The sequence below is a fragment of the Cupriavidus sp. a3 genome (assembly GCF_051015765.1).
Classification (GTDB): domain Bacteria; phylum Pseudomonadota; class Gammaproteobacteria; order Burkholderiales; family Burkholderiaceae; genus Cupriavidus; species Cupriavidus oxalaticus_A.
Map to the genome: position 1 here is coordinate 2,175,558 of NZ_CP170643.1, position 55,377 is coordinate 2,230,934.

Genomic DNA, 55,377 nt, shown 5'->3' on the forward strand with positions numbered 1-55,377 from the left:
ACCTCCACAGTGTTGCCACCGCTAGGACCTGAACCTAGTGCGTCTACCAATTCCGCCACCTGGGCAAGGTGAGCGCCGCATTCTACCGAAGGCGGCGGAATTTGCAAGCACGAAGTTGCAGAGCCAGGCGCGTCCGGTCAGAACGACGGCACCATCGCGCCCTTGAACTGGGCCTTCATGAACTGGCGCACGTCTTCCGACTGGTAGGCGGCAACCAGCTTCTTGACCCACGGCTTGTCCTTGTCCTGCGTGCGCACCACGATGATGTTGGCGTACGGGCTGTGGATGTCTTCCAGTGCGATCGCATCCTTGGTCGGCTGCAGGCCGGCGGCCAGCGCGTAGTTGGTGTTGATCACCGCGGCGCCGACATCGGGCAGGGCGCGCGCCAATTGCGCAGCGTCCAGTTCCACGATCTTCAGCTTCCTGGGATTCTCGGCCACGTCCAGCGGCGTGGCGTTGTTGCCATTGGTGCCGGCACCGGCCTTGAGCTTGATCACGCCCTGCGACTGCAGCAGCAGCAGCGCGCGGTTTTCATTGGACGGGTCGTTGGGCACCGCCACCTTGGCACCCTGCGGCAGGTCCTTGGGCGACTTCAGGTTCTTCGAGTAGATGCCCAGCGGCGAGATATAGGTGTAGCCGACGCTCTGCATCTTGTAGCCACGCTGCTTGACCTGGCTGTCCAGGTAGGGCTGGTGCTGGAAGCTGTTGGCATCCAGGTCGCCTGCATCCAGCGCGGCGTTGGGCTGCACGTAGTCGTTGAATTCCACGACCTTGACGTTCAGGCCGTTGCGCTTGGCGACCTTCTGTACGACTTGCCAGACTTCCGCGTCCGGACCGCTGACCGTGCCGACGCGTATGGTCTGTTCCTGGGCCGAGGCGCTGCCGGCGGCGATAAAGCCGATTGCGGAGACGGCAACCGCCAGGCGCTTGATAAGGGAGGTGCTGCGCATAGGAGTTCTGTATGTTTTGATTATGTGGCGAGAGAGACAGGTACGCCTTGGCAGGGATTGTCTACGCAGGCGAGGCCACAGATTAACGCAATTGCGCTAAAACCGCGCAACAGGAACGGATCTGGCGTCTATTTCTTTTTCATATGCTTATGAAGCCTACCTAAAGGCGAATGCCGGCATTAAATGGCGCTATGCTGGGCGCGGCGTCCTGTCACACCAGGGACGGCGCGCAGCGCGGCCGAAGGCGTCCACCGATAACGCATTTAGCAGGCGGCCTACGCCCTGCATGGGGATCGTCCAATAGTGGGACGACGTAGCCACTATCCCAAACTCACCTGGCGTAGCAGGTTCGAACCACCATCCACATCGAACGGAAATCACCACCGCCCGAACCACGCACGCAGCTAAATTGATAGCCAGCCGCTCAGGCGACGCGTTTTTTGGTTACTTTTTGTCGCTCGGACAAAAAGCGACCCGCCCAGGAGGGCGGAACCAGGCGGTTCAACGGCCGACAACATGTCACCAGCCGCGACAAGGCCAGGCTTTGATAGCGGCAAACCGGTCATTCAGCCTGCCACCACCCCATACCCCTCACCCCTCCACTCAACAAAACAAAGCCCATGCCCAAACGGATCCGACAACGTAGCCTGCCTGCCCCAGTCGAAATCCTGCGGCCAGTCCTCGATCTCGGCCCCGGCTTCCAGCGCCCGTTCGATCGCGGCTTCGAGGTCGGCCACGACAAAGTCGAGATGCACCGGCGTCCAATGCCGCCGGTAATCGCGCCGGGTATCCGAACGACTGGTAGGGCGGGTGCCGGCGGGTTTGGCGAGCAGGTAAATCGGCGTATTGCCGCCCAGCATTTCAGCGACGGTGCCATCGAACAGCCGACGCTGCAGCTTCAGCCCCAGGCCTTGCTCGTAGAAGGCGATGCCGCGCGCGAGGTCGTCGACATCGATATTGATCAGCAACTCCATGACAGCCTCCTTGCGGCGTTCCGAGTGAGAGCGGCCGCATTGTGCGCCGGCCCTCCTGACAACTGCTGTCAGGAGTGATGTTTCAGCCGGCCGCTGAAGGAGTGCCGAGACGCGGGGGTCAGCGCGGCAGCAGTTCGCGAACGACAGGATGCAATGCGTCGCCAAGCGCCACGTGGGCGTCCGCGTCAAGATGCACGCCGTCGACGGCGCTGCTCTGGATGACCGTGCCGGCATCGAACATCGGGCAATCCAGCTGCGCACAGAGTTCGGCAACCGCCTGCGGCAGGCCGGTCCATTTATGCTCGCCACCGGCAAACTTGGGCGCCAGCGGCCCGCGCGGCGTGCGGATCGGCGGCGGCACCACCACCAGTACGGATGGCACCGGCATGCCCGGTTCGATCGGTGCGCTGCGGATGGCCTGCACCAGGGCGCCGATGCCCTGGGAGGCGTGCCAGGCATTGTGCGGATGCATCGACTGGAAATCGTTGTTGCCCAGCATCAAGACCACCAGTGCCAGCGGCGAGTGGATCTCGATACGCTGCGCCAGCCCCTGCAGCCCGTTGCGTCCCGGCTTGAAGGGATCGTCCCAGACCGTGCGGCGGCCGTTCAGGCAGTCTTCGATGATGCGCACCGGCGTGCCGCGGTCGGCATTCAGCGCCAGTTCCAGGCGGCCCGGCCAGCGCACCGGGAACGGCAGCCGCTGGCGCGTGCCGGGGACGATCCCCCAGGACAGTGAATCGGCATAGACAAGGACTTGCAGCGGATCGGTGTCTGCTAGCGACGCGGCAGGCATGCGCGGTACTCCAGTCAACATGATGATCGGTCGATATCCGGCGAGAGGGCTGCCTCGGCAATGTTGCACCGCGCAGACAAAAACGTCTTCCGAACACGCGGAGACTTCATAATATCGACTTATTGAAGACAGGGAGAGAGAAGTTGCGTTTCGAGCACTTGGTGGAAATCAATGATCCCGGCAACCCCCAGCTGGATCCGCTGACACCCGACCAGCTTTGGCAAGGCCTGGTGTTGCGCGCCGAGTCGCCCGAACTGTTCGTGCTGGGCCTGGACAGTGCCGAAGTGGTGGCGCGCGGCGACAACTGGATCGACCGCGTGCTGCATTTCGGCGAGGCGTCCATCCATGACCGCGTCGTGTTCGAGCCGCGCCGCCAGGTGCGCTACGAAACCGCAGCCACTGCCGAGCACGCCGGGGGCACGCTGACCATGGTGATCGAGACCCCCGGCCCGGGCGCGCTGCTGCTGCGCTTCACCTACGACACCACCATGCCGGCCGTCGATGCCAGCGGCGACGACCGCTACGCCGAGATCGTCAAGTCCGCCTATCACGAGGCCGACCTCGACACCGTCCGCAAGATCCGCGAGATCGCCGACACCGGGCGGCTGGGGTGAGCGAGGGCCCCGTCGCGCCGGAGACGTCCGGCAAGCAGCCGGGCGGGCCGACCCGGGCGGCGCTGCGTGAGCGCTATGGCGACCGCCTGCGCTGGCTGGTGCTGATGACACTGATGCTGGGCACGGTCTCGTCGATCGTCTCGTCCACCATCATCAACGTTGCCATCCCCGACCTGAGCCGGCACTTCGTGCTGGGGCAGGAGCGCGCGCAATGGGTCGCGGCCAGCTTCATGATCGCGATGACGCTGTCGATGCTGCTGACGCCGTGGCTGCTCAACCGCTACGGGCTGCGCCGCACCTTCCTGGGGTCGCTGTTGCTGCTGGGCGCGGGCGGACTGTTCGGCGGGTTCTCGCCGACCTACGGCGTGATGATCGCCATGCGCGTGGCCGAAGGCGCCGCCGCCGGCATCATGCAGCCGCTGCCCAATATCCTGATCCTGCGTGTGTTCGAGGAGCGCGAGCAGGGCAAGGCCATCAGCATGTTCGGCTTCGGCGTGGTGCTGGCGCCGGCGCTGGGGCCGAGCCTGGGCGGCTTCCTGGTCGAGGCGTTCGGCTGGCGCTCGATCTTCTTCGTGGTGGTGCCGCTGACGCTGCTCGGCGCGGCGATGGCGCGGCGCTTCATGGCGGTGGATTCGATCATGATGGGCGAGCGCGAGCCGCTGGACTGGCGCGGCCTGGCGCTGGCCGGCGTGGCGACCGTGAGCCTGCTCAACGGCGTGGTCGAAATGCGCGAAAGCGTGGCCGCGGGCATGGCGCTGGCCGGCTTCGGCGTGCTGATGCTGGCGGCGTTCGTGCTGTGGCAGCTGCGCGCGCCCCATCCGCTGATGAACATGCGGCTGTACAGCTACCGGCAGTTCGCGGCGGGCGCGGTGGTGGCATTTATCTACGGTGCGGGCCTGTTCGGCTCGACCTACCTGCTGCCGGTCTACATGCAGATGGCGCTGGAGTACACGCCCTCGCGCGCGGGCCTGGTGCTGCTGCCGGCGGGCGTGATGCTGGCGCTGACCATCGCCGTGGCGGGCCGCTTCACGCACCGGATCTCGCCGCATGTCCAGGTATCGTTCGGGCTGGCGCTGCTGGCGCTGTCGTTCCTGCTGATGGCGCTGGGGTCGCCTTCTACGCCGTATCTGCTGCTGGTCGCGCTGGCGGTGCTGGGGCGGATCGGGCTCGGCTGCATCTTGCCGTCGCTGACGCTGGGATCGATGCGGGGCGTGGATTTCTCGCTGATCGCGCAGGGGTCGAGCTGCATCAACTTTATCCGTCAGTTGGGCGGCGCGATCGGCGTGAGCCTTGCCGGCGTGGGGCTGCAGTGGCGGCTGACGCAGCACGGCGCGGTGCTGGGCCAGGCGGGCGACGCCGCGCTGCAGGCGGCGCGCATCCGCGCCTTCGATGAGACTTTCCTGGCGGTCGGGGTGGTGATCGCCAGTGCGATCTTCGCGGCCTGGCGTATCCGCCCAAGGCCGCTGCCGGCGGGCTGAGGCCGCCGGCTGGCGTGGCGGGGCCGGCTGGCGGGGCTTAGCTGGCCGCGCCGCTGCGCAGTTCTTCCACCAGCGCGATGTACTGCTCCATCGCCTGCTCGCGCGCGGTGCCGCGCAGCGCTTCCCAGGCTTCGAACTTGTAGCGGCCGACAAAGTCGGTCATGCCCGGCTTGTCGCCGTGCGCGTCGCCTTCGCTGCCTTGCTTGAACAGGGCGTACAGGCGCAGCAGGGTCATGTTGCTGGGGCGCTCGCTCAGTTGCTTGACGTCGATCTGGGACTGGTCGAAGCGTGCCTGCAGGTCGCTCATGGGTTTCTCCGTGGGAGTTTGTGAAAGTGCTGCCGATGATAGCCGCGCCGGTGCGCCAGACCGCGCGTCTAAAACCGAAGAAGCCCTCGGTTCCGGGCGCCAGCGGCTACAATCGCGCCATGTCCTGGATTCTTGCTGTTGAAACTTCTACGGAGTGGTGCTCGGTCGCGCTCGGACGTGCCGTGGCCGGCGCCGGCATTGAGTGCCTGGTGCGCCATGAGCACACCGGCGCACGCTCCTCCGCGCGCGTGCTGCCCGCCGCCGGCGAGCTGCTGGCCGAGGCCGGCATCGCACTGGCCGATTGCGCCGCGATCGCCTTCGGCGCCGGTCCCGGCTCGTTTACCGGCCTGCGTACCGCGTGTGGCGTGGCGCAGGGACTGGCCTTCGGTGCCGGCCTGCCGGTGGTGCCGGTCAATACCTTGCTGGCTTGCGCCGAGCGCGTGCGCGCCGCCGAGCCGGCGCTGCCCGCGGATATCTCGGTGCTGGTCGCGCTTGACGCACGCATGGACGAGGCCTATGCCGGCGCCTTCGGCTGGGATGCCGCCGCGCAGGAGTGGGTGGAGCGCACGCCGATGCTGGTAAGCGCGCCGGAAACCGTGCAGCTGCCCGGTGGCGAATTCTGGCTGGCGGGCAATGCCGCCACGGTCTTCGGCGAACGCCTCGCCGGCCTGGCGCGCGCGCAGCGCGTGCTGCCGGAGGCGATGCCCCATGCGCAGCCGATGGTCGCCATCGCACTGCGCGCGCTGGCGCGTGGCGAGGCCATCGACGCCGACCGTGCCATGCCGATCTACCTGCGCGACAAGGTCGCGCAAACCGTCGCCGAACGCGAAGCCGCCGCCGCCGCGCGCGCCGCGGCCACGGCCGGGAGTGCATCGTGAGCGCCGCCTACCCGCTGGAAGAGCGTGCCGACTGGCCGGCCGTGCCCGCCATGCCGCCGCTGCCGCCGGGCTTTGCGCTGGGCCGGATGAGCGCGCTCGACCTGGAGGCGGTGGCCGGGATCGAGGCGCGCGCCTACAGCCATCCGTGGACGCGCGGCAATTTCGAGAACTCGGTCAAGGCCGGGCATCTCGGCCTGACGCTGCGCGATCCCGCCGGCACGCTGGTGGCCTATGCCGTGCTGATGCCGGTGGTCGACGAGATGCACCTGCTCAATATCACCGTCGACCCGCCGCGCCAACGCCAGGGGCTGGGGCGGCTGATGCTGTCGATCGTGCTGGCGACCTCGCACGCGCATCGCATCCATACCATGCTGCTGGAGGTGCGCCCGTCCAATGCCGGCGCGATCGCGCTGTACCAGGCCGCCGGGTTTGCCGAGATCGGCCGCCGCAAAGGCTATTACCCGGCGCTGGGCCGGAACCGCGAAGACGCGCTGGTGCTGCGCCGGAGCTGGCCTGACAAGGTGGCCGGGAAGTCCAGGGAAGGCGGGGAGGGCCGCGCATGAGCCGCCGCGCGCGTTTCCTCGAGGCATTGGGCATCACGGCCGAATGGCTGCCGCGGGCACGCGCTGACGCGCCGCAGGCGGTCGTGGTGTCCGAAGCCGTTGCGCTTGCCGTGCCCGTTGCCGAGGCCATTGCCGAGGCCATTGCCGAGCCTGTCACGGTGGCCGCGCCGGCCGTTGCGCCCCTCGTGGAAGCCGCGCCTGCGCTCGAAATGGCTACCCCGGTGGTGCCTGCCGTCCCCGTGGCGGCGCCTGTCTCGCGTGCGCCAGCCGAGCCCTCGCTGGTACCGGCCGGCCCCGAACCCGACTCGGCGCAGGCCGCGCGCGAGGCTGCCATCGCCGCCATGGCATGGCCCGCGCTGGATGCCGCCGTGGCCGGCTGCACCGCTTGCGGACTGTGCCAGACCCGCACCAATACCGTCTTCGGCGTCGGCGACCGGCAGGCGGAATGGATGCTGGTAGGCGAGGCCCCGGGCGAGAACGAAGACCTGCAGGGCGAGCCTTTCGTCGGCCAGGCCGGCAAGCTGCTCGACAATATGCTGGGCGCGCTCGGCCTGGCGCGCGGGCGCAACGTCTTTATCGCCAACGTGCTCAAGTGCCGCCCGCCGGGCAACCGCAACCCCGAGCCGGCCGAGGTGGCGCAGTGCGAGCCCTTCCTGCGCCGGCAGATCGCGCTGGTTCGCCCGAAGGTGATCGTGGTGCTGGGCCGCTTCGCCGCGCAGTCGCTGCTGCGCACCACCACGCCGATCGGCAAGCTGCGCGGCACCGTGCATACCTATGAAGGCATCCCCGTGGTGGTGACTTACCACCCGGCCTACCTGCTGCGCACGCTGACCGACAAGGCGCGCGCATGGGAAGACCTGTGCCTGGCCCGCGAGGTACATGACCGTGCGGGAGCTGGGGCCTGACCTCTCGCTGCATCGCGGCGGCGACGGCAACCTGCCGCCGGAGCCGCCGCTGTGGCGCCGCGCCTTGTCGCCGCGCACGCGCGACCTGGCCTGGACCACGCTGTCGCCGCCGCTGCTGTCCGCGGTAGCGGGCGCCGCTGCGGCGCGCTGGCCCGCCGGTACGCTGGCGGCGTGGCGGCACTGGCTGGAAGCCGCCGACCCGGCGGCGCTGCCGGCCACCATCGACGAACTGGCCGCCGGCCATGCCGCCTTTCCTTCCGATCCCGCTCCCGGCTCCGCCGCCGCGCTGCAGCCGCAGGATCCCGCCAGCCGCAGCCTGCGGCTGGGGCGCCATGCCGAACGGCTGCTGCATTTCGCGCTGCGCCGGATGGAGGGGCTGACGCTGCTGGCGGCCAACGTCCCGGTACGGCGCGCCGGTGCGCATGGCATCCGCACGCTGGGCGAGCTGGACTTCGTCTGGCGCGAGCAGGCCTCCGGCGACGTGGTCCATTGGGAAATGGCCGCCAAGTTCTACCTGATGGCAGGCGCCGTGGCGGCGCCGACCCTGCTCGATTTCGTCGGGCCCAACATGGTCGACCGGCTCGGCGACAAGCTCGGGCATGTAGTCGGGCGCCAGCTGCCGCTCGGGCGCACGCCGGAAGCGCGCGCGCTGCTCGGCCATGTGGTCGACCGCAGCGAAGTCTACCTGCTGGGCTGGCTGTTCTACCCGGACGGGCAAGTGCCGGCGGGACTCGACCAGCTGGGCATCGCGCCGGACCACCTGCAAGGCTGGTGGTCGACGCTCGACGGCTGGCGTGCGCGCGCGGCGGCGCGGCCGGGCCTGCGCTGGTGCCGGCTGCCACGTTCGGAATGGTTGTCGGGGGCGCTGGTGCCTGCCAGCGGCACGGAGGAGGTCGACGCCCTGTACGCCACGCTGGCGCAGCGCTTTGCCGACCCGCGCCACGACCACGGCTGGCGCCGCGAAGCGCCGGTGATGCTGTGCGAGCTGGAGCTGGCCGGCCACGGCTGGTGGCGCGAATGCTCGCGCGGGTTCGTGGTGCCGCCGGGATGGGAGGCGCGCGCCATGGCGCGGGCGGCGGAGCCGACCCGGCAGGGCGCGCAGGCGCTGGCCGACGGACCCTGAACGGGGCGCCGGCCTGGGGAGGTCAGGAGGTCAGTGGTGCTTGTCCTCGCCGATCATCGCCAGCGAGTTGAAGGCGCGCATGTTGTACTTGTGCAGCTTGATCACCAGCATCATGGTCACGCAGATGAACAGGCCCAGCGCGATGATGACCACGCCGATCGGCACGTTCAGCTTGATCAGCAGCGCGTACAGGCACAGCATCAGCAGCACCGATACATTCTCATTGAAGTTCTGCACCGCGATCGAGTGGCCCGCCGACAGCAGCACGTGGCCGCGATGCTGCAGCAGCGCGTTCATCGGCACCACGAAGTAGCCCGACATCGCGCCCACCAGCATCAGGAACACGTAGGCGATGGCCATGTACAGCGGCATGTTCATGCCCAGGATGCTCAGCGTCACCTGGGGCATGGCGTCCTTGGTGTAGAAAGCCATGATCATCACGGTCGCGCCCATCGCCACACCGAACGGCAGCACCGACAGCGACTTGCGTAGCGGAATGCGCGCGGCGGCGGCGATTGCGCCCACGGCCACGCCGACGGCCACTACCGCCTGCAGCAGTGCGCCCTGCGACAGGTTCAGGCCCAGCGACTTCTCCGCCCACTTCAGCACGATGAACTGCAGCGTCGCGCCCACGCCCCAGAACAGGGTCGTAACCGCCAGCGAGATCTGGCCCAGCTTGTCGCGCCACAGCGCCAGGAAGCAGTCGCCGAATTCGGCGATCAGCTTGATCGGGTTCTTTTCCTGCTGCGGATAGCGGGCGCCGGTATCGGGAATGAACAGGTTGAACACCGACGCGATCACGTAGAACAGCATGATCACGACCATCGCGGCCTCGGCCGGCGTGTCGATGCCGGTGTCGATGAAGGGCAGGTCGAGCCGCATCAGGATGTCCGACACATGCACGGAAATCAGCGCGCCCCCCACCACGGTGCCCAGGATGATCGAGCCCACGGTCAGCCCCTCGATCCAGCCGTTGGCCAGCACCAGTTTCTCCGGCGGCAGCAGCTCGGTCAGGATGCCGTACTTGGCCGGGGAATAGGCCGCCGCGCCGAAGCCCACCACGCCGTAGGCGAGCAGCGGGTGGAAGCCGAACATCATGATCGCGCAGCCGACCACCTTGATGGCATTGGTGATGAGCATCACCCGCCCCTTGGGCATCGAGTCGGCAAAGGCGCCGACGAAGGCGGCGAGGATGACGTAGGAGAGAACGAAGAACAGCTTGAGCAGCGGGGTCATCCACTGCGGTGAATGCAATTCGGTGAGAAGGGCGATGGCGGCGATCAGCAACGCATTGTCGGCCAGCGACGAAAAAAATTGCGCGGCCATGATGGTGTAAAAACCCTTCTTCATGCTTTCGACTTTGTCTCCATCGCGGACTTCCGTCACGCCGGTCAGGGCGGCACCGGCTGGGGAGGCTATGGTTTGCAGGGAACCTTGCGCCGCGGCCGTGTCGAATTGTCTTTGTTGCACTGCGCTGCGGCGCCGTGCGGTTTGCCTGACAGTCATTGACATAATGCTTCGCTTTTAGAACATGGCCGGAGCGTCCGGCTTTATATCACGAAAACATGACATTCCCGAACCCCGGCAAGGTGCCTTTTTGACTGCAAATTGCCGCGCCGATTCCCCAATGACCCCCGGCAGCGGCTCCCGGATGTGTTCAAATAACGGCTGCGATCCCGGCCAGACGACGGGTGTACCGCTGACTGGTGCAGCGGCAAGACAATATCGCAGCCGGACGCCCACGTGACCAGGCAAACGCAAATTTCCCATGGCCGCTCACCTTAGCGCGACATGCCCGCAATATGAATGAAGCAATTCGCATCTACGTGCCGTCGCCCACTGACAGGTGACCCTCGCGCCATTAAAGCTGAGACAGAGCCGTCCTTCCAGTCCCCGCAGTGACGTGAGCGATGCGCCACCGCGCTGCCCGCACTGCCTGATTCCCGAGATGTGACTCCATGCCAAGACCCATCCACGCCGTCATCCACCAACCCGCCCTGGCCAACAACCTCGACGTCGTCCGCCGCAGCGCCCCCGCTTCGCGCATCTGGGCCGTCGTCAAGGCCAATGCCTACGGCCACGGCATCCGCCGCGTCTTTGCCGCGCTGCGCGGCGCCGACGGCTTTGGCCTGCTGGACCTGAATGAAGCCGTGCTGCTGCGCGACCTGGGCTGGCAGGGCCCCATTTTGCTGCTGGAGGGCTTTTTCCAGCCGCAGGACATCGCCCTGATCGAGCAATACCGCCTGACCACCGCGATCCACTGCGACGAACAGCTGCGCATGCTGGAAAGCGCGCGCCCCAGGGGCCCGCTGGCGATCCAGCTCAAGCTGAACACCGGCATGAACCGGCTCGGCTTCCATCCAGCCCAGTATCGCGCCGCCTGGGAGCGCGCCCGCGCCATGCCCTGCGTAGGCAGTATCGTCCATATGACGCATTTTTCCGATGCGGATAGTCCCCGAGGCATCGCCCACCAGGTCGAGGCCTTCGACGCCGCCACCGCCAACCTGCCGGGCGAGGCGAGCCTGTCGAACTCGGCCGCGGTGCTGTGGCATCCGCAGGCGCACCGGGCCTGGGTGCGTCCCGGCATTATCCTGTACGGCGCCTCGCCGACCGGCCGCGATGCCGATATCGCCGGCACCGGCCTGCAGCCGGCCATGTCGCTGCACAGCGAGCTGATCTCGGTGCAGGACCTGCAGCCGGGCGAGACGGTGGGTTATGGCTCCTTGTTTACCGCCGACCGCCCGATGCGCATCGGCGTGGTCGCCTGCGGCTATGCCGACGGCTACCCGCGCCATGCCTCCGGCTGGGGCGCGCAGCGCGCGCCGGTGCTGGTCGACGGCGTGCGTACGGAACTGGTCGGCCGTGTCTCGATGGACATGCTGTGCGTGGACCTGACGCCGTGCCCGAAGGCGCGGGTCGGCAGCCCGGTGACGCTGTGGGGCCAGGGCCTGCCGATCGACGAGGTGGCACAGGCCAGCGGCACGGTCGGCTACGAGCTGATGTGCGCGCTGGCGCCGCGCGTGCCGACCACGGTGGCAACCATCACGGCATCCGACAGCGCCGCGCCGGCCGTGGTGTAGAAGGTTGCAAACGAGAGGTTGCAAACGAGAGCTGGCGGCAGCGCCTGCCGCCGGCTAGTGTGAGGGCCGGGCCACTTCTGCGCCCGGCCTGTTCTTTCCCGCAAGGATTTTCCGTTGGCCAAGACCAAGACCGTCTACACCTGTACCGAATGCGGCGGCACCGCGCCGCGCTGGGCCGGCCAGTGCCCGCATTGCCAGCAATGGAACACGCTGGTGGAAACGGTGGCCGAGACGGCCGCGTCCAAGCGCTTCCAGCCGCTGGCGGCATCGGCCATGGTGCGCAAGCTGTCCGAGATCGAGGCCGCGGACGTGCCGCGCTTCTCCAGCGGCATCGACGAGTTCGACCGCGTGCTGGGCGGCGGACTGGTGGCGGGCGGCGTGGTGCTGATCGGCGGCGATCCCGGTATCGGCAAGTCCACGCTGCTGCTGCAGGCGCTGGCCAACCTGGCCGGGCAGCGCCGCGTGCTCTATGTCAGCGGCGAGGAATCGGGCGCGCAGATCGCCCTGCGCGCGCAGCGGCTGGGCGTGGAAAGCCCGGCGCTGGGGCTGCTCGCCGAAATCCAGCTAGAGAAGATCCAGGCCACGCTCGAAGCCGAGAAGCCGGAAGTGGCGGTGATCGACTCGATCCAGACGCTGTACTCGGAGGCGCTGACGTCGGCGCCGGGCTCGGTCGCGCAGGTGCGCGAGTGCGCGGCGCAGCTCACGCGCATCGCCAAGAGCAGCGGCATCACCATCATCCTGGTCGGCCACGTCACCAAGGAAGGCAGCCTGGCCGGGCCGCGCGTGCTGGAGCATATCGTCGACACGGTGCTGTACTTCGAGGGCGATACGCATTCTTCGCACCGGCTGATCCGCGCCTTCAAGAACCGCTTCGGCGCGGTCAACGAGCTGGGCGTGTTCGCCATGACCGAGCGCGGGCTGCGTGGCATCAGCAACCCCTCGGCGCTGTTCCTGTCGCAGCATGAAGAGACCGTGCCCGGCTCGTGCGTGCTGGTGACGCAGGAAGGCACGCGCCCGCTGCTGGTGGAGATCCAGGCGCTGGTCGACACCGCCCACGTGCCCAACCCGCGCCGGCTGGCGGTGGGCCTGGAGCAGAACCGGCTGGCGCTGCTGCTGGCGGTGCTGCACCGGCATGCGGGCATTGCCTGCTTCGACCAGGATGTGTTCCTGAACGCGGTAGGCGGGGTCAAGATCACCGAGCCGGCCGCCGACCTGGCGGTGCTGCTGTCGATCCATTCGTCGATGCGCAACAAGCCGCTGCCGCGCGGGCTGGTGGTCTTTGGCGAAGTCGGCCTGGCCGGCGAAATCCGGCCCAGCCCGCGCGGCCAGGAACGGCTGAAGGAAGCGGCCAAGCTGGGGTTCACGCTGGCCGTGATCCCCAAGGCCAATGCGCCCAAGCAGAAGATCGACGGCCTGGAAGTGATCGCGGTGGAGCGCATCGAGCAGGCAATCGACCGGGTGCGCCACCTGGACTGAGGCATGGGCGCCGGCGGCTTGCTTATGGAAACTCGCGCAGGCGTTGCGCAGCCGATGTGGCGTCCAAGGCGGGGGCGGAAAAATCGGTAATAATGCGCAGCAATGCCGCGCCCCCGAACTAAACACACCTGACGGCACCCGTTTGCCGGATCACCCCGGATCACCCCGGATCACCATTTATCACCGCTATGCAAGCCAATTCCCGCGCCTATTTCCTGCTGATCGCCCTGGTTTCCTTCGGCCTGGTCGGCGTTGCGCTCTACCTGCAGTTTGAAAAGGGCTACCAGCCCTGTCCGCTTTGCGTGATGCAGCGCTTTGCGTTTATCGGCATCGGCATCTTCTCGCTGCTCGCCGTGGTGGCGCAGAACACGCGCTCTTTGTGGCAGGGCCTGGGCATGCTGTCCGGCATCGCCGGCATTGCCGTGGCGGTGTATCACGTGTCGCTGTTGCTCAACCCGAAGGCGACCTGCGGCATCGATCCGCTGGAGAACTGGGTCAACGCGCTGCCGACCGCCAAGGTGCTGCCGCAGGTGTTCTACGCCGATGGCCTGTGCGCGGCGCCGCTGCCGCCGGTGCTGGGCCTGTCGGTGCCGGCGTGGTCGCTGATCTGGCTGTTTGTCCTGACGCTGACGCTGGCGGTGGGGTTGATCCGGCGGGAGAAGAATTTCCGTTGAGTGGTAAGGGCAAACAAAAACCGGCCTAAGGCGCTGCGCTAAGGCGCCGTTTTTTTACTGCGGGAAGGTTGAAGTCCAGCGGGTTTGCTGCCCTCTCCCACTTCGCGGGAGAGGGCAGCGTCCGCAAGGGGTGTAAGGCTATGCAGGCGCTGTTGGCGTTGAGGGGCTCCTCACGCAATCTGCTCGATTTGCTCCTGTAACTCCAGCCACTTCTCTTCCAGCGTCTCCAGCTCGCCATTGACCTCGCCCTGGCGCTTCAGCATCTCCATCAGCTTCGCCTTGCTGGCTTCGGCATAGCTCGATTCATCGGCCATGAATCGGTCGATCTCCTCCTTGGCGGTTTGCAGCACTGCCATCCGCTTCTCGACCTTCTCCAGCTCCTTCGTCAGCGGCTTGCGCAGCGCCGACAGGCGCTGGCGCTCGTCGGCCTCGGCGCGGCGCTGGTCCTTGCGGTTGATCGTGGCGGCGCCATCGCCGCCATTCTCTGCCAGGTGCGCGGCCGCGGCGGCGTTGCGCTTGGCGGCGGCCTGCTGCAGCAGCCAGTCGCGGTAGTCGTCCAGGTCGCCGTCGAAAGGCTTGATGGTGCCGTCGGCAACCAGCATGAACTGGTCGGCGGTGGCGCGCAGCAGGTGGCGGTCGTGCGAGACCAGGATCAGCGTGCCTTCGAACTGCGCCAGCGCCATGGTCAACGCCTCGCGGGTATCGAGGTCGAGGTGGTTGGTCGGTTCGTCGAGCAGCAGCAGGTTGGGCTTCTGCCAGACGATCAGCGACAGCGCCAGCCGCGCCTTTTCGCCGCCGGAGAAAGGCTCGATCGGCGAGGTGGCCATGTCGCCGCGGAAATTGAAGCTGCCGAGGAAGTCGCGCAGCTCCTGCTCGCGCACGTCGGGCGCGAGCCGCGCGAGGTGCTGCAGCGGCGAGTCGTGGTCGCGCAGCGTCTCGAGCTGGTGCTGGGCGAAGTAGCCGATCTGCAGGCCCTTGCCCAGGCGCAGCGTGCCGGTCAGCGGATCCTGCGTGCCGGCCAGCGTCTTGACCAGCGTCGACTTGCCCTGGCCGTTGGCGCCCAGCAGGCCGATGCGCTGGCCGTTCTGGATCGACAGCGCCAGGTTGTGCAGGATGGTGACCGGCGGCTCGGCCTCGGCGTAGCCGCAATCGACGCCGTCGAGCACCATCATCGGATTGGGCGCGGCGTCGGGCTCGCGGAATTCAAAGGCAAAGCCGGCGGCGACGTGCACCGGCGCGAGCCGCTCCATCTTCTCCAGCGCCTTGACGCGGCTCTGCGCCTGGCGCGCCTTGGTCGCCTTGGCCTTGAAACGCGTAATGAACGACTCCAGGTGCGCGATTTCCTTCTGCTGGCGCACATAGGCGGACTGTTGCTGCGCCATCTGCTGCAGCCGCAGGGTCTCGAACAGCGTGTAGTTGCCGCCGTAGCGGCGCACCTGCTGGTTCTCGATATGCACGGTGACGTTGCAGATCGCATCGAGGAATTCGCGGTCGTGCGAAATCATCACCAGCGTGCCTGGGTAGCGCGCCAGCCAGTCTTCCAGCCAGACGATGGCGTCCAGGTCCAGGTGGTTGGTCGGCTCGTCGAGCAGCAGCAGGTCGGAGGGGCACATCAGCGCCTGCGCCAGGTTCAGGCGCATGCGCCAGCCGCCGGAGAACGACGATACCGGCTGCGTGACCTGGGGCAGCGTAAAGCCGAGGCCGAGCAGCAGCGCCTCGGCGCGCGCGGGGGCGGTGTAGCCGTCGGCGTCGGCATAAGCGGCGTGGGCTTCGCCTTCGGCGGTGCCGTCGCCGCTGGCCTGCGCGGCCGTGATGGCGGCTTCGATCTCGCGCAGCCGGGTGTCGCCGTCGATCACGTACTCGACCGCGCTGCGGCTGACCGCCGGCGTTTCCTGCGCCACATGCGCCACGCGCCATTGGGCCGGCACGCTGACATCCCCGCCGTCCGGATGCAATTCGCCGCGCAGCAGCGCGAACAGCGTCGACTTGCCGCTGCCGTTGGCGCCGACTAGGCCCACGCGCTCGCCCGGGTTGAGCGTCACGCTGGTGTGGTCGAACAGCACCTTGGTGCCGCGCTGGAGGACAAGCTGGTCGATTCGGATCACGTGCGGGGAAACTTCTGAACGGGGTACTGGCAACTACGCGGAAAAGCCGGCCAAGGCGGGTTGGCGGCGCTGGCCGGCATTGTAGCGTTTCCAGTGCGGGGCATGCCCGCGAATGGCGAAACACCAGAAATGCCAGGGCATTGCGCACCGCCCCGGTGCCCCGCATGGCGGCGGCTCCTAGGGATTACCCTCGAACTGCGAAAACTCTATTTTCTTTGTGGGTGGGTTGCGTGTAAATTCATTTTCATTCGTTTTTCAGGATGTAACCGGCAGCGTCGCCCATGCGCATGCCGTCCCGACCCGACATGACCCAAGGCCATTCGATCTCCGACCGCATCGCGCGCAGCCTGCCCACGCTGACGCCGGCGCACCGCCGCATGGCGGAATACGTGCTGGCCAACCTGTTCCGCGCGGCCACGATGCGCATCGACGAGTTTGCCGCGGCGGTGGACGTGTCGGTGGCCACCGCCAACCGCTTCGCGCGGGCGCTGGGCTTCGACGGCTATCCGCAATTCCGTACCGAGCTGGTGCGCGGCTTTGAGGCCACGCTGGCGCCGGTCGAGCGGCTGCGCAGCGAACTGGAGCGGCCCGCCACCGTGGCCGAAGTGTTCGCCGCCTCGCTCGAGGATGCGGCCGCCAATGCCGAAGCCACCCGGCGCGGCATCGACGCGCAGGCGTGCGAGCGCGCGGTCGCGGCGATCCTGGGTGCGCAGCGCGTCTACGTGGCGGGCTTCGGCGCCAGCGGCTTCCTGGCCGGCCTGCTGCAGCACGGGCTGGAATTGCATTGCCGCATGGTGACCTCGGTCGCCGGCGCCGGCGGCGCCTCGCACGCGGCGCGCCAGCTGTTCAAGCTGCAGCCGAGCGACCTGCTGATCGTGATTGCCTTCCCGCGCTATGTGACCGACAGCATCGAACTGGCGGAGCGCGTCAAGGCGCACGGCGGCCGGGTGCTGGCGCTGACCGACGGGCCGACCTCGCCGCTGGCGCCGCTGGCCGATATCGCGCTGTACGCGCAGGCCGCCAACCGGCTCTCGGCCAACTCCGACGCGACCGTGCTGGCGCTGATCGAAGCGCTGTGCGGCGCGGTCGCGCATCGCGCCGAGCGGCCGGTCAAGGCCGCCGCCGAAATGACCGAATTCCTGCTGCCGTGGCTCTATGGCGCGCCAGGCGCGGACCGCGCCGGCCGTGCCGGGCCAGCCGAGCCGCAGGCTACCGAAGAGCAGGCGGCGGGCACCACGCGCCGCCGCGCCTCCAACCTCAAGAAGCCCTGAGCTATCCCATGCAACAAGCAGTCATTGCCATCCACGGCGGCGCCGGCACCATCACCCGCGAGGCGATGGATCCCGCGCGCGAACGCGAATACACGGAAGCGCTGGAACACGTGCTGCGGGCCGGCCAGCGCATCCTGGCCAACGGCGGCAGCGCGCTCGACGCGGTGACCGAAGCCGTGCGCCTGCTGGAGGAATGTCCGCTGTTCAACGCGGGCAAGGGCGCCGTGCTGACCCACGCCGGCACCTATGAACTCGACGCGGCCGTGATGGACGGCGCCACCCGCGATGCCGGCGCGGTCGCCTGCGTCACGCGGCTGCGCAATCCGGTGCTGGCGGCGCGCGCGGTGCTCGACCACAGCGAGCATGTGCTGTTTGCCGGCACAGGCGCCGAAGAATTCGCCGCCGCCCAGGGGCTGGAGCTGGTGGAGCAGGACTACTACTTCACGCAGGCACGCCATGAGCAATGGCAGCGCGCCCGCGGTACCGCCGGCATGGCGCTGCTCGACCATGATGCCGCCGCACTGGCGGCACGCAACAACCCGGCCGACCCGATCGACCCCGACAGCAAGTTCGGCACCGTCGGCGCGGTGGCATGCGACAGCCGTGGCAACCTCGCCGCGGCAACTTCCACCGGCGGCGTGACCAACAAGCGGGTGGGGCGCGTCGGCGATACCCCCGTGATCGGTGCGGGCTGCTATGCCGACGACGTGGTGGCGGTGTCGGCCACCGGCACCGGCGAGATGTTTATCCGCACCGTGGCCGCTCACGATGTCTCGGCGCAGATGCGCTATGCCGGCCTGCCGCTGGAGGAATCGGCACGGCGCGTGGTGATGGAAAAGCTGGTCGCCATCGAAGGCCGCGGCGGCCTGATTGCGGTAGACCGCGACGGCAACGTCACGCTGCCGTTCAACACCGAAGGCATGTACCGCGGCTTTGCCCGCGTGGGCGAGGCCGTCAGCGTCTCGATCTACGGCTGACCCGCGCCGCACCGGCAAGTCTCAGCACTCGCAGCAAACAAGGAGTACCTAGTGGCCACTACCCCTGCGCAATCGCGCGCTTCCGCCTCCGGCATCATCCTGCCGCCCGAGCGCGTCGTCTCGGTCGACGGCCTGAGCGTGCGCTTTGCCACGTCCGAACGTACCGTCGAGGCCGTGCGCAACCTGTCGTTCCATGTCGACCGCGGCGAGACGCTGGCGGTGGTGGGCGAGTCGGGCTCGGGCAAGTCGGTCACGTCGCTGGCGCTGATGCGGCTGGTCGAGCATGGCGGCGGCAAGATCGCCAGCGGCAGCATGCTGCTGCGCCGGCGCGGCGGCGAGGTGATCGACCTGGCGCGCGCGGATAACGCGACCCTGCGCAGCGTGCGCGGCGCCGACGTGGCGATGATCTTCCAGGAGCCGATGACCTCGCTCAACCCGGTGTTCCCGGTGGGCGAGCAGATCGCCGAATCGATCCGGCTGCACCAGGGCAAGAGCCGCGCCGCGGCGCGCGCCGAAGCGCTGCGCATGCTGGAGCTGGTGCGCATCCCCGAGGCGCGCCGCGTGCTGGAGCGCTATCCGCACCAGCTCTCCGGCGGCATGCGCCAGCGCGTGATGATCGCGATGGCGCTGTCATGCAAGCCGGCGCTGCTGATCGCCGACGAGCCCACTACCGCGCTGGACGTGACCATCCAGGCCGAGATCCTGCAACTGGTGCGCAGCCTGCAGGCCGAGATGCACATGGGCGTGGTCTTCATCACCCACGACATGGGTGTGGTGGCCGAGGTGGCCGATCGCGTGCTGGTGATGTACCGCGGCGAGAAGGTGGAAGAGGGAAGTTCCGACGACGTGTTCCGCGCGCCGGCGCATCCGTACACGCGCGCACTGCTGTCGGCCGTGCCGCGCCTGGGCGCCATGAGCGGCACCGACCTCCCGGCCAAGTTCCCGCTGCTGCGGCTGGACAGCGCCAGGGCGGAGCAGGCCGCGCCGCAGGACACGGTCAAGCCCGGCATCGCGCCGATCCTGCGCGTGCAGGACCTGGTCACGCGTTTCGACGTGCCCGGCGGCCTGTTCGGCCGTGTCACGCGCCGCGTGCATGCGGTGGAGAAGGTCAGCTTCGATCTCTACCCCGGCGAAACGCTGGCACTGGTGGGCGAGTCCGGCTGCGGCAAGTCCACCACGGGGCGTTCGCTGCTGCGCCTGGTGGAAAGCCAGAGCGGCACCATCGAGTTCAACGGCCAGAACATCAGCAAGCTGGAAGGGCCGGCGCTGCAGACGCTGCGCCGCAATATCCAGTTCATCTTCCAGGACCCGTTCGCGTCGCTCGATCCGCGCGTGCCGGTGGGCTATTCGATCATGGAGCCGCTGCTGGTGCACAAGGCGGCCAGCGGCAAGGAGGCCGAGCAGCGCGTGGCCTGGCTGCTCGACAAGGTGGGGCTGGATCCGTCGCACGCGGCGCGCTATCCGCACGAGTTCTCCGGCGGCCAGCGCCAGCGCATCTGCATTGCGCGCGCGCTGGCGCTGAACCCCAAGGTGGTGGTGGCCGACGAGTCGGTGTCGGCGCTGGACGTGTCGATCCAGGCGCAGATCGTCAACCTGATGCTCGACCTGCAGCGCGAGCTGGGCATCGCCTTCCTGTTTATCTCGCACGACATGGCGGTGGTCGAACGCGTCAGCCACCGCGTGGCGGTGATGTACCTGGGCCAGATCGTCGAGATCGGCCCGCGCCGCGCGATCTTCGAGAACCCGCAGCACCCGTACACGCGCAAGCTGATGTCGGCGGTGCCGATCGCCGATCCGGCGCGGCGCCACCTGCGGCGCGAGCCGCTGAACGATGAGATTCCCAGCCCGATCCGCGCGGTCGGCGACGAGCCGGTGGTGCAGCCGCTGGTGCAGGTCGCCGGCAGCGGCGCGCTTGGCCACTATGTCGCCCGGCATGCCGTCGGCGGCGCCTATTGAAGTCCTGGAAATAACGAAGCTACCAAGGAGAATCGACGATGTCTGCACGTATGGTTTCGCCCCGATGGATGGCCGGCGCCTTTGCCGCCGGCACGCTCGGCATGCTGGCCGCCGCGCCGGCCTTCGCGGCCAAGGATGCGGTGATGGCGGTGTATTCCACCTTCACCACGCTGGACCCGTACGACGCCAACGACACGCTGTCGCAGGCAGCCAGCAAGTCCTTCTACCAGGGCCTGTTCGGCATGGACAAGGACATGAAGCTGGTCAACGTGCTGGCCGACAGCTATGACGTCAGCAAGGATGGCCTGGTCTACACCATCAAGCTGAAGAAGGGCATCAAGTTCCACGACGGCACTACCTTCGATGCCGCCGCCGTCAAGGCCAACCTGGACCGCGTCACCAACCCGGCCAACAAGCTCAAGCGCTATACGCTGTTCAACCGTGTCGCCAAGACCGACGTGGTCGATGCCAATACCGTCAAGGTCACGCTGAAGGAGCCGTTCTCGCCGTTCATCAACGTGCTGGGGCATCCGTCGGCGGTGATGATCTCGCCGGCCGCGCTGCAGAAGTACGGCAAGGAAATTGCCTTCCATCCGGTCGGCACCGGCCCGTTCGAGTTCGTCGAATGGAAGCAACCCGATCACCTGAAGGGCAAGAAGTTCGCCGGCTACTGGAAGACCGGCTACCCGAAGATCGATTCCATCACCTGGAAGCCGGTGGTCGACAACAACACCCGCGCCGCCATCATGCAGACCGGCGAGGCGGACTTTGCCTTCAGCATCCCGTTCGAGCAGGCCGCGGTGCTGAAGAGCAGCGCCAAGGTCGATCTGATCTCGTCGCCGTCGATCATCCAGCGCTACCTGAGCCTGAATACCACGGTCAAGCCGTTCAACGACCCGAAGGTGCGCCAGGCCATCAACTACGCCATCAACAAGGACGCACTCGCCAAGGTGGCGTTCGCCGGCTATGCCGTGCCGGCCGAAGGCGTGGTGCCCCCGGGCGTGGACTTTGCCGAGAAGCTGGGCCCGTGGCCGTATGACCCGGCCAAGGCGCGCGCGCTGCTGAAGGAAGCCGGCTACCCGAACGGCTTCGAGACCACGCTGTGGTCGGCGTACAACCACACCACCGCGCAGAAGGTGATCCAGTTCGTGCAGCAGCAGCTGCAGCAGGTCGGCATCAAGGCGCAGGTGCAGGCGCTGGAAGCGGGCCAGCGCGTCGAAAAGGTCGAGAGCGTGCAGAAGCCGGAAGACGCCGGCGTGCGCATCTACTACGTGGGCTGGTCGTCGTCGACCGGTGAATCGGACTGGGCGCTGCGTCCGCTGCTGGCTTCCGAGTCGATGCCGCCCAAGCTGCTGAACACCGCCTACTACAAGAACGACCAGGTCGATGCGGATATCGCCGGCGCGCTGCGCACCACCGACCGCAGCGAGAAGGCCCGCCTGTACAAGGACGCCCAGGAACGCATCTGGAAGGATGCGCCGTGGGCCTTCCTGGTGACGGAGAAGGTGCTGTTCGCGCGCAGCAAGCGGCTGACCGGGGCGTATGTGATGCCGGACGGGTCGTTTAATTTTGATGAGATTGATATCAAGCAGTGAGGGGTGTGAGGGCAGGCGCTTGCAGCACCGCGAAGCCGCGCTCTGCCACAACCCACCCAACCTAGCAGTAAAGCAGTAAGCCGATGGTGGCCGCCTGCCCGCGTCGCGGGGTCGCAGGCAGGCGGCCTGCGGCCTTTCTTCATGGTGTGCAATGCTGAACTACTTCCTCAAACGAGTGCTGGGCGTGATCCCCACGCTGCTGATCGTGGCAGTGCTGGTGTTCCTGTTCGTCCACCTGCTGCCGGGCGATCCCGCGCGGCTGGCGGCGGGCCCCGAGGCCGACTCGGCTACGGTCGAGCTGGTGCGCAAGGACCTGGGCCTGGACCGGCCGCTGCCCGAGCAGTTCGTCAACTTTTTCTCCAATGCGATCCGCGGCGAGTTCGGCAATTCGCTGCGCACCAAGCGCCCGGTGAGCGAAGAGATCGGCGACCGCTTCATGCCCACGCTGCTGCTGACGGTGGCGTCGATGGCGTGGGCGGTGGTGTTCGGCATGGTGATCGGCATCGGCTCGGCGGTATGGCGTAACCGCTGGCCGGACCGGCTGGGCATGACGCTGGCGGTCTCGGGCATCTCCTTCCCGGCCTTTGCGCTCGGCATGCTGCTGATGGAGGTGTTCTCCGTGCAGTTGGGCTGGCTGCCGTCGATCGGCGCCGACACCTGGAAACACTACGTGCTGCCGTCGATCACGCTCGGCGCCGCGGTGGCGGCGGTGATGGCGCGCTTTACCCGCGCCTCGTTCGTCGAGGTGCTGCAGGAAGACTTTATCCGCACCGCCCGCGCCAAGGGCGTGCGCGAGACGGCGGTGGTGGCCAAGCATGGCCTGCGCAACGCGATGATCCCGGTGGTGACGATGATGGGCCTGCAGTTCGGCTTCCTGCTGGGCGGCTCGATCGTGGTCGAGAAAGTGTTCAACTGGCCCGGCCTCGGCCGCCTGCTGGTCGATGCCGTCGAGATGCGCGACTACCCGGTGATCCAGGCCGAGGTGCTGCTGTTCTCGCTCGAATTCATCCTGATCAACCTGGTGGTGGACATGCTCTACACCGTGATCAATCCCACCATCCGCTACAAGTGAGGCCGGCATGACTGAGCTTTCCACGCCCGCCGCAAGCGAAGCGGCACCCGCAACGGCCCCGGTGCCGGAGGCCGTGCGCACGCCCTGGACCGAGTTCTGGCGCAAATTCCGCAAGCAGCACCTGGCGCTCGGCGCCGGCGTGTTCGTGCTGCTGCTGGTGCTGGTCGCCGTCCTGGCGCCGCATATCGTGCCATACGACCCGGAGAATTTCTTTGACTACGACGCGCTCAACGCCGGCCCGTCGGCTGCGCACTGGATGGGCGTCGATTCGCTCGGGCGCGATATCTTCAGCCGCATCCTGGCCGGGGCGCGCATCTCGCTGGCAGCGGGTTTCCTGTCGGTGATCATCGGCGCGGTGATCGGCACCGTGCTGGGCCTGCTGGCCGGCTACTACGAGGGCTGGTGGGACCGCATCGTGATGCGGATCTCCGACGTGCTGTTCGCCTTCCCGGGCATCCTGCTGGCGATCGGCATCGTCGCCATCCTCGGCAACGGCATGACCAACGTGATCTTTGCCGTGGCGATCTTCAGCATCCCGGCGTTCGCGCGGCTGGTGCGCGGCAATACGCTGATGCTGAAGCGGCTGACTTACGTCGAGGCCGCACGCAGCATCGGCGCGTCGGACTGGACCATCCTGATGCGCCATATCCTGCCGGGCACGGTGTCGTCGATCGTGGTGTATTTCTCGATGCGGATCGGCACCTCGATCATCACCGCGGCCAGCCTGTCGTTCCTGGGGCTGGGCGCGCAGCCGCCCACGCCGGAGTGGGGCGCGATGCTGAACGAGGCCCGCGCGGACATGGTGACCGCGCCGCACGTGGCGATCTTCCCGAGCCTGGCGATCTTCCTGACCGTGCTCGCGTTCAACCTGCTTGGCGACGGCCTGCGCGACGCGCTGGATCCCAAGATCGACCGCCGCTAAAGCCATGCAGACATCGACGCAGGGCGTGCCGCGCATCGGCAATCTGCCGGCGGGACCGCGCGACAGCATCGCCGACGTGCCGGGCGTGACCGTGGGCCACTGCACGCTGGCGCAGGATGCAGTGCAAACGGGCGTCACCGTGATCCGCCCGCATGGCGGCGATGTGTATCGCGACAAGGTGCCCGCTGCGGCTACCGTGCTGAACGGCTTCGGCAAGAGCGTGGGGCTGGTGCAGGTGGAGGAACTGGGCGTGCTGGAGACGCCGGTCGCGTTGACCAACACCTTCTCGGTCGGCGCCGTGGCGCAGGCGCAGATCCGCGCCGCCGTCGCCGCCAACCCGGAGATCGGGCGCGCGTGGCCGACCATCAATCCGCTGGTGTTCGAATGCAATGACGGCTACCTGAACGATATCCAGCGCATGGTGGTGGACGGCAGCCACTATGACGCGGCGCTGGCCGCTGCCGGCCAGGAGGTGGCGCAGGGTGCGATCGGCGCCGGGCGCGGCATGTCGTCGTTCGGCGTCAAGGGCGGCATCGGCACGGCCTCGCGCATGGTGTCGTGCGTCGCGTCGGGCTATTGCGTCGGCGCGCTGGTGCTGGCCAACTTCGGCACGCCGGAATCGCTGACGCTGGCGGGCAAGCTGCTCGGGCCGCAGCTGGTGCAGCGGCTGGCGCAGCCCGACGCTGGGGCACAGCCTGAAAAGGGCTCGATCATCATGGTCGTGGCCACCGACGCGCCGCTGGACGCGCGCCAGCTGCGCCGGCTGTCGCTGCGCGCGGGTGCGGGGCTGGCGCGCACGGGGTCGGTGTTCGGGCATGGCTCGGGTGATATCGCGCTGGCCTTCTCGACCGCCTATACCGTCCCGCACCAGGCGGACCGTGCGATGCCATCGGTCGCCATGCTCCACGAAACGCTGCTCGACCCGCTGTTCCGCGCCGCCGCGGACAGTGTCGAGCAGGCCATCGTCCATGCGCTCTGGCATGCGGCGACGGTGCAGGGCCGCGACGGCCATGCCCGCCGCGCCTTGCTGGAGGCCATGCCAGAACTGCGCCAGTCGGCCTGATGAAGATCCTGATTTCCACCGATATCGAAGGCGTCGCCGGCGTCTTCCACGCCGAGCAGACCCGCCCCGGCAACGGCGAGTACGAACGCGCCCGCGCCTGGATGACCGCCGAGGCCAATGCCGCCGTCGCCGGCGCCTTTGCCGGCGGCGCCACCGAAGTGCTGGTCAACGACTCGCATGGCGGCTTCCGCAACCTGTTGCCAGACCAGCTCGACCCGCGCGCGCGGCTGGTGCTCGGCAAGCCGCGCTACCTCGGCATGATGGCCGGCATCGAGGACGGCGCCGACGGCGTGCTGATGATCGGCTACCACGGCCGCGCGCAGAGCCGCGGCGTGCTGGCGCACACCATCAACAGCAGCGCCTTTGCCCGGGTCTGGCTCAACGGCATGGAACTGGGCGAGGCGGGACTCTACGGCGCGATGGCCGGGGAGCTGGGCGTGCCGGTGCTGATGGCCAGCGGCGACGATGTCTTCGTGCACGAGACCCGGCCGCTGATGCCGTGGGTGCGCTTTGCCGAGACCAAGCGCGCCGGCGGCTTCGGCAGCGGCACCACGCTGTCGCCGGCGGCGGCGCGCGAGGCGATCCAGGCGGCCGCGGCCGACGGCGTGCGCGCCGCGGCACAGGCGCAATGCCTGCGGCTCGACACGCCGGCCGACGCGCGGGTGAGTGCCCGGCTGCAGACCCTGACGCCGGCGCATGCCGACCTGTTTTGCCAGTGGCCGACGCTGGAGCGCCTGGACGGCGTGACCCTGGGCTTCCACGCCGATTCCGTGCAGGCCGCCGTGCGCATGCTCAACTGCCTGTCGGCGATGTCGTTCATGCTGAAGTAGCGCCTGCTCGGCAGCGGATCGTGCGGATCGCGCGGATCGGCGACAATAGCGGGTCCGCAGCCAACCCAGCCAACCGGCGCTACGCATTCGCATGACCCAGGCACACGACGGGGGCTGGATCCCCGTACGCAAGGACTTCGTCGACGTGGACACCCGCTGCCAGGCGCGCGGCAACAGCCGCCGGCACCACGGTTTCCCGCACGGGCAGGCCTATATCCTGCGCGACGCCGCCGGGCACGAGTACCCGTTCGGCGAGGACTGCGCCCGCGCCGCGGTGGCGCATCCCGGGTTGCTGCTGCAGGTGCCGGACTACACCGAGCGCGACGTGGTGCCCCGCACAGCCTTGCCCGATCCTGTCCCCGCCGGCGCCCGGCGCGGAGGGGGCGGACGGCGCAGCGCGGCGGAAACCGCGGCGGCCGAGCGCCTGGCCGCCATCCGCTACCTCGTGCTGCGCATGGAAAAAGTGGCCGCCGTGCCTCGCGTGCAGCCCACCGTGCGCTTTCCCGCGCTGGACCCCGTCTACGAGCAATACCTGCGCACCGGCGACGTGGCCACCGCGCAGGTGCGCCGGATCCTGGCAATCGAGCGTGCGCCCAGCACGCCGCCGCGGCTGCGCGCCACCAACCTGCTCGACGTCTATACCGCCCACGTCAAGCTGGAGCGCCTGATCGCCGCGTCCAACAGCGTCGACAACATCCGCTTCCTGCGCGGCCTGCACGACTGGCTGGCGCGCCACCTGGTGCTGACCGCCGGCCAGCTGGCCGCGGCAGGGATCGAGATGCATCCGCAGGCCTTCACCTCGCCCGGCATCTGGGGCGCGGGGACGGAAGCGGCCGGCCCGGCAGTCCCGGCACACTCGGCGCCGGCCGACCCGAACGGCTCGCTGTTCTCGCCACGGCTGGCAGAACCGGCGGAAAAGGCGTCTAATCTCCAGCATCGCCATCCGCCGGTGACGCCATGAGCCCTTTTTCGCGCAGCTACGCCGAAGCCCGCCAGAAATTCCTCGATGCCGCGCGCGCGGCCGGGGCCGACCTGGCGCAGTTCCCGCATCCGACCCGCCGCGGCAGCGCCGGCGAGGACCTGGCGATCGACGTGGCGCAGGTGGGCGCGCCCGGTGCGCGGCAGTGCCTGATGGTGACGTCCGGCACCCATGGCGCCGAGGGCTTCGCCGGCTCCGGCGCGCAGATTGCGATGCTGAACGACACCGCGCTGCTGGCCGATTGCGCCGCGGCCGGCACCAGCCTGCTGCTGGTCCATGCCATCAATCCCTACGGTTTCTCGCACCTGCGCCGGGTCAACGAAGACAACGTCGACCTGAACCGCAACTTCATGGATTTCTCGCAGCCGCTGCCGCACAACGGGCCCTATGCGGAGATCGCGCCGCTGCTGCTGCCGGCGCAATGGCCGCCGTCGGACGCCGACCAGGCGCAGCTGATGAAGACCGTCGCCGAGCGCGGCATGGCGTGGTACCAGGCCGCGCTGAGCGGCGGCCAGTACCAGGACCCGGACGGCATGTTCTTCGGCGGCAACAAGGCGACCTGGAGCAACTACACGCTGTGCCGCATCCTGGCGCGCTTCGGCGCCGGGCGCGGGGCGCTGCGCTGGATCGACGTGCACACCGGCCTGGGGCCGTGGGGCTACGGCGAGCCGATCCACATGGGCCCGGACACGCCCGAGTCGCTGACGCGCACGCGCGCGATCTGGGGCAGCCGGGTGACGTCGATCTATGATGGCTCGTCGACCTCGGCCAACCTGACCGGGCTGGCCTGGCATGCGGTGCCGCAGACGCTGCCGGGGATCGACTATGCCGGCATCGCGCTGGAGTTCGGCACGCTGCCGGTGGGCGAGGTGCTGGACGCGCTGCGCGGCGACCACTGGCTGCACCAGCACCCCGAGGCGGACGAGAACCAGCGCGCGCTGGTGCGCCGGGCGATGTGGCAGGCCTTCTACGGCGATGCCGACGACTGGCGCGACGGCGTGGTGGCGCAGGTGACCGACGCCGTGCGCAGCACGCTGGCCGCGGCTTGATCGTGGCTAGAGCGCGGCCGGATGGCACTCAGCCTGCGCATTCGAAATCCTTCACTACAGGGCGTAAGCCGCTTCTGGTAATGTCTCGGACTTGGCTGTAGAGTGCCGCCAAAGGCACCGCTGGCGGGTCGCGTCAGCGCGGGCCGGGCAGTCACGACGAAACGCCACAAGAAACGCCACAAGAACAAGACGGAAGGGGTTCCCGGCCTGCCAGCGGCGCCGCTTCCGGCATCAGCTCGGCGGGAGGCCGGCGCGATGACGCTCTACGAACTCAAGCCCAGGTTCCAGGCATGGCTGCGCCCGGTGGTGCAGGACCTGGCCGATCGCGGCGCCACCGCCAACCAGGTCACGGTCGCCGCGGCCGCCGGTTCCCTCGCGGTCGGCGTGCTGGCCGCCATCGGCATGCTGGTGAGCGAGAGCCCGGCGCTGTTCCTGCTGTTTCCCCTCTGGCTGTTCCTGCGCATGGCGCTCAATGCCATCGACGGCATGCTCGCGCGCGAGCACGGCCAGCAGAGCGCGCTCGGTGCCTACCTCAACGAACTCGGTGACATCGTCTCGGACCTGGCGCTGATCCTGCCGCTGGCGGCGCTGCCGGACTTCGGGCTGGCGCAGGTCGGCACCTTTGCGCTGCTGGCGGTGATGGTCGAGGCCGCCGGCCTGGTCGGCCCGCTTGCCGGCGCCAGCCGGCGCTACGACGGCCCGCTCGGCAAGAGCGACCGTGCCTTCGCGGTCGGGGCCATCGCGCTGTGGGCGGGGCTCGGTCTGGGTTTCGGCGGTGCCGCTTCGTGGCTGTGGCTCGCGCTGTCCTTGCTGTCGCTGTACACCATCACCAATCGCGTGCGCCGCGGCGTTGCCGAGGCGCGTGCCCGCACCGCAGGCTGAGCCCATGGACCGAGCCGCTATCCGCCAGCCGCAGGAGCGGCATTTCCAGACCCATGACGGCCAGGCGCTGTTCTACCGCCACTGGCCGGCGGTGGAGGGCCCGGCGCGCGGCGCCGTGGTGCTGTTCCACCGCGGCCACGAGCATTCCGGCCGGGTCGCCCACCTGGCCGACGAGCTGAACCTGCCGGGCTACGACATCTTTGCCTGGGACGCGCGCGGCCACGGCCGCTCGCCAGGCGAGCGTGGCTACAGCCCCAGCCTGGCGGACTCGGTGCGCGACATCCAGACATTTACCCACCATATCGCCGAGGCGCACGGCATCCCGCTGGAGCGCACCGTGGTCATCGCGCAAAGCGTCGGTGCAGTGCTGGCCGCCACCTGGGTGCACGATTACGCGCCGCCGATCCGCGCGCTGGTGCTGGCCTCGCCGGCGTTCAAGGTCAAGCTGTACGTGCCGTTCGCGCGGCCGGGGCTGAAGCTGATGCACCGGCTGCGCGGCAGGTTCTTTGTCAACAGCTACGTCAAGGCGAAGTTCCTGACGCACGATCCCGAACGCACCGCCAGCTACGACACCGACCCGCTGATCACACGGCCGATCGCGGTCAATATCCTGCTCGACCTGTACGAGACCGCCGAGCGCATCGTCGCCGATGCCGCCGCGATCACGGTGCCGACGCAGCTGCTGATCTCCGGCGCGGACTGGGTGGTGCACCACGGGCCGCAGGACCGCTTCTACGAGCGGCTGGGCGCGCGCACCAAGGAACGCATCGTGCTGGACGGGTTCTTCCACGACACGCTGGGCGAGCGCGACCGCAAGCTGGCGGTGGACGCGGCGCGGCGATTTATCGTGCGCGAGTTCGACACGCCGTCGGCGCCGCGCTCGCTGCTCGATGCCGACCAGATCGGCCCGTTCCGGGAGGAGTCGGACCGGCTGGCGTCGGCGCCGGGCGGGCTGGCGGCGTGGTACTGGCGCGCGGCGCGCGCCAGCCTGAAGCTCGGCGGGATGCTGTCGGACGGCGTACGGCTTGGGCACGAGACCGGTTTCGACTCGGGCTCGACGCTCGACTACGTTTACCGCAATACGCCGTCGGGACGCGGCCCACTGGGCCGGCTGGCCGACGAGCAATACCTCGGCGCCATCGGCTGGCGCGGGATCCGCCAGCGCAAGGTCCACGCCGAAGCGCTGATCGCCCAGGCTGTGCGGCGGCTGCATGCGGCCGGCATGCCGGTGCGCATGGTCGACATCGCCGCCGGGCACGGTCGCTATGTGCTGGAGGCGCTGGACGCGCTGGACGGCGGTGCGGCCGCGGTGGAATCGATCCTGCTGCGCGACTACAGCCAGCTCAACGTCGACCAGGGCAGGGCGCTGATCGCGGCCAAGGGACTGCAGGGAGTTGCCCGCTTCGAACAGGGCGATGCCTTCGACGGCGACGGCCTGGCCGCGCTGACGCCGGCACCGACGCTGGCCGTGGTATCGGGCCTGTACGAGCTGTTCCCGGAAAACGCGATGGTGCGCCGCTCGCTGGAAGGCCTGGCGCGCGCGTTGCCGCCGGGCGGCTATCTGGTCTACACCGGCCAGCCCTGGCATCCGCAGCTTGAATTCATCGCCCGCGCGCTGACCAGCCACCGCGGCGGCGCAGCGTGGGTGATGCGGCGCCGCTCGCAGGCCGAGATGGACGAACTGGTGCGCGCCGCCGGCTTCGACAAGGTGACCCAGCGTATCGACCCGTGGGGCATCTTCACCGTCAGCCTGGCGCGCAGGCGCGCAGCATGAGCACGCTGCCCGCTGGCGCGGCTGAGGCGGCTGCCGCGGCATCCCGCGGCGAACGTCCGTGGCGGCTGGCCTGCCTGCTGCTGGCGCTGGCCGGCGCGTTTTTCTTTTCCAGCTACGGCTTTGCCAACTGGCTTGCGAGCCAGCGCGCGCAGGTGCCGTCAGTCTATTTCGGCTGGGAGCGCGGCATCCCGTTCCTGCCGTGGACCATCATCCCGTATTGGTCGATCGATCTGCTGTACGGCATCTCCTTTTTCCTGTGGCGCACGCGCGCTGCGCTGGTCGTGCACGTCAGGCGGCTGGTGCTGGCGCAGCTGGTCTCGGTGGCGTGCTTTATCGCGTTCCCGCTGCGCTTCAGCTTCGAGCGGCCGCAGGCGGAGGGGCTGCCGGGGCAGCTGTTCGCGCTGCTGGGCGGCTTCGACCTGCCGTTCAACCAGGCGCCGTCGCTGCATATCAGCCTGCTGGTGATCCTGTGGGTCGCGTACGCGGCGCACCTGCGCGGCGGCTGGCGCTGGCTGCTCCATGGCTGGTTCGCGCTGATCGGCGTGTCGGTGCTGACCACGTGGCAGCACCACGTGATCGACGTGCCGACCGGGGCGCTGGCCGGCTGGCTGTGCGTTTACCTGTTCCCGATGCGGCTGCCGGGCGTTGCGATGGGAGTGCCCGATGCGCGCACGCGCCAGCTTTCGCGGCGCTATGGGATTGGCGCAGTCATGGCACTGCTGTGCGCGGTGCTGGCGGTGGGAGCCTCCGTGACGCTGGCGTTCCTGCTGCTGTGGGCGGCGCTGGCGCTGGCCTGCGTTGCCCGCATCTACGCGCTGGCCGCGCCGGCCTGGTTCCAGAAGCATGCCGACGGCACGATGGCGCAGGCGGCATGCTGGGTGCTGGCGCCATACCTGCTCGGCGCGTTCCTGAATTCGCGCTGGTGGACGCGGCGCGCGCCGCAGGCCAGCCGCATCGCAGACGGCGTCTGGGTCGGCCGCTTCCCGACCGATGCCGAACTGCGCGCACTGGGCGCTGACGCCGTGCTGGACCTGAGCGCCGAACTGCCGCGCGCCGCAACCGAGCCGGGGCTGGCCTATCGCTGCGTGCCGGTGCTGGACCTGACCGTGCCGACCGCGCAGCAACTGGAGCAGGCCGTGGCGCAACTCGACGCGTGGCACGCGCAAGCGCGCCGGATACTGGTGAGCTGTGCGCTGGGCTATTCGCGCAGCGCGCTGGTGGCGGCTGCATGGATGGCGCGCCGGCAGGGGCTGCGCGCTGCCCCGGCGGCGCTGGCCGCTTTGCGCGCGTACCGGCCCGCGGTGGTGCTGGGGCGCGAGCACGCCGAGGCGCTGCAGGCGTGGCTGGACCAGTATCCGACACTGGAGGCTGCCGATGGCCGATAACCCCGGCCGCCGCGGAACCACGGACGCCTGGATCGCGCACGCCGTCACCGGCGCGCTGTCCGGTGCGCTCTGCATCGGCGTGGCCGGACTGGCCTTCGCGCTGGCTTCTGCCTGGCTGTCTGCCGGCCCCGCACTGTCTGCACTGCCGTTGCTGGTGGCACCGGCCCAACTCTGGCTGCTGCTGCGCGTGGCGATCGACCGGCGCCTGTTCGATGCGCTGGCCGCTTCGGCCGACCGCGAGGGCCAGGCGGACCTGGCCGGACTCGACGGCGCGCTGACCGGACTGGGCTGGATCACACCCGGCCGCACTGGCCGTTCGCTGCCCGAACGCGCGCGCGGCGCGATGCGGCTGGTGCGCGCCAGCGTGGCACTGGCCGCAGTCCAGCTGTGCCTGTCCCTGCTGATCTTGCTGCTGAGGTAAACAACACCATGTGGATCGCCCGCGCCACCGCGCGCGCCATCATCGCTTTCGCCCGCCTGCTGACCGGCATGCGCGCCAACTGGCAGGGCTGCTTTCCCGCCGCGGTGCAACGCGTGTACTTTGCCAACCACAGCAGCCATGGCGACTTCGTGCTGATCTGGGGCTGCCTGCCGCCCGACCTGCGCGCCGGCACGCGGCCCGTGGCCGGCGCCGACTATTGGGACTGTTCGCCGCTGCGGCGCTTTATCGGCCGCGACGTATTCCGCGCGCTGCTGATCGACCGCACGCACAGTGATCCCGGCAGCGATCCGGTGGCACTGATGCGCGGCGCACTGGAAGGCGGCGATTCGCTGATCCTGTTCCCCGAGGGCACGCGCAATACCACCGATGCACGGCTGCTGCCGTTCAAGAGCGGCATCTACCACCTGGCGCGCGCGTGCCCGGCGGTGGAGTTCGTGCCGGTCTGGATCGACAACCTCAACCGCGTGATGCCCAAGGGCGAAGTGGTGCCGGTGCCGCTGCTGTGCACCGTGACTTTCGGCCAGCCGCTGCTGGTGGCCGACGGCGAGGACAAGGAGAGCTTCCTGTCCCGCTGCCGCGACGGCCTGCTCGCGCTAGCCCCCGAACTGGACTGATGACCATGCCGACCACGCCAACGTTGCATTGGAGCCATGAAACCTGGCTGCTGTTCGGCGGCCTGTTTGCGGTGCTGCTGCTCGCCTCCACCGTGACCGCGCTGCTGCGCTGGCGCGTGGCCGGCGGCGGGCAGCACGCGGTGATCGACAACCTCGCGCAGCGCGTCAATGCCTGGTGGTGGATGATCGGCGTCATGGGGGCGGCCTTCGCGCTGGGCCGCACCGCGGTGATCGTGCTGTTCTTCCTGCTGTCGTTCTTCGCGCTGCGCGAGTTCGTCACCATCACCACCACGCGCCGCGGCGACCATCGCGCCATCGCCGCCGCCTTCTTCGTGTTCCTGCCGCTGCAGTACGTGCTGGTCTACACCGGCTGGTATGGCATGTTCTCGATCCTGATCCCGGTCTATGCCTTCCTGTTCCTGCCGATCCTGGCGGCGCTGTCGTCCGAGACCACGCGCTTCCTGGAGCGCTGCGCCGGGGTGCAGTGGGCGGTGATGATCTGCGTGTTCTGCATCTCGCACGTGCCGGCGCTGCTGACGCTGCCGATCCCGGGCTTCGAGGGCCGCAACCTGCTGCTGATCGCCTTCCTGGTGATCGTGGTGCAGGGCAGCGACGTGCTGCAGTACGTGTGGGGCAAGCTGTGCGGCAAGCGCAAGATCGCGCCGCTGCTGTCGCCGTCAAAGACGGTGGAAGGGTTTGTCGGCGGCGTGGCCAGCGCCACCGCACTGGGCGCGGCGCTGTGGTGGATCACGCCGTTCACGCCGTGGCAGGCCGGGCTGATCGCGCTGGCGATCGCGCTGATGGGGTTCCTGGGCGGGCTGGTGATGTCGGCGATCAAGCGCGACCGCGGCATCAAGGACTGGGGCCACATGATCCAGGGCCACGGCGGCATGCTCGACCGGCTCGACTCGGTGGTGTTCGCCGCGCCGGTGTTCTTCCATATCACCCGCTACTGGTGGGTGCCCTGAGCCGCGCCTTCAGATCTCCATTTCCTCGCACCACTTGACCACCGCGTCGCGGAAGTCCTGGCAGATCGGCGACAGGTAGCCGCCGGCGCGCCACAGCACCGCCAGTTCATGCTGCCACGACATGCCCGGCCCGGCGATCGCCTGCAATCCCTGTCCCTCGGCCTGCTTCAGGATGCGCGGCGGCATGATGCCGAGCAGGTCCGAGTGCCGCAGCAACTCGCCGAACGCGACCGGCGAGGCCGTGCTTTCCACCGCGACGCGCGGCGGCGGCAGGCCCACCGAGGTGAATCGTTCTTCCAGCCACTGGCGCAGGTACAGCGAACTGGCCGGCACGGCCCAGCGCTCTTCGGTCAGGTCGGCCAGCGTACGGAAGCTGTCGCGGCGCGGATGCGCCGCGCGGCAGACGATCTGCATGGTCAGCGGCCCCAGTGGCAGCCAGTCGATGTCCTCAGGCACGCTGGCCGGGCGCGCGGCCAGGATCAGGTCCGCGTCACCGTTCTGCAGCACCGCCATCAGGCGCGCGCTCAGGTGTGTCTCGATCGAGAACACCGCCAGCGGGCGGCTGACGAAGAACTGCGCCAGCAGCGGCGACAGCAGCGACGGCACCAGGTACGGGATGGCGCCGAGCCGCACGGTGCCGGCGCGCGCCAGGCGTTGCTCGGCCAGTTCGTTGCGCAGGTCGGTCGCCGCCAGCGAAATCTTGCGCGCATGGGCCAGCAGCGTCTTGCCGACGCTGGTCGGCACCAGCCCGCGCGGAGTGCGCTCGAACAGCGGCATGCCGGCCTCGGCCTCCAGCCGCGCCAGCGTCTTGGACAGGCCGGACTGGGTCATGCCGAGCGTGTCGGCCGCGCGATGCAGGTTGCCGTGTTCGCTGACTACCAGGAAGGCTTCTAGATCCTCGAATCGCATGGGATAGGTGCCGGCCTGGCAGCGTGCGGAGAGTGCCGGCCATTGTAGCGCGGCGAGGGGGCCGCGCCGCGGCATTGACGCACTGCGCCATGCCTGGCAGGACTCGAACTGTGCCGCGCAGGAATCGATCGTGCCGCGCTGGTGCCCTAGACTGCGCTGGCATCCCTCGCATCGCCAGCGGCTGGCGAGTATCACAGAAGGGAGCCACGACAGGAGACACCGACCATGCCGACTCTTCGCTCGCGGCTGCGCGCCGCCATGCCCGCCATCGTGCTGGCCACGTTCGCAGTCTCTGCGCACGCGGCCGATGCACCCGATGCCGATCCCTATCCGTCGCGGCCGCTGACCATCGTCGTGCCGTCCGTGGCCGGCAATGTGAACGATGCCGTGGCGCGGCTGATTGGCCAGGAGCTGACCAGGACCTGGGGCCAGCCGGTCATCGTCGACAACAAGCCGGGCGCGGGCACCACCACCGGCACCAAGCACGTCGCGCGCGCCGCGAAGGACGGCTATACCGCGCTGCTGACCTTCACCGCGCACGTGCAGAACCCGTCGCTGTACCCGCGCATCGGCTATGACCCGATCACCGATTTCACGCCGGTCAGCGAGGTCGCGATCTCGTCGACCATCCTCGCCGTGTCACCGGATTTCCCGGCGCGCACGCTGCCGGAGCTGGTGGCGCTGGTCAAGGCCAATCCCAACAAGTACCCGTACGGCTCGTACGGTGCCGGCACCACTGGCCATATCCTGGGCGAACTGTTCAAGCGCGAGGCCGGGCTGCAGATGGATCACGTGGCCTACAAGGGCGGTGTGCCGCTGGTCACGGACCTGGCCGCCGGGCATGTGAAGATCGGCTTTGTGCCGGTGGGCACGGCGATGGCGCTGCTGCAGGGCGGCAAGCTGATCCCGGTGGCCATGGCCGGGGCCGAACGTTCGGCGCTGCTGCCCGGGGTGCCGACCTTCCGCGAGGCGGGCTACAAGGGCTTCGAGCCGGATGCGTGGATGGGCCTGCTGCTCCCGGCGGGCGTGCCGAAGGCGCGGGTCGAGGCGCTGTCGCGCGAAGTGGCGCGCATCGTGCGCATGCCGGAGATCACAAAGAAAATGCAGGACCTGAACCTGGTGCCGGTCGGCGGCACGCCGGAAGCCTTTGCCACGGTGCTGAAGAGCGACCGCGACAAATGGAGCCGCATCATCCGCGATGTCGGCATTACGCTGGAATGACAGGATTGATGATGCAAGAGGACGATTACCTGGGGCTGGTCTGCTCGCGCTGGTGCCACTGGAGCGAACTCGAACTGCAGCGCATCCCGCGCCGGCCGCTCGGGCGGGGGCAGGTGCGCATCCGCGTGCGGCATGCGGGCGTCGGGTTTGCGCTGAGCCTGTTCGTGTCGGGCAAGTACCAGCGCAAGCCGCCGCTGCCGTTCACGCCGGGCACCGAGGCGGCGGGCGAGATCCTGGAGGTGGCGCCGGACGTGACGCGGCTGCGCGTGGGCCAGCGCGTGGCGGCGGCGCTGGACTGGGGCGGCTTTGCCGAAGAAGTGGTGACGACTGCCGACACGGTCTATCCGGTGCCGGACGGGCTTGAACTGGCGCACGCCGCGGCGTTGCCGGTCACCTACGGCACAGTGTGGGCCGCGCTGGCGTGGCGCGCCGCGTTGCACCCCGGCGAGACCATGCTGGTGCACGGCGCCAGCGGCGCGCTCGGCACGGCTGCCGTGCAGGTGGGCAAGCTGATGGGCGCGCGCGTGATTGCCACCGCCAGCACCGATGCCAAGCGCGAGGCGGCACTGGCCAACGGCGCGGCGCACGCGCTGCCTGCCGATGCGGCCACGCTGGCGGCCTCGGTCAAGGCGCTGTGCCCGGCGGGCGGGGCCGACGTGGTGTTCGATCCGGTCGGCGGCGACCTGTTCGATGCCTCGCTGCGCTGCGCGGCACCGGGCGCGCGGCTGCTGTCGATCGGCTATGCCAGCGGCCGCATCCCGGAAGTGCCTGCGAACCTGCTGCTGGTCAAGAACCTGTCGATGATCGGCTTCAACTACGGCTACTACATCGGCTGGGGACTGACCGACGAGCGCCAGCGCTTCGCGCCGCGCGTGCAGCAGGTGGTCGAACAGATCATGCAGGCGGTGGCGAGCGGCAAGCTGGCGCCGCCGGTGCTGCAGCACTTCCCGCTGCGCGACTGGCTGGCGGCGGTCGACACCACGATGTCGCGCCGCGCCATCGGCAAGGTCATGCTGGATATCTGAAACGCGGAGGAAGGACCAGATGCAATCCGAACAAGACGCCGCGCTGCTCGACGGCCTGACGGTGCTCGACCTGAGCCAGGGGATCGCCGGGCCGTATTGCGGGCTGGTGCTGCGCCAGCAGGGCGCGCGCGTGATCAAGGTGGAACCGCCGGGCGGCGACTGGTCGCGCAATATGGGCCGCATCCGCGCCGGCCAGACCGCGATCGCGGTCGCGTGCAATGCCGGCAAGCAAAGCGTGCTGCTGGATGCGCGCACCGACAGCGGCCGCGCCGCCATCGCACGGCTGGCCGCACGTGCCGACGTGGTGATCCAGAACTTCCGCCCCGGCGTGGCCGAGCGCATGGGCGTGGGCTACGAGGCGCTGGCGGCGCGCAACCCGGCGCTGGTCTATGTGTCGATCACCGGCTACGGCCATGCCGGCCCGATGGCGGCGCTGCCCGCGGTCGATACCACCGTGCAGGCGGTCAGCGGACTGATGCACCTGAACCGCGACGGCGCGGGCCAGCCGCGCCGTATCCCGTTCTTCCTGATCGATCTCAGCACCGGGCTCTATGCCGCCCAGCATGCCTGCGCGGCATTGTTCAGGGCCGCGCGCCATGGCAAGGGGCGCCATGTGAAGCTGTCGCTGCTGGAGACCAGCGCTGCGCTTCAGTCGTACCTGCTGGTGGACGATGCCATGTTTCCCGACGCGGAAATGGCCGCGGCCAATGCGCCGACGGGATTGTTCGCCGCAACGGACGGCATGCTCTATATCAGCATGCTCAACGACGCGATGTTCGTGCGGCTGGCACGCCTGCTGGGCTTTGACGACTGGCTCGGCGATGCCGCGCTGCGCACCAGTGCCGGCCGGTTGCCGCGCGCGGCGGAACTGAACCGGCGCGTGGCGCAGGCGGTGGCCGCGCAGCCGCTCGCGCACTGGGAAGCGCAGCTGACCGAGCATGACGTGCTGTTCGGCCGCGTCAGCCACGCCAGCGATTTCCTGGGGAGCGAGCAATGCCGGCAGGCAGGGGTCTTCGGCCGTCTGGCGCTAGAGGGGATTGGCGAGGTGCCCTGGGCCAACCTGCCGGGGATGGCAGGCATGGTGCGGCCCGAGGGCAATGCGCCCACGCTGGGGCAGCACACCGAAGCGGTGCTGGCGGAGTTCGGCATCAGCGCCTGACCCTCAGCGACTGACATTGCCGCGCGGAAAAAGAAAAACGGACGGTGCGCGATTGCGTACCGTCCGTTTCCTTTGTGCGTTGGTAGGCTCGATTGGACTCGAACCAACGACCCCCACCATGTCAAGGTGGTGCTCTAACCAGCTGAGCTACGAGCCTAGCGAAGCCGCAGATTATAGGTATGCCTCCGCGATTGCGCAAGCACCTTCGCAAACTTTCTGCGATTGTGCTGCGCGCACCGCGTCAGCATGCTTTGCATCGAGAGCTCAGGCCTGCGTCAGCCGGTCGCGCAATTCGCGCTTGAGCACCTTGCCGATGGCACTGCGCGGCAGGCTGTCGACCACGTGCAGTTCGGCCAGCCGCTGGGTCTTGCCCAGCCGCTCGTTGGCCCAGGCCAGCACGTCCTGCGCCGTGGCGCCGCTGCCCGCGCGCAGCGCGACGAAGCCCACCGGCGTCTCGCCCCAGCGCTCCGACGGCACGCCGACCACCGACACCTCGGCGACCGCCGGGTGCTCGCGCACCACCGCCTCGATATCGCTGGGATAGATATTGAAGCCGCCCGAGATGATCATGTCCTTCTTGCGGTCGAGCAGCACCAGGAAGCCGTCTTCATCGAAGCGGCCGATATCGCCGGTGCGGATAAAGCGATTGCCCTGCGCATCGTGCCATTCGGTCTCGGCGGTCTTTTCCGGCTGGTTGTGGTAGCCGTTCATCATCGCCGGCGAACGGCCGACCACTTCGCCGGTGCTGCCCGGCGGCAGCTCGCGGCCTTCGTCGTCGATGATGCGGATGTCGGCGTTCGGCGCAGGGCGGCCCACCGTGTGCAGCTTGTCGGGGAACTGGTGCGCGTGCAGCAGGCAGCTGCCGCCGCCTTCGGTCATGCCGTACAGCTCGGTCAGCCCGCCGGGCCAGCGGCGCAGCACCTCGGCCTTCAGCGCCGGGCTGAACGGCGCGCTGGTGCAGAACTTCTGCCGGAAGGACGACAGGTCGTGGCGGTCGAAGTCCGGATGCGCCAGCAGGCGCTGGTACTGCACCGGCACCAGCATGGTGTGCGTGACGCGGTGCTGCTGCGCCAGCGCCAGGTACTTGCCCGCATCGAACTTGGCCATCAGGATCGCCGTGCCGCCCAGGCCGATGGTCGGGAAGAAGCTGGCCAGCGTGGTGTTGGAGTACAGCGGCGTCGACAGCAGCGTGACGGCGTCGGTGCCGTAGCCCGTGGCCGCGCCGCGCGACACGTGCGCCCAGCGCATGCCGTGCGACTGCACGATGCCCTTGGGCTTGCCGGTGGTGCCGGACGAATAGATGATGTTCAGCGGCATTTCCGCGCGGATCTCGGGCTCCTGCACCGGCGTGCCGGCGGGGGCGAGCCAGTCCGCATACGGCTGGCCGCCATCGCTGCCATCGAGCGTGACGAGGGGCGTGCCCGCCAGTTGCGCGCGTACCGGCTGCAACGCGGCAGCGACCGCGGCATCGGTGAAGAGGATGCGCGCGCCGGAGTCCGCGACCATGCCGGCCAGGCTCTCCGCCGTGGACGATGGCGCCAGCGGTGCCACCACCACGCCCGCGCGCACCGCGCCGAGATAGACCGCGGCGTATTCGATCGACGAGTTCGCGCAGATCGCGATGGCCTCGCCCGGGCGCACGTTGTCGCGCGCCAGTGCCGCGGCGATGCGGTCCATGGCGGTGTCCAGCCCGGCATAGTCGAGCACGCGCCCGTCATGCATCAGCGCGCGCTGCGTGGGGCGTTCGGTGGCATGCTCGCGCACGAGCACGGACATGGTGGTGAAGGGGCGGGCAAGCGGCGCGGGCTGGGTGGGCTGCGTGGGCTGGTTGGGCGTCTGGGTCATGTCGGCAAGTTCATGTCGCAAGAACGGAGCGGGCGCCGGCATCGCGGCGCCCGCCGGGAAGCGGTTACTGTATCTGCGCGCCGGAGTCCTTTACCACTTTGCTCCAGCGGTTGATCTCGGCATCGATATGCGTGCGCAGCGCCGCCGGCGTGGAGCCGACCGGTTCATAGCCATTGGTTGCCAGCGAGGCCTTCAGTTCGGGCTGGCGCAGCACGGTGGCGATCTCGGTGCTGAGGCGGTCGACCACCGGCTGCGGCGTGCCGGCCGGCGCCAGTACCGCATACCAGCCGGTGATGCTGATGCCCGGCACGCCGGCTTCGGCCAGCGTCGGCACGTCGGGCGCGACCGCGGCGCGCTGGCTGCCGGTCACCGCCAGCGCGCGCAGCTTGCCGCTCTTCACGTGCGGCAGCGTGGTGGAGATGCTGTCGAAGGTCAGCTGGACCTCGCCCGACAGCATCGCCGTCACCACCTGGGCGCTGCCCTTGTACGGGACATGGGTCATCTTGATGCCCGCGACGGAATCGAACAACTCGCCCGCCAGGTGCCCGGTGTTGCCGTTGCCGGCCGAAGCAAAGGTCAGCTTGCCGGGGTTGGCCCTGGCCTCCGCGATCAGCTCCTGCACGTTGTTCGCGCGCAGCGACGAGCTGCCGGCCAGGATCATCGGCAGGTTGGCCACCAGCGACACCGGCGCGAAGTCCTTGCGGGTGTCGTACGGCAGCTTGGGATAGAGGCTGGCATTGATGGCATGCGCGGCCAGGACCATGATCAGCGTGTACCCGTCCGGCTTGGCGCGCGCCAGCGCCTGCGTGGCGATGGTGCCGCCGGCGCCGGGCCGGTAGTCGAGCACCACCGGCTGGCCCAGCTTTTCCTGCAGCCTGGCGGCCACCGGGCGCGCCAGCAGGTCGGCGCTGCCGCCGGGCGGGTAGGGGATCAGCAGCTGGATCGGTCGCGCGGGCCAGGTCTCGGCGCCGGCGGTGAACGGCACGGCCAGCGAGCCGGCGGCCAGCATGCCGGCCAGGCCTTGCACGAGCCATGCACGGCGGCCCCGGACGGGGCGCAGGGATGATGCCATCGATGTGTCTCCTTGTTGTGCGGCCGCGGGCGCGGCCGCCGTCCCATGTTGCGGGCTGGGACGCCGGTGTCACAAACGGTAAAGCGGGATGCGCGGCAGCGGAATTCTTAAATTGATAAGTCTGGCTTTTTGTAGGCGAAGCCCGGGGCGATCGTCCTGGTGATCCGCGCGCCGCGCGGCTGCATCAAGGACGCCGTACGACATGGCGCTCAGTTGGTCGGATGCGGCGGACTGAAGAAATACGGGATCAGCGACACCGCGACCAGCACCGCCGCGGACACAAAGATCGCCGCATAAGTCGATGCCACCGGCCATTGCCGCACATGCCCCGCATTGGCGATCAGCCCGAACGCCCACGATGTCAGCGCCGAGCCGAGGAACACGAAGGTATTGAGCAGCCCCAGCCCGCGCCCGCGCTGCGATGGCGGGATCAGGCCGCGGCCCTGCGCCATTACCAGCGGATGCAGCATGCCAATGGTCGACAGCAGCGCCATCATCGCCACGGCGTAGCCGATGCCGGTGTCCGGCCACAGCGCCAGCAGGATCGCCCCCGACATGGCAAAGCAGGACCAGCCGGCGATGGCGGTCTTGAGCGTGCTGCGGCGGACCAGCACCGGCAGCAGGAATGCCGTCAGGAAGCCGGCCAGGCTCAGCAGCGTCAGCGCCACGCCGCGCGGTGCCGAGCCCAGGCCGAATACCTCGGCCAGGTAGGGCCCGCTCCAGGCATTGCGGAAGGCGGTGCCGGCGGCCATGGCCACGCACAGCGGGATCAGCGTCCACAGCGGCGCCAGTTTCAGCAGCTGCGTGCTTTCCGACAGCATCGCCGGCCACGAGGCGCAGCGGGCCTCGGCATGGCCATGGTCGCGCACGAAGCGCCACACGCCATAGCAGGCCGCCACCATGCCCAGCGCCGATACCGCCATCGACGGCCGCCAGCCGATCAGCGAGATGGCCCAGCCCAGCGGCGCGGTCGCGCACAGCGAGCCGATCATGCCGGTGGCGTTGGAGCGGCTGACCACGCGGGTGTAGTCGCGCTCCGAGAGCTGTTCCGAGGCGAAATGCAGCAGGCCCATGAACACGGGCGCGCACGCCAGCCCCAGCCCCACCTGCGCCAGCGTGGCTGCGGTGCCGTTGGGCGCCAGCACGAATACGATCGACGACAGCGCGCCCACGGCCAGCAGCAGCGCGGTCGGGCGGCCGACACCGTAGCGGTCGAACGCAATGCCCACGGGGATCTGCGCCACGGCGAAGGCCAGGAAGAACGACGAAGAGAGTGCGCCGTACCCCGCCGGCGACAGGCCGAAATCGTGCTGCAGCTCCGGCGCCATCACTGCCAGGCAGGAGCGGAAAAACTGGCTGAGCGCGAACGCGAAGGTCAGGATGGCAATGCCGCGCACGGCGTGCGTGGTTGCGGCCCGGGCGGGCAGGGCGTTGGCACCGGGTGGGGACCCGGGGAGGGGGGAGTTGCTGGCGGTCACGGCGTCAGTGGCGCAATATCTGCAGCGAGTGTAGAGCCTGCGCGCGTTGCCTGATCAACGGGTGGCCGGTGTTCGCCCAGATTGCGCGGGTGTCCCGTGCCGATTGTGTGCTCCCTCTCCCGCTTGCGGGAGAGGGAGCACACATTTGGTGAGCTGATTTACCCCGGCAGCGCGTCGTATGTCAGCAAGAACACCTGCTCCTCGCCCGCGCTGACCGGCAGCCAGACGATTTCCAGGTCAGGGAAGGCGGCCTCCACATTGGCATGCTCGTTGCCGATTTCGACCACCAGCACGCCACCGGGATTCAGCCGCGCCTTGGCCCCGGCGATGATCCGCCGCACCACGTCCATGCCATCGTCACCGCCGGCCAGCGCGATGCGCGGCTCGGCCTGGTATTCCGCCGGCAGTGCCTGCATCGAGGCCTCGTTGACGTACGGCGGGTTGGTCAGGATCACGTCGTAGGTCGCGCCATGCGGCAGCGGCGCGTACAGGTCGCCTTCGTAGAGACGGATGCGGTCGTCCATCTTGTAGTCGGCGACGTTGCGGCGCGCCACGGCCAGCGCATCGGGCGAGATGTCGACGGTATCGATCTTCGCATTCGGCCACACGTGCGCGGCCAGGATCGGCAGGCAGCCCGAGCCGGTGCACAGCTCCAGCACCGGGCCGATCTGTCCGGTCTCGCCGACCCACGGCTCCAGCCCTTCCTGCAGCAGTTCGCCGATAAAGCTGCGCGGCACGATCACGCGCGAGTCCACGTAGAAGCGCAGGCCATGCATATAGGCTTCGTGCGTGATGTACGCGGCCGGCACGCGCTCGTTGACGCGGCGGTCGATCACCTTCAGCACGGCGTCGATTTCCTCGGGCAGCAGGCGCGCGTCGAGGAACGGGTCGAGCGTGTCGAGCGGCAGGTTCAGCGTGTGCAGCACCAGGTAGGCCGCCTCGTCATAGGCGTTGGCGCTGCCGTGGCCGAAGGACAGGCGCGCGGCGGTAAAGCGCGAGACCGCGAGGCGCAGCAGGTCGCGCACGGTGCGCAAGGGAGAGGGTGTTGCCATGTCAGTGTCTTTCGGCGAAAAAAATCAGGCGATCAGGCGTTCCAGCACGCCGCGATAAACATTCTTCAGCGGGTCGATGAAGCGCACCTCGACGTGCTCGTCGATCTTGTGGATGCTGGCATTGGGCGGGCCGAACTCGATCACCTGCGGGCAGATCTTGGCGATAAAGCGGCCGTCGGACGTGCCGCCGGTGGTCGACAGCTCGGTGTCGAAGCCGGTTTCTGCCTTGATTGCGGACGACAGCGCGTCGGACAGGTCGCCGCGCGGCGTCAGGAAGGGCTCTCCGCCCAGGGTCCAGTCCAGCGTGTATTCGAGGCTGTGGTGATCCAGGATCGCATGCACGCGCGCCTTCAGGCCTTCGGGCGTGCTCGCGGTCGAGAAGCGGAAATTGAAGTCGATGGTGACGTGGCCCGGGATCACGTTGGTGGCGCCGGTGCCGCCGTGGATATTCGACATCTGCCAGCTGGTCGGCGGGAAGTACTCGTTGCCTTCGTCCCAGACTTCGGCGGCGAGTGCGGCCAGCGCCGAGGCGGCGTCATGGATCGGGTTGCGGCCCAGGTGCGGGTAGGCGATATGGCACTGGATGCCCTTGACCGTCAGCTTGCCCGACAGCGAGCCGCGGCGGCCGTTCTTGACCATGTCGCCGAGCGCGTTGACCGAGGTCGGCTCGCCGATCACGCAGTAGTCCAGGCGCTCGCCGCGCGCGGTCAGCGCTTCGACGACCTTGATGGTGCCGTCATGCGCCGGGCCCTCTTCGTCGCTGGTGATCAGGAAACCGATCGAGCCGGCATGCGCGGGATGCGCCTTGACGAATTCCTCCACCGCCACCACGAAGCCGGCGATCGAGGTCTTCATGTCGGCCGCGCCGCGGCCGTACAGCTTGCCGTCGCGATGGGTCGGCTCGAACGGGTCGGAGTGCCACTGCTCCAGCGGGCCGGTCGGCACCACGTCGGTATGGCCGGCGAACACCAGCAGCTTGCCCGCCGTGCCCTGCGTGCCGCGCCGGACCGCCCACAGGTTGGTCACGCGGAAATCGTCCGGACCGCTGACGATGGCTTCGCAGTCGAAGCCAAGCGCCTTCAGGCGGGTTTCCAGGATGGCCTGGCAGCCTTCGTCGGCGGGCGTGACGGAGCGGCGGCGGATCAGGTCTTCGGTGAGGGCGAGGGTGGCGGTCATGTGACGGCGGCGAAAATCAGGGAAATCGGCAGGGGAATCGGGGGAAATCAGAACTGGCTGGCGTACTGGTCGGCGGAGAAACCCACCATCACCTTGCCAGCATGGGCCAGCACCGGTCGCTTGATCAGCGACGGGCTCTGCTGCATCAGCGCGATCGCGCCGGCTTCTTCCTCGGCGCGGGCCTTGTCCGCATCCGACAGCGCCCGATACGTGGTGCCCTTGCGGTTCAGCAGCGTGGCCAGCGGCACGTGCCTGAGCCAGCCGCGCAGCATGGCTTCATCCACGCCCTGCTTCTTGAAGTCGTGGAAGGTGTAGGCCACGCCGTTGGCGTCCAGCCAGGTGCGGGCTTTCTTGACGGTATCGCAGTTGGGAATGCCGTAGAGCAGGACGGTCATGGCTTGGTCTTTGTTGAATTCGGGCTCAGCGGAACAGCAGGTTCAGCGCAATCACCAGGCTGCCCAGGCCGAGCGCCACGCCACCCATGGCAACGGCGGTCATCAGGCGCAGGCGGCGGTCCAGCCGCGCGGCTTCCTTGCGCAGCGCTTCGATGGTGATGGCGTGCTGCTCGGCCAGCAGCTTGACCGCTTCGGCCTGCTGCACGGCGGCGGCTTCCAGTTCGGCAATGCGGGCGGCGGGATCGCGCGTCTCGGCCACGGCGCCTTCCGGCGCATCGTCCTTGCGCTTGCCTTTCTTGATCTTCTCGATGGTCTTGTTGGCCTGCTCGAGAATGGTGGGCAACAGGGAGAGCACGGTACTGACGGTGGCGGGATCCAGGGCCATGAGTCGCTTGCGGAGGGAAGGCATGTTGAGCCTGGCCAGGCGGGAGGTGACAGCGGGAACAGCGGTAACACGGGTATTGCGGTCCCGGGGACCGGCCCCGGGACGGGCTGGCGCAGCGAGGCCGCGCCAGCGCGGTCAGACCGATCAGACGCGATCAGACGCGATCAGTCACGCAGCAGGTCGTTCAGGCTGGTCTTGGCGCGGGTCTGCGCGTCGACCTTCTTCACGATCACGGCGCAGTACAGGCTGTACTTGCCATCCTTGGACGGCAGGTTGCCCGCCACCACCACCGAACCGGCCGGCACGCGGCCATAGTGGATCTCGCCGGTTTCGCGGTCGTAGATCTTGGTCGATTGGCCCAGGTACACGCCCATCGAGATCACCGAGTTCTCTTCGACGATCACGCCTTCCACGACTTCCGAACGGGCGCCGATGAAGCAGTTGTCTTCGATGATGACCGGGTTGGCCTGCAGCGGCTCCAGCACGCCACCGATGCCAACGCCGCCCGACAGGTGCACGTTCTTGCCGATCTGCGCGCACGAACCGACGGTGGCCCAGGTGTCGACCATGGTGCCCTCATCGACATAGGCGCCGATGTTGACGTACGACGGCATCAGCACCGCGTTCTTCGCGATGAACGAACCGCGGCGGGCCACTGCGGGCGGCACCACGCGGAAGCCAGCCTTGGCGAAGTCGTCGCCGCTCCAGTTGGCGAACTTGGTCGGCACCTTGTCGTAGAACTGGGCGAAGCCGCCGGCGCTCATCGGCGCGTTGTCTTCCAGGCGGAACGACAGCAGCACGGCCTTCTTGACCCACTGGTTGACGATCCAGTCCTTGCCTTGCTTCTCGGCCACGCGCAGCGTGCCGGCATCCAGCTGGGCGATGACGTTGGCAACGGCTTCGCGGATATCGTTGGGGGCGGACTTGGGCGACAGGCTGGTGCGGTCTTCCCAGGCCTGGTCGATCAGGGCTTGCAGTGCTTGCGTCATGTTCGTTTTCTCAGGGTTGAATATTGATGCTTGGGTCTGGCCAATGCGGCGGGCGAGGCAGCGCCTCAGCCCAGCGACTTGCAGAATTCGACGATGCGGCGCGCGCCTTCGAGGCATTCCTCCGGCGTAGCCACCAGCGCCATGCGCACGCGGTTGGCACCCGGGTTGATGCCGTCGGCTTCGCGCGCCAGGTAGCTGCCGGGCAGCACGGTCACGTTCTGCCCGGCCAGCAGGCGCGCGGCGAACTCGGTATCGCTCAGGCCGGTGCGCGAGACATCGGCCCACAGGTAGAAGCCGGCGTCGGGCAGCGCCACATCCAGCACCTCGGCCAGCATCGGCGTCACTTCGCTGAACTTGCGCACGTAGGCCGCGCGGTTCTCGCGCACGTGACCCTCATCGTTCCAGGCGGCGATGCTGGCGCTCTGCACCGCCGGGTTCATCGCGCCGCCGTGGTAGGTACGGTATAGCAGGAATTTCTTCAGCAGCGCGGCGTCGCCGGCGACAAAGCCGGAGCGCAGCCCCGGCACGTTGGAGCGCTTGGACAGGCTGGAGAACATCACCAATCGCTCGAAGCTCCGGCCAAGCCTGTGCGCGGCTTCCAGTGCACCCAGCGGCGCGCGGCCTTCGTCGAAATAGATCTCCGAGTAGCACTCGTCCGACGCGATCACGAAGCCGTAGCGGTCCGACAGCGCGAACAGCTGCTGCCAGTCATCCAGCGACAGCACGGCGCCGGTCGGGTTGCCCGGGGTGCAGACGAACAGCAGCTGGACCTTCTTCCAGACGTCGTCGCTAATACGGCCGAACGCCGGGGCGAAGTTGCGCGCCGGGTCGCTGTTGGCGAACACGGGCGTGGCGCCGGCCAGCAGCGCGCCGCCTTCATAGATCTGGTAGAACGGGTTCGGGCACATCACCAGCGCGCCCGGCCGGGTGCCATCGACCACGGTCTGGGCGAAGGCGAACAGTGCCTCGCGCGAGCCGGTCACCGGCAGCACCTCGGTGGCGGCATTGACCTTGGGCAGCCCGTAGCGGCGTTCCAGCCAGCCGGCGATGCACTGTCGGAGTGCATCGGAACCAGCGGTGGTGGGATAATTCGCCAGCCCCGAAAGCGACTCGGCCAGCGCTTGCTTGATGAATTCGGGCGTCGGGTGCTTGGGTTCGCCGATGCCGAAGCTGATCGCCGGCTTGTCCGCCGCAGGCGTCACCTGCGAAAAGAGTACCCGCAGTTTCTCGAACGGGTAGGGCTGGAGCAGGTCGAGGCGCGGATTCACGGTAGCAGTCGGGGCCGGTTAAAACGACGCATTATAGAGGAACGGCGCGGGTTACCGTGCACCGGAGCCGCCCGCGCGGCCGGCCGGGGCGCGGATGGCGGGAATCACTTCGCAGTGATGCCGCCGGCGCCGTCCGGACTTGTCTGCTCGCCCGTCTCCGCATTACGGCAGCAGGCGCCGGCTCGCCTCAAACAGAATTCCCTTCATGAGCACGAAAACCATTACACCCATTACGGCGCAGGCTGCGCCGGCCGACCGCCATGCGGTCAAGGCGTCTCTTTCCATCCTGCTGGGGGCCTCGGTCTGGGGCATCGCCTGGTTTCCGTACCGCGTGCTGGCCGGCTGGGGGCTGGGTGGCATGCACGCCGCCGCGCTGGTCAGCGCGGTCGCCGCGGTGCTGTCGCTGCTGGCATTCCGCCGCCAGCTGGCCGGGCTGCGCCCGCACTGGCTCTTTGTCGCGGTCGGGCTGGCAGCCGGCGTGACCAACGCCGGCTTTGTCTGGGGCAGCGTCAACGGCCATGTCATGCGCGTGCTGCTCCTGTTCTACCTGACGCCAGTCTGGACCGCGCTGTTCGCCCGGCTGTTCCTGGGCGAGCGGCTCTCGCCGGCGGGGCTGGGCCTGGTGGCGCTGGCCCTGTTTGGCGCCGGGCTGATGCTGTGGACGCCCGAAGTCGGCGTGCCGCTGCCGGGCAACGCCGCGGAATGGTCGGGGCTGATCGGCGGCATTGGCTTTGCCGTCAACAACGTGCTGTCGCGCCGGGCCGGCCAGCGCTTTCCCGACATGGATGCGCGCGTGCGTACCGTGGTGGTGTACCTCGGCTGCACCGTGATCGGCGTGCCGGCGGCACTGTTGCTTGACGGTACCTCGGTGGCGATCGTGCCGGGCGCGCAGGTCAGCGTCGCCATGCTGGTGCTGGGCCTGGCCGCGGTGCTGGTGGTCAGCAACTCGGTGGTGCAATACGGCCTGCAGCGGCTGCCGGCCAACCGGGTGTCGCTGCTGATGCTGTTCGAGGTCGTGATCGCGGCGGTATCGGCGTGGTGGCTGGCGACCGAGGTGCTGAGCTGGAAGGAAGCGGCCGGCGGGCTGTGCATCATCGCTGCCGGCGCCCTGTCGGGGCTGGTGCACCGCAGCCGGCCGGCGCGTGCTTCGGCAGTGGCTGACGCCGGGCTGGCAGCTTAAGCCGTCGCCTTTGCGGCGTATGAATCACTTGCGCACGCGTGCTTTCAGATAGGCGGCAGTCAGCAGCGGCACGTCGAACGGCGGCAGGAACTGTCCGCGTACCGTGGCATCCGGCCCGACCAGGATCAGCGACCCGGGATAGGCTGCGTTGGCGGCAGGCGGCACGCCCGGCCTGGCGCCGAGATCGTCGATCATTCGCGCCAGCGTCTGCGGGCTGCCGGTGGCGCCCATGAAGCGGGCGTCGTACGGGGCAAGGTAGCGCCGCAGGGCGTCCGGGGTATCGCGCTGCGGGTCCAGCGAGATGAACAGCACCTGCGTGGTGGCAAGCTTCTGCGTCGTGCTGATGCGCTGGTACAACCCGGTCAGCGCCGTCAGCGCAGCGCCGCACGGTGCTCCGCAATGGGTGTCGCCCAGCAGCACGAGGGTCCAGCGGCCTTGCAGCTGCGCCTGGGTAAATGCGCGGCCATTCTGGTCGGTGAGGCTGAAATCGCCCACCGGCCAGCCGCGCGACGACAGGTCGGTGTGCTGGGTCTCGTTGTGCGTGGCCGGCGCAAGGCCCGGCAGTGCGACGGCGAAAAGGCACGCGGCCAGCCTGGCCAGCCATCGGTTCATGGTGAAACTCCCTGTCCGGATCGCAATGCAGCGGGATGGCCCGGTGCCGTGGCGCCTGCGCGCTCGGCAGTGCCTGCATTCGCTTCGGCAGTTGCGCTGGCACGCCACGAGCGCATCGCCACGAGCACGCTGGAACCGGCCATCAGCACCGCCGCGAGCACCGGTTGCAGCAGCCCGCCGGCGGCCAGCGCCAGCGCGATCGCGTTGTAGCCGAAGGCCCAGGCCAGGTTGGCCCGGACCGTGCGGCGTACCTGGCGCGCCTGCTGCAACAGCCACGGCAGGCTGGCCAGGCCCGAGCGCGGCAGCACGACGTCCGCGCTTTCGCGCGCCAGGTCGGAGGCGTTGCCCACGGCGATGCCGACGGAGGCAGCCGCCAGCACCGGGCTGTCGTTAAGGCCATCGCCGACCATGGCGACCAGCCCTGTGCCGGCAGCCCAGTCGCGCAGGGCAAGCACCTTGTCCTGCGGCAGCAGCCTGGCCCGCCACGCATCGATATGCAAATCGCCGGCCAGTGCCGCCACCGCGTGCGGATTGTCGCCGCTCAGCAGCAGCGTGCCCAGGCCCTGGCGCTGCATTTCGCCGATCACGTCGCCAACATGCGGCATCGGCAGCGTGCGCAGCGCGATCAGTCCGTGCGCCTGGCCCTCCCAGCCAACCAGTACCAGCGTGCATCCCAGTGGCGCCGTAGCCAGCAGGGCAGGTGGCACGTGCCAACCGAGCGTGCCGAGGAACGCGGGCGATCCCAGCGCGCAGTCCATGCCATCGAATCGACCGCACAGGCCCTCGCCGGCATTGGCCTCGACTTCGTTGGAGGCCACGGGCGGCGATGCCGCGGCGCGGGCCATGGCGGCAATCGCGCGGGCCGCCGGATGGTCCGAAGCCTGCGCCAGCGCAGCCGCCACGCGCAGGACTTCCGCATGGCTGGCGCCTGCTGTCTGCATGCCGACAGGGTGCAGCGTGTCGGCCGTCAGCGTGCCGGTCTTGTCGAAGGCAATGCCCTTGAGCCGTGCCAGCCGTTCCAGCACGTCGCCGCCGCGCACGAGAATGCCGCGTTGTGCAGCCAGTCCGATCGCCAACGCATGCGTGAGGGGGGCTGCGAGTCCCAGCGAGCACGGGCACGCGACCACCAGCACGGCCAGTCCGGCCAGCATCGCGGCGTCCGCCACCTGCGCCGGAGCGCCTGCCCGGCTGCCCCAGAACCACGCGCTGGCCGCGGCCAGCGCCAGCACGCCCGGGATGAACACGGCAATGATGCGGTCGACGGTGTCGCCCGCCAGCGATTTGCGCACCAGCGCTTCACGCACCTGCCGGCCGATCTGCTGCCACCGGGTCTGCGAGCCGGCCACCGTGGCACGGACCAGCAGCGGGCGGCTGCCGTTGATGCTGCCGGCGTGCACCAGCGCCCCCGGTGGCTTGAACTGCGGCTCGCTCTGCCCGGTCAGGACGGCTTCGTCGCACTCCGAGCGGCCATCGACGACGATGCCGTCGACGGGCACGCGTTCGCCCGGCAGTATCCGCACCAGTTCGCCCGGCCGGATGTCGACGACGGCGCGCCAGCCTTCGGTGCCGCCCTCGACCACGCGCGCCTCGGCGCGTTCAGCCGCCAGCATCGGCGCGAGGCGGCGCGCGGTGCGTACGCGCACCTGCGCCTCAAGCAGGCGGCCCAGCGTAAACAGCAGCAGCACCATGGCGGCGGTGTCGAAATAGACAAGGCTCGAACCGCGCGATACCTGCCAACCTGAGTAGCAGTAGGCGGCGAGCACGCCGATGCAGACCAGGGTGTCGGTCGACAGCCGTCCCTGCCGCATGGCCTGCCACGCGCCTTCGGCAAATGGCCGCCCGAGCAGCAGCACCAGCGGCGTCGCCAGCGCCCACAGCAGCCAGTGAACCGGGCCACGCAGCCACGCTTCGTCGCCGGTAAACGCATCGGCGTAGAGCAGCCAGCTGAACAACATGACGTTCATGGCGAGAAACCCGCCGACGCCGAACCGGATCAGCGCGGCGGCGGCCTGCGGTTCCTCGTGCTCGCCATGGTGAACCTGATAGGCCAGGCAGCAGCCATAGCAGCAGAACCAGTGCGCTTCACCGTCCAGCTCGCGCTGCTGGCCCAGCCGTCCGACCGGCAACTGGCAGTGACTGCAGGCGTGCGAGGTTTCGATGGGCATAGGCGGCTTGTCTAATGCAGGTGGGCGCTCATCGGCACCACGCCGCGCGCGAGCGTGATCAGGCCGAGCAGGACGATGAACGCGCCGGCGGCGCGCACACCCTGCATGCGCCAGCCCGGGCGCGCCGCAGGCGCAGGCAGGAAGCTGGCGATGACGGGCTGCACCGGGATGCCCGCAGGCCGATGCCGCGCGCGCCACCAGAGCCCGAGGCCACCCATCGCCAGCATGGTGGGCAAGGTGCCGAGCCCGAACGCGAGCATGATCTGCAGGCCGCCCAGTGCGGTTCCGCTGGCCGCCGCCTGCGCGGCAAAGGCGTAGACCAGCGGGCAGGGGAGAAAGCCGTTCAGCACGCCAAATGCCAGCGGCGCGCCAGGTCCGGGCCGGCGCAGCAAGGTGCGCAGCGATTGCGCCAGCCACTGCGCGCCCCCACCGCCCAGCGCATGGCCGCCTCGGCCAATGAGCCCGGCCAGGTTCAGCCCGATCATCAGCATCAGCAGCCCGGACAGGATGGCCAGCCCGCGCTGCACCATGCTGGCCATGCTGCTTTCACCGGAGTGCCCGACGAGCAGCATGCCGAGATAGCCGGCCAGCGTGCCAAGGAACGCATAGCTGCCGATGCGGCCCAGGTTGTAGCCCAGGTGCCGCAGCAAGGTGGCAACGCGTCCGCCGGGCGCGGGGCCCAGGCCGCAGGCAAAGCCGCCGCACATGCCGGCGCAGTGCATGCTGCCGGCGACGCCTGCCAGGAAGACCAGCCACAGGTCGCTCATGGCCTCTCCCGCTACTTGCGTAACGCCAGGTAGGCCACCCAGGCAAAGAAGCCAACCGTCATGATGACGAAGATCCAGAAGGCGATCGCTTCGGCAAGGGTCATGACCGGCTCCGCTTATAGGAACTGCAGGCCGAGCACGTTCAGCGCGAGTTCGCCGAACAGGAAGGCCAGGTTCAGCAGGGCCAGCGCGAGCAGCAGTCTCGGTATCATGGTCGGCTCCGATGGTATGGCGGACGGTCGGCGGGCGGTTGGCTTAGCGCGTCAGGTCCAGCCCTGGCCCGAGCCCGCCCCAGTAGGCATAGCCGTAGTACAACGCCCAGACGAACAACACCAGGTAGACCACCAGCAGCCACACATTGATGCGGCCATGCCGCGCCTGGATATGGCCGCCGCCGTAGTCTTGGGTCTGCCGGTGATGCGGCTCTTCCGGCACGGCGGGCGGGCTGTCGCGTTCATCATTCATGGCCGGATGCCTCCGCTTCGTCGTCCTTGACTTCGGCCCGGTAGGCCTTGTACTTGATGGCTTCGACGTCTTCGAACAGCCCCGACAGCACGGCCCAGATAAACACGCAGACCGCGCCGAGGCTCATGAAGAAGGCCACCACGAATTGCAGCAAGGTGAGTTCTGCCATGCTCGTTCCCTCTGGCTAGCGCTCGTCGGCAAATGCGAAACCATGCCGCCTGGCCCACGCCTCGCCGGCATAGGTGCTTGGCTGGCCGGGCTGTCCCGGTTGGCCCGCCGCCGGCGCGCGATAGGCGTGGCGCGATTCGTCGGCGCGCAGGCCGGGGTCGTTCAGCGCGGCTTTCTGCCCGGGCGGGATCGGCAGCGGCTCGCCGGTCAGGGGATCGGTGTAGGCCGACAGCGACAGGACAAAGTAGGCCAACGCCCAGCGATCGTCTTCGGACACCGTGTCGCTGAACGACGGCATCGGCGTGCCGGACAGCCCCGTGCTCATGGTGCGGAAGATGTCCTTCACCGATGCCCCGGACTTGAACTGCCCGGTGGTCAGGTTGGCCGGCGGGATCGGGAAGCCGAAATCGTCCTCGAGTCCGGCCGCCTTTTCGCCATCGCCCTTGCCGGTGCGCCCGTGGCATTCCCAGCATTTGGCGCGGTCCCAGGCCTGCTTGCCGCGCTGGATCATTTCGGCCGAGGGCTTGGGCGGCACGCCGATAAAGATCGGCGCGAGCGGCGGCTCTTCGAGGAAGTAGAAGTAGGGCTTGTCGGGATTGCTGCGGTCGGCCGCCAGTACGTACTTGATGTACTGGATCACCGCCAGCCGGTCTTTTTCCGGAAGTTCGTGCCAGCTCGGCATCGCGGTGCCGCGCACGCCGCGCGTGATGGTGCGCAGCAGGTCGCCGTCATCCGGCATGGAGCCCGACGGCGTGAGGCGGAACTTGAACACGCCCAGCGTGAAATTGCGCGGGCGGTCCTTCTGCATGAACGCAGCGGCCGGTCCGTTGCCATCGCCCTTGACGCCATGGCAGCCCAGGCAGCGACGCTCATACACGTTCTTGCCGTGCGCGATCCACTCCTCCGAACGCGGGATGCTCGTCTGCGAGGCCTCCATCTGCTGCGGCTCGAAGCGGTCGCGCCACTTGCCGCGGTTGGTGCCCAGCTTTTGCAGGTAGGCCACCAGCGCGCGCAGGTCTTCCGTGTCGGCGATCAGGATCACGGTCTCGCCTGTGAATTCCTTGTTGGGGGTCAGGATCACGGGGTACTTCCCCCGCGCCGGGACATAGAGCAGGCCGGCCTGGTTGGGCGTCAGCGTGATGGTCTCGCTGCTGCCGAAATCGAACAGCTGCCGGGTCGCGGGCGTGTTCTCGACGGTGCGGCGCCCCTGCTGGTCGGTCACCAGCCGTGCGGTGTGCGGCTCGGAGAACAGCGCGGTGAAGCGCGGCATGATCGAGTCGGGCGACAACATGCGCGGATCCCAGAAGTGCGCCAGGTGCCAGGCATCGCTGAACTTCAGGCCGACGCGCGAGAGATCCGGGCCGATGCGCCGCGTCGAGAACAGGTGCGGCAGGTCAAACGCGTATTCGCCGGCCTGGGAGACCGGGCCCCAGCGCCGGGTCTCGCCGGTGACCGGGCGCACGAACTGCGAGTGGCAGTACCAGCAGCCTTCGCGCGTATAGACCTCGCGGCCCCGCAACTGCAGCGGCGTGTAGTCGGTGGCGCGTGCTTCCGTCCATTTCAGTTCGCCCAGGTCGGTGCGCACCACCTGGGTGACCTTGTCGGTGCGCGACTGCGGCTCCAGCATCGGCAGCACGCCCTGCACGAAGGCGGCCAGCGAGAGGCAGCCGAACCCCGCGATCAGTGCATAGAAGCGCAGGCCATAGCGGCCATCGGGGCGGCGCGGGGTCATGTTGACGCTCCGCGTGCGGCGCCCGTGGCGCTCGGTGCCGTGGCGGGCTCGGCCGCCATCACGGTGCGCATCAGGTTGTAGACCAGCAGCGACATGCCGATGTCCATCGAGATGCCGGCAGTCGTGCGCACCAGCCAGTAGGGCCGGATGGCTACCAGCGAGTCCAGCCATTCCACGCCCGCCATCAGCATGTAGCCCTGCTGCAGGCCGGCCATGGTCAGGTCCAGTCCCATCAGGCTGATGCCGAAGGTGATCAGCCAGAACGACCAGTTGCCGAGCCGCGCCGACCATAGCGGCCGCGCCACCAGCCTGGGTATCACGTAGACCGTGCCGCCGATGGCCCACACCACGAAGGTGCCGAATACCGTCAGGTGCGAGTGCGAGATGACGAAATCGCTGAAATGCGTTGGCTGCTGGATCGCGCGCAGGGCCTCGGTCGAGCCCTGGAAGCAGCCCGCGAGGTACATCAGCGAACCCATGATCAGGAATTTGGCGGTCAGGTTCTGGGTAAAGGTGTGCCAGCGGCCCATCATGGTGCCGAAGAAATTCTGCAATACCGTCCAGACCGGCACGATCAGCAGCATCGAGGTGATGATCGCCAGCGTCTCGGCCCAG

Annotated in this window: 52 protein-coding genes and 1 tRNA gene (1 of these 53 cut by a window edge); 29 read left to right on the top strand and 24 right to left on the bottom strand. The window is 68.6% G+C overall.

The genetic code is table 11. The features are described from left to right. Positions 1 to 137 precede the first annotated feature (137 nt). The 3 genes from ACAD63_RS10625 to ACAD63_RS10635 form a co-directional block, all read right to left on the bottom strand. On the bottom strand, positions 138 to 950 hold the full coding sequence (locus tag ACAD63_RS10625; RefSeq protein ID WP_116320578.1) for a MetQ/NlpA family ABC transporter substrate-binding protein: 813 nt from the start codon (positions 948 to 950) through the stop codon (positions 138 to 140). A 566-nt stretch (positions 951 to 1,516) separates the two neighbouring features. Next, on the bottom strand, positions 1,517 to 1,924 hold the full coding sequence (locus ACAD63_RS10630) for a VOC family protein (RefSeq protein WP_135705407.1): 408 nt from the start codon (positions 1,922 to 1,924) through the stop codon (positions 1,517 to 1,519). Positions 1,925 to 2,042: 118 nt separating this feature from the next. Further along, positions 2,043 to 2,717: an SGNH/GDSL hydrolase family protein gene (locus ACAD63_RS10635; RefSeq protein ID WP_434033925.1), complete on the bottom strand. Its 675-nt coding sequence runs from the start codon at positions 2,715 to 2,717 to the stop codon at positions 2,043 to 2,045. 143 nt (positions 2,718 to 2,860) lie between these two features. Between ACAD63_RS10635 and ACAD63_RS10640 the strand changes: the two genes are divergently transcribed. Both ACAD63_RS10640 and ACAD63_RS10645 read left to right on the top strand, forming a co-directional pair. Beyond that, positions 2,861 to 3,331: an SRPBCC family protein gene (locus ACAD63_RS10640; RefSeq protein WP_133096362.1), complete on the top strand. Its 471-nt coding sequence runs from the start codon at positions 2,861 to 2,863 to the stop codon at positions 3,329 to 3,331. After that, positions 3,328 to 4,809 (top strand): DHA2 family efflux MFS transporter permease subunit, encoded by a 1,482-nt coding sequence (locus tag ACAD63_RS10645; RefSeq protein ID WP_195427610.1) that lies wholly within the window; start codon positions 3,328 to 3,330, stop codon positions 4,807 to 4,809. The genes ACAD63_RS10640 and ACAD63_RS10645 overlap by 4 nt, the downstream gene beginning before the upstream one ends. Positions 4,810 to 4,846: 37 nt before the next feature. On the opposite strand, the gene ACAD63_RS10650 is transcribed toward ACAD63_RS10645, so the two are convergent. Further along, positions 4,847 to 5,116: an acyl-CoA-binding protein gene (locus ACAD63_RS10650; protein WP_133096360.1), complete on the bottom strand. Its 270-nt coding sequence runs from the start codon at positions 5,114 to 5,116 to the stop codon at positions 4,847 to 4,849. A gap of 119 nt (positions 5,117 to 5,235) precedes the next feature. Between ACAD63_RS10650 and tsaB the strand changes: the two genes are divergently transcribed. Genes tsaB through ACAD63_RS10670 form a run of 4 tightly spaced genes read left to right on the top strand, consistent with a single transcriptional unit; the run spans position 5,236 to position 8,585 of the window. Continuing rightward, entirely contained in the window at positions 5,236 to 5,994 is a 759-nt protein-coding gene (gene tsaB / locus ACAD63_RS10655) for a tRNA (adenosine(37)-N6)-threonylcarbamoyltransferase complex dimerization subunit type 1 TsaB (protein WP_195427612.1), read from the top strand. Next, positions 5,991 to 6,557, top strand: a complete 567-nt coding sequence (rimI, locus tag ACAD63_RS10660) for a ribosomal protein S18-alanine N-acetyltransferase (RefSeq protein WP_434033926.1) — start codon at positions 5,991 to 5,993, stop codon at positions 6,555 to 6,557. Before tsaB ends, rimI begins: the two co-directional genes overlap by 4 nt. Beyond that, entirely contained in the window at positions 6,554 to 7,462 is a 909-nt protein-coding gene (locus tag ACAD63_RS10665; protein ID WP_135705404.1) for a uracil-DNA glycosylase, read from the top strand. Before rimI ends, ACAD63_RS10665 begins: the two co-directional genes overlap by 4 nt. After that, entirely contained in the window at positions 7,437 to 8,585 is a 1,149-nt protein-coding gene (locus ACAD63_RS10670; protein WP_133096357.1) for a DUF1853 family protein, read from the top strand. Before ACAD63_RS10665 ends, ACAD63_RS10670 begins: the two co-directional genes overlap by 26 nt. Positions 8,586 to 8,615: 30 nt before the next feature. On the opposite strand, the gene lplT is transcribed toward ACAD63_RS10670, so the two are convergent. Then, positions 8,616 to 9,935: a lysophospholipid transporter LplT gene (gene lplT / locus ACAD63_RS10675; protein ID WP_135705403.1), complete on the bottom strand. Its 1,320-nt coding sequence runs from the start codon at positions 9,933 to 9,935 to the stop codon at positions 8,616 to 8,618. Between the two features lie 608 nt (positions 9,936 to 10,543). Here lplT and alr point away from each other — a divergent pair. From alr to ACAD63_RS10690, 3 genes are all read left to right on the top strand, one after another. Then, a complete protein-coding gene (alr, locus tag ACAD63_RS10680; protein ID WP_133096355.1) occupies positions 10,544 to 11,665 on the top strand; it encodes an alanine racemase in 1,122 nt (373 codons plus the stop codon). 114 nt (positions 11,666 to 11,779) lie between these two features. After that, positions 11,780 to 13,141: a DNA repair protein RadA gene (gene radA, locus ACAD63_RS10685; RefSeq protein ID WP_133096354.1), complete on the top strand. Its 1,362-nt coding sequence runs from the start codon at positions 11,780 to 11,782 to the stop codon at positions 13,139 to 13,141. Positions 13,142 to 13,329: 188 nt separating this feature from the next. Beyond that, the gene (locus tag ACAD63_RS10690; RefSeq protein WP_434033927.1) at positions 13,330 to 13,815 is read left to right on the top strand and encodes a disulfide bond formation protein B; all 486 of its coding nucleotides are present in this window, start codon (positions 13,330 to 13,332) and stop codon (positions 13,813 to 13,815) included. Between the two features lie 170 nt (positions 13,816 to 13,985). On the opposite strand, the gene ACAD63_RS10695 is transcribed toward ACAD63_RS10690, so the two are convergent. Further along, entirely contained in the window at positions 13,986 to 15,920 is a 1,935-nt protein-coding gene (locus ACAD63_RS10695; RefSeq protein ID WP_135705401.1) for an ATP-binding cassette domain-containing protein, read from the bottom strand. Positions 15,921 to 16,225: 305 nt separating this feature from the next. Between ACAD63_RS10695 and ACAD63_RS10700 the strand changes: the two genes are divergently transcribed. The 16 genes from ACAD63_RS10700 (at position 16,226) to ACAD63_RS10775 (ending at position 33,699) form a co-directional block, all read left to right on the top strand. Next, positions 16,226 to 17,191: a MurR/RpiR family transcriptional regulator gene (locus tag ACAD63_RS10700; protein ID WP_434033928.1), complete on the top strand. Its 966-nt coding sequence runs from the start codon at positions 16,226 to 16,228 to the stop codon at positions 17,189 to 17,191. 8 nt (positions 17,192 to 17,199) lie between these two features. Then, the gene (locus ACAD63_RS10705) at positions 17,200 to 18,168 is read left to right on the top strand and encodes an isoaspartyl peptidase/L-asparaginase family protein (RefSeq protein WP_133096351.1); all 969 of its coding nucleotides are present in this window, start codon (positions 17,200 to 17,202) and stop codon (positions 18,166 to 18,168) included. A gap of 51 nt (positions 18,169 to 18,219) precedes the next feature. Then, the gene (locus ACAD63_RS10710; RefSeq protein WP_135705399.1) at positions 18,220 to 20,124 is read left to right on the top strand and encodes a dipeptide ABC transporter ATP-binding protein; all 1,905 of its coding nucleotides are present in this window, start codon (positions 18,220 to 18,222) and stop codon (positions 20,122 to 20,124) included. Between the two features lie 38 nt (positions 20,125 to 20,162). Next, entirely contained in the window at positions 20,163 to 21,719 is a 1,557-nt protein-coding gene (gsiB, locus tag ACAD63_RS10715; protein ID WP_133096349.1) for a glutathione ABC transporter substrate-binding protein GsiB, read from the top strand. Positions 21,720 to 21,870: 151 nt separating this feature from the next. Beyond that, positions 21,871 to 22,791 (top strand): glutathione ABC transporter permease GsiC, encoded by a 921-nt coding sequence (gsiC, locus tag ACAD63_RS10720; protein WP_133096348.1) that lies wholly within the window; start codon positions 21,871 to 21,873, stop codon positions 22,789 to 22,791. 7 nt (positions 22,792 to 22,798) lie between these two features. Beyond that, positions 22,799 to 23,713: a glutathione ABC transporter permease GsiD gene (gsiD, locus tag ACAD63_RS10725; protein ID WP_063237910.1), complete on the top strand. Its 915-nt coding sequence runs from the start codon at positions 22,799 to 22,801 to the stop codon at positions 23,711 to 23,713. Positions 23,714 to 23,717: 4 nt separating this feature from the next. Then, positions 23,718 to 24,776, top strand: coding sequence for a P1 family peptidase (locus ACAD63_RS10730; protein WP_135705398.1), 1,059 nt, complete (start codon positions 23,718 to 23,720; stop codon positions 24,774 to 24,776). Beyond that, on the top strand, positions 24,776 to 25,606 hold the full coding sequence (locus ACAD63_RS10735; protein ID WP_135705397.1) for a M55 family metallopeptidase: 831 nt from the start codon (positions 24,776 to 24,778) through the stop codon (positions 25,604 to 25,606). The genes ACAD63_RS10730 and ACAD63_RS10735 overlap by 1 nt, the downstream gene beginning before the upstream one ends. Before the next feature lie 91 nt (positions 25,607 to 25,697). Further along, positions 25,698 to 26,567, top strand: coding sequence for a hypothetical protein (locus ACAD63_RS10740; protein WP_434033929.1), 870 nt, complete (start codon positions 25,698 to 25,700; stop codon positions 26,565 to 26,567). Continuing rightward, a complete protein-coding gene (locus ACAD63_RS10745; RefSeq protein WP_135705395.1) occupies positions 26,564 to 27,634 on the top strand; it encodes a M14 family metallopeptidase in 1,071 nt (356 codons plus the stop codon). The genes ACAD63_RS10740 and ACAD63_RS10745 overlap by 4 nt, the downstream gene beginning before the upstream one ends. Before the next feature lie 255 nt (positions 27,635 to 27,889). Then, the gene (locus tag ACAD63_RS10750; protein ID WP_133096343.1) at positions 27,890 to 28,516 is read left to right on the top strand and encodes a CDP-alcohol phosphatidyltransferase family protein; all 627 of its coding nucleotides are present in this window, start codon (positions 27,890 to 27,892) and stop codon (positions 28,514 to 28,516) included. 4 nt (positions 28,517 to 28,520) lie between these two features. After that, positions 28,521 to 30,290, top strand: a complete 1,770-nt coding sequence (locus ACAD63_RS10755; RefSeq protein WP_434033930.1) for a bifunctional alpha/beta hydrolase/class I SAM-dependent methyltransferase — start codon at positions 28,521 to 28,523, stop codon at positions 30,288 to 30,290. Beyond that, positions 30,287 to 31,675, top strand: a complete 1,389-nt coding sequence (locus tag ACAD63_RS10760) for a phosphatase PAP2/dual specificity phosphatase family protein (protein WP_434033931.1) — start codon at positions 30,287 to 30,289, stop codon at positions 31,673 to 31,675. Before ACAD63_RS10755 ends, ACAD63_RS10760 begins: the two co-directional genes overlap by 4 nt. After that, positions 31,665 to 32,096 carry a hypothetical protein gene (locus ACAD63_RS10765; protein ID WP_434033932.1) on the top strand — a complete coding sequence of 144 codons (432 nt, stop codon included), beginning with the start codon at positions 31,665 to 31,667 and terminating at the stop codon, positions 32,094 to 32,096. Before ACAD63_RS10760 ends, ACAD63_RS10765 begins: the two co-directional genes overlap by 11 nt. 8 nt (positions 32,097 to 32,104) lie before the next feature. Next, the gene (locus ACAD63_RS10770) at positions 32,105 to 32,731 is read left to right on the top strand and encodes a lysophospholipid acyltransferase family protein (protein WP_133096339.1); all 627 of its coding nucleotides are present in this window, start codon (positions 32,105 to 32,107) and stop codon (positions 32,729 to 32,731) included. 5 nt (positions 32,732 to 32,736) lie between these two features. Then, positions 32,737 to 33,699: a phosphatidate cytidylyltransferase gene (locus ACAD63_RS10775; protein WP_135705391.1), complete on the top strand. Its 963-nt coding sequence runs from the start codon at positions 32,737 to 32,739 to the stop codon at positions 33,697 to 33,699. Positions 33,700 to 33,708: 9 nt separating this feature from the next. On the opposite strand, the gene ACAD63_RS10780 is transcribed toward ACAD63_RS10775, so the two are convergent. Then, positions 33,709 to 34,608: a LysR family transcriptional regulator gene (locus tag ACAD63_RS10780; RefSeq protein WP_133096337.1), complete on the bottom strand. Its 900-nt coding sequence runs from the start codon at positions 34,606 to 34,608 to the stop codon at positions 33,709 to 33,711. Positions 34,609 to 34,833: 225 nt separating this feature from the next. Here ACAD63_RS10780 and ACAD63_RS10785 point away from each other — a divergent pair, with 225 nt between their 5' ends. From ACAD63_RS10785 to ACAD63_RS10795, 3 genes are read left to right on the top strand one after another with little or no spacing between them, the layout of a single operon-like run. Further along, on the top strand, positions 34,834 to 35,829 hold the full coding sequence (locus ACAD63_RS10785) for a tripartite tricarboxylate transporter substrate binding protein (protein WP_434033933.1): 996 nt from the start codon (positions 34,834 to 34,836) through the stop codon (positions 35,827 to 35,829). Positions 35,830 to 35,840: 11 nt separating this feature from the next. Then, entirely contained in the window at positions 35,841 to 36,854 is a 1,014-nt protein-coding gene (locus tag ACAD63_RS10790; RefSeq protein ID WP_133096335.1) for an NADPH:quinone oxidoreductase family protein, read from the top strand. A gap of 19 nt (positions 36,855 to 36,873) precedes the next feature. Continuing rightward, entirely contained in the window at positions 36,874 to 38,013 is a 1,140-nt protein-coding gene (locus ACAD63_RS10795; protein ID WP_434033934.1) for a CaiB/BaiF CoA transferase family protein, read from the top strand. 80 nt (positions 38,014 to 38,093) lie between these two features. Here the strand turns inward: ACAD63_RS10795 and ACAD63_RS10800 are convergent. From ACAD63_RS10800 to dapC, 10 genes are all read right to left on the bottom strand, one after another. Beyond that, positions 38,094 to 38,170: transfer RNA gene (locus tag ACAD63_RS10800), tRNA-Val, on the bottom strand. A 107-nt stretch (positions 38,171 to 38,277) separates the two neighbouring features. Then, entirely contained in the window at positions 38,278 to 39,858 is a 1,581-nt protein-coding gene (locus ACAD63_RS10805) for a class I adenylate-forming enzyme family protein (protein ID WP_434033935.1), read from the bottom strand. A gap of 64 nt (positions 39,859 to 39,922) precedes the next feature. Beyond that, a complete protein-coding gene (locus ACAD63_RS10810) occupies positions 39,923 to 40,930 on the bottom strand; it encodes a tripartite tricarboxylate transporter substrate binding protein (RefSeq protein WP_135705387.1) in 1,008 nt (335 codons plus the stop codon). A gap of 209 nt (positions 40,931 to 41,139) precedes the next feature. Next, complete coding sequence (locus tag ACAD63_RS10815) at positions 41,140 to 42,408, bottom strand: MFS transporter (RefSeq protein ID WP_434033936.1); 1,269 nt, start codon at positions 42,406 to 42,408, stop codon at positions 41,140 to 41,142. A 158-nt stretch (positions 42,409 to 42,566) separates the two neighbouring features. Then, the gene (prmB, locus tag ACAD63_RS10820) at positions 42,567 to 43,460 is read right to left on the bottom strand and encodes a 50S ribosomal protein L3 N(5)-glutamine methyltransferase (protein WP_135705385.1); all 894 of its coding nucleotides are present in this window, start codon (positions 43,458 to 43,460) and stop codon (positions 42,567 to 42,569) included. A 24-nt stretch (positions 43,461 to 43,484) separates the two neighbouring features. Beyond that, positions 43,485 to 44,636: a succinyl-diaminopimelate desuccinylase gene (gene dapE, locus ACAD63_RS10825; RefSeq protein ID WP_434033937.1), complete on the bottom strand. Its 1,152-nt coding sequence runs from the start codon at positions 44,634 to 44,636 to the stop codon at positions 43,485 to 43,487. Positions 44,637 to 44,683: 47 nt separating this feature from the next. Further along, positions 44,684 to 45,031 (bottom strand): arsenate reductase, encoded by a 348-nt coding sequence (locus ACAD63_RS10830; RefSeq protein ID WP_133096328.1) that lies wholly within the window; start codon positions 45,029 to 45,031, stop codon positions 44,684 to 44,686. Between the two features lie 25 nt (positions 45,032 to 45,056). Further along, complete coding sequence (locus tag ACAD63_RS10835; protein WP_240745875.1) at positions 45,057 to 45,416, bottom strand: hypothetical protein; 360 nt, start codon at positions 45,414 to 45,416, stop codon at positions 45,057 to 45,059. Positions 45,417 to 45,580: 164 nt separating this feature from the next. Further along, a complete protein-coding gene (gene dapD, locus ACAD63_RS10840) occupies positions 45,581 to 46,405 on the bottom strand; it encodes a 2,3,4,5-tetrahydropyridine-2,6-dicarboxylate N-succinyltransferase (RefSeq protein ID WP_135705384.1) in 825 nt (274 codons plus the stop codon). A 65-nt stretch (positions 46,406 to 46,470) separates the two neighbouring features. After that, entirely contained in the window at positions 46,471 to 47,673 is a 1,203-nt protein-coding gene (gene dapC, locus ACAD63_RS10845) for a succinyldiaminopimelate transaminase (protein ID WP_135705383.1), read from the bottom strand. Positions 47,674 to 47,878: 205 nt separating this feature from the next. Here dapC and ACAD63_RS10850 point away from each other — a divergent pair, with 205 nt between their 5' ends. After that, on the top strand, positions 47,879 to 48,853 hold the full coding sequence (locus tag ACAD63_RS10850) for a DMT family transporter (protein ID WP_135705382.1): 975 nt from the start codon (positions 47,879 to 47,881) through the stop codon (positions 48,851 to 48,853). Between the two features lie 24 nt (positions 48,854 to 48,877). Here ACAD63_RS10850 and ACAD63_RS10855 read toward each other — a convergent pair whose 3' ends face one another. From ACAD63_RS10855 to ACAD63_RS10885, 7 genes are all read right to left on the bottom strand, one after another. Beyond that, complete coding sequence (locus ACAD63_RS10855) at positions 48,878 to 49,465, bottom strand: SCO family protein (RefSeq protein WP_133096324.1); 588 nt, start codon at positions 49,463 to 49,465, stop codon at positions 48,878 to 48,880. Then, entirely contained in the window at positions 49,462 to 51,630 is a 2,169-nt protein-coding gene (locus tag ACAD63_RS10860; RefSeq protein ID WP_434033938.1) for a heavy metal translocating P-type ATPase, read from the bottom strand. The genes ACAD63_RS10855 and ACAD63_RS10860 overlap by 4 nt, the downstream gene beginning before the upstream one ends. An 11-nt stretch (positions 51,631 to 51,641) precedes the next feature. Next, positions 51,642 to 52,397, bottom strand: coding sequence for a sulfite exporter TauE/SafE family protein (locus ACAD63_RS10865; protein WP_434033939.1), 756 nt, complete (start codon positions 52,395 to 52,397; stop codon positions 51,642 to 51,644). Positions 52,398 to 52,652: 255 nt separating this feature from the next. After that, positions 52,653 to 52,862: a hypothetical protein gene (locus ACAD63_RS10870; RefSeq protein WP_133096321.1), complete on the bottom strand. Its 210-nt coding sequence runs from the start codon at positions 52,860 to 52,862 to the stop codon at positions 52,653 to 52,655. Further along, entirely contained in the window at positions 52,855 to 53,031 is a 177-nt protein-coding gene (gene ccoS / locus ACAD63_RS10875) for a cbb3-type cytochrome oxidase assembly protein CcoS (RefSeq protein ID WP_133096320.1), read from the bottom strand. The genes ACAD63_RS10870 and ccoS overlap by 8 nt, the downstream gene beginning before the upstream one ends. A 15-nt stretch (positions 53,032 to 53,046) precedes the next feature. Further along, on the bottom strand, positions 53,047 to 54,762 hold the full coding sequence (locus ACAD63_RS10880; protein ID WP_434033940.1) for a cbb3-type cytochrome c oxidase subunit II: 1,716 nt from the start codon (positions 54,760 to 54,762) through the stop codon (positions 53,047 to 53,049). After that, on the bottom strand, positions 54,759 to 55,377 hold the 3' portion of the coding sequence (locus ACAD63_RS10885) for a cbb3-type cytochrome c oxidase subunit I (protein ID WP_135705377.1). 812 nt of this gene lie beyond the right edge of the window; only the last 619 of its 1,431 coding nucleotides appear in the window; its start codon lies off the right edge, out of view; its stop codon occupies positions 54,759 to 54,761. The genes ACAD63_RS10880 and ACAD63_RS10885 overlap by 4 nt, the downstream gene beginning before the upstream one ends.

Excerpts from the sequence above, each read along its gene's own strand:
- ACAD63_RS10625 (WP_116320578.1), bottom strand. The coding sequence starts at position 950 with ATGCGCAGCACCTCCCTTATCAAGCGCCTGGCGGTTGCCGTCTCCGCA.
- ACAD63_RS10630 (WP_135705407.1), bottom strand. The coding sequence starts at position 1,924 with ATGGAGTTGCTGATCAATATCGATGTCGACGACCTCGCGCGCGGCATC.
- ACAD63_RS10635 (WP_434033925.1), bottom strand. The coding sequence starts at position 2,717 with ATGCCTGCCGCGTCGCTAGCAGACACCGATCCGCTGCAAGTCCTTGTC.
- ACAD63_RS10650 (WP_133096360.1), bottom strand. The coding sequence starts at position 5,116 with ATGAGCGACCTGCAGGCACGCTTCGACCAGTCCCAGATCGACGTCAAG.
- tsaB (WP_195427612.1), top strand. The coding sequence starts at position 5,236 with ATGTCCTGGATTCTTGCTGTTGAAACTTCTACGGAGTGGTGCTCGGTC.
- ACAD63_RS10665 (WP_135705404.1), top strand. The coding sequence starts at position 6,554 with ATGAGCCGCCGCGCGCGTTTCCTCGAGGCATTGGGCATCACGGCCGAA.
- ACAD63_RS10670 (WP_133096357.1), top strand. The coding sequence starts at position 7,437 with ATGACCGTGCGGGAGCTGGGGCCTGACCTCTCGCTGCATCGCGGCGGC.
- lplT (WP_135705403.1), bottom strand. The coding sequence starts at position 9,935 with ATGAAGAAGGGTTTTTACACCATCATGGCCGCGCAATTTTTTTCGTCG.
- alr (WP_133096355.1), top strand. The coding sequence starts at position 10,544 with ATGCCAAGACCCATCCACGCCGTCATCCACCAACCCGCCCTGGCCAAC.
- ACAD63_RS10690 (WP_434033927.1), top strand. The coding sequence starts at position 13,330 with ATGCAAGCCAATTCCCGCGCCTATTTCCTGCTGATCGCCCTGGTTTCC.
- ACAD63_RS10700 (WP_434033928.1), top strand. The coding sequence starts at position 16,226 with ATGACCCAAGGCCATTCGATCTCCGACCGCATCGCGCGCAGCCTGCCC.
- ACAD63_RS10705 (WP_133096351.1), top strand. The coding sequence starts at position 17,200 with ATGCAACAAGCAGTCATTGCCATCCACGGCGGCGCCGGCACCATCACC.
- gsiB (WP_133096349.1), top strand. The coding sequence starts at position 20,163 with ATGTCTGCACGTATGGTTTCGCCCCGATGGATGGCCGGCGCCTTTGCC.
- gsiC (WP_133096348.1), top strand. The coding sequence starts at position 21,871 with ATGCTGAACTACTTCCTCAAACGAGTGCTGGGCGTGATCCCCACGCTG.
- gsiD (WP_063237910.1), top strand. The coding sequence starts at position 22,799 with ATGACTGAGCTTTCCACGCCCGCCGCAAGCGAAGCGGCACCCGCAACG.
- ACAD63_RS10730 (WP_135705398.1), top strand. The coding sequence starts at position 23,718 with ATGCAGACATCGACGCAGGGCGTGCCGCGCATCGGCAATCTGCCGGCG.
- ACAD63_RS10735 (WP_135705397.1), top strand. The coding sequence starts at position 24,776 with ATGAAGATCCTGATTTCCACCGATATCGAAGGCGTCGCCGGCGTCTTC.
- ACAD63_RS10740 (WP_434033929.1), top strand. The coding sequence starts at position 25,698 with ATGACCCAGGCACACGACGGGGGCTGGATCCCCGTACGCAAGGACTTC.
- ACAD63_RS10745 (WP_135705395.1), top strand. The coding sequence starts at position 26,564 with ATGAGCCCTTTTTCGCGCAGCTACGCCGAAGCCCGCCAGAAATTCCTC.
- ACAD63_RS10750 (WP_133096343.1), top strand. The coding sequence starts at position 27,890 with ATGACGCTCTACGAACTCAAGCCCAGGTTCCAGGCATGGCTGCGCCCG.
- ACAD63_RS10755 (WP_434033930.1), top strand. The coding sequence starts at position 28,521 with ATGGACCGAGCCGCTATCCGCCAGCCGCAGGAGCGGCATTTCCAGACC.
- ACAD63_RS10760 (WP_434033931.1), top strand. The coding sequence starts at position 30,287 with ATGAGCACGCTGCCCGCTGGCGCGGCTGAGGCGGCTGCCGCGGCATCC.
- ACAD63_RS10765 (WP_434033932.1), top strand. The coding sequence starts at position 31,665 with ATGGCCGATAACCCCGGCCGCCGCGGAACCACGGACGCCTGGATCGCG.
- ACAD63_RS10770 (WP_133096339.1), top strand. The coding sequence starts at position 32,105 with ATGTGGATCGCCCGCGCCACCGCGCGCGCCATCATCGCTTTCGCCCGC.
- ACAD63_RS10775 (WP_135705391.1), top strand. The coding sequence starts at position 32,737 with ATGCCGACCACGCCAACGTTGCATTGGAGCCATGAAACCTGGCTGCTG.
- ACAD63_RS10780 (WP_133096337.1), bottom strand. The coding sequence starts at position 34,608 with ATGCGATTCGAGGATCTAGAAGCCTTCCTGGTAGTCAGCGAACACGGC.
- ACAD63_RS10785 (WP_434033933.1), top strand. The coding sequence starts at position 34,834 with ATGCCGACTCTTCGCTCGCGGCTGCGCGCCGCCATGCCCGCCATCGTG.
- ACAD63_RS10790 (WP_133096335.1), top strand. The coding sequence starts at position 35,841 with ATGCAAGAGGACGATTACCTGGGGCTGGTCTGCTCGCGCTGGTGCCAC.
- ACAD63_RS10795 (WP_434033934.1), top strand. The coding sequence starts at position 36,874 with ATGCAATCCGAACAAGACGCCGCGCTGCTCGACGGCCTGACGGTGCTC.
- ACAD63_RS10805 (WP_434033935.1), bottom strand. The coding sequence starts at position 39,858 with ATGACCCAGACGCCCAACCAGCCCACGCAGCCCACCCAGCCCGCGCCG.
- ACAD63_RS10810 (WP_135705387.1), bottom strand. The coding sequence starts at position 40,930 with ATGGCATCATCCCTGCGCCCCGTCCGGGGCCGCCGTGCATGGCTCGTG.
- prmB (WP_135705385.1), bottom strand. The coding sequence starts at position 43,460 with ATGGCAACACCCTCTCCCTTGCGCACCGTGCGCGACCTGCTGCGCCTC.
- dapE (WP_434033937.1), bottom strand. The coding sequence starts at position 44,636 with ATGACCGCCACCCTCGCCCTCACCGAAGACCTGATCCGCCGCCGCTCC.
- ACAD63_RS10830 (WP_133096328.1), bottom strand. The coding sequence starts at position 45,031 with ATGACCGTCCTGCTCTACGGCATTCCCAACTGCGATACCGTCAAGAAA.
- ACAD63_RS10835 (WP_240745875.1), bottom strand. The coding sequence starts at position 45,416 with ATGGCCCTGGATCCCGCCACCGTCAGTACCGTGCTCTCCCTGTTGCCC.
- dapD (WP_135705384.1), bottom strand. The coding sequence starts at position 46,405 with ATGACGCAAGCACTGCAAGCCCTGATCGACCAGGCCTGGGAAGACCGC.
- ACAD63_RS10850 (WP_135705382.1), top strand. The coding sequence starts at position 47,879 with ATGAGCACGAAAACCATTACACCCATTACGGCGCAGGCTGCGCCGGCC.
- ACAD63_RS10855 (WP_133096324.1), bottom strand. The coding sequence starts at position 49,465 with ATGAACCGATGGCTGGCCAGGCTGGCCGCGTGCCTTTTCGCCGTCGCA.
- ACAD63_RS10860 (WP_434033938.1), bottom strand. The coding sequence starts at position 51,630 with ATGCCCATCGAAACCTCGCACGCCTGCAGTCACTGCCAGTTGCCGGTC.
- ACAD63_RS10865 (WP_434033939.1), bottom strand. The coding sequence starts at position 52,397 with ATGAGCGACCTGTGGCTGGTCTTCCTGGCAGGCGTCGCCGGCAGCATG.
- ACAD63_RS10870 (WP_133096321.1), bottom strand. The coding sequence starts at position 52,862 with ATGAATGATGAACGCGACAGCCCGCCCGCCGTGCCGGAAGAGCCGCAT.
- ccoS (WP_133096320.1), bottom strand. The coding sequence starts at position 53,031 with ATGGCAGAACTCACCTTGCTGCAATTCGTGGTGGCCTTCTTCATGAGC.
- ACAD63_RS10880 (WP_434033940.1), bottom strand. The coding sequence starts at position 54,762 with ATGACCCCGCGCCGCCCCGATGGCCGCTATGGCCTGCGCTTCTATGCA.